The 56,626-nt window shown below is 69.9% G+C and carries 51 protein-coding genes, 1 other RNA gene and 1 pseudogene (1 of these 53 cut by a window edge); 24 read left to right on the top strand and 29 right to left on the bottom strand.

Going from position 1 to position 56,626, the window contains the following annotated elements:
* The first annotated feature begins 100 nt into the window (after positions 1-100).
* Positions 101-805, top strand: coding sequence for a DUF4191 domain-containing protein (locus tag GV015_RS12705; protein WP_071260054.1), 705 nt, complete (start codon positions 101-103; stop codon positions 803-805).
* Positions 806-893: 88 nt separating this feature from the next.
* Here the strand turns inward: GV015_RS12705 and GV015_RS12700 are convergent, their stop codons facing one another.
* Positions 894-1,325: an RDD family protein gene (locus GV015_RS12700; protein ID WP_159878711.1), complete on the bottom strand. Its 432-nt coding sequence runs from the start codon at positions 1,323-1,325 to the stop codon at positions 894-896.
* A gap of 139 nt (positions 1,326-1,464) precedes the next feature.
* Between GV015_RS12700 and glnA the strand changes: the two genes are divergently transcribed.
* Positions 1,465-2,889: a type I glutamate--ammonia ligase gene (gene glnA, locus GV015_RS12695; RefSeq protein WP_056005986.1), complete on the top strand. Its 1,425-nt coding sequence runs from the start codon at positions 1,465-1,467 to the stop codon at positions 2,887-2,889.
* Positions 2,890-2,964: 75 nt separating this feature from the next.
* Here the strand turns inward: glnA and GV015_RS12690 are convergent, their stop codons facing one another.
* From GV015_RS12690 to GV015_RS12675, 4 genes are all read right to left on the bottom strand, one after another.
* On the bottom strand, positions 2,965-5,958 hold the full coding sequence (locus GV015_RS12690) for a bifunctional [glutamine synthetase] adenylyltransferase/[glutamine synthetase]-adenylyl-L-tyrosine phosphorylase (protein WP_159878709.1): 2,994 nt from the start codon (positions 5,956-5,958) through the stop codon (positions 2,965-2,967).
* Between the two features lie 21 nt (positions 5,959-5,979).
* Positions 5,980-7,335, bottom strand: coding sequence for a glutamine synthetase family protein (locus GV015_RS12685; protein ID WP_079705870.1), 1,356 nt, complete (start codon positions 7,333-7,335; stop codon positions 5,980-5,982).
* A 97-nt stretch (positions 7,336-7,432) separates the two neighbouring features.
* Entirely contained in the window at positions 7,433-9,400 is a 1,968-nt protein-coding gene (locus tag GV015_RS12680; RefSeq protein WP_159878707.1) for a hypothetical protein, read from the bottom strand.
* 104 nt (positions 9,401-9,504) lie between these two features.
* Positions 9,505-9,690, bottom strand: coding sequence for a hypothetical protein (locus GV015_RS12675; protein WP_064293764.1), 186 nt, complete (start codon positions 9,688-9,690; stop codon positions 9,505-9,507).
* A 34-nt stretch (positions 9,691-9,724) separates the two neighbouring features.
* Here GV015_RS12675 and map point away from each other — a divergent pair, with 34 nt between their 5' ends.
* Both map and ppgK read left to right on the top strand, forming a co-directional pair.
* Positions 9,725-10,627 (top strand): type I methionyl aminopeptidase, encoded by a 903-nt coding sequence (map, locus tag GV015_RS12670; RefSeq protein WP_159878705.1) that lies wholly within the window; start codon positions 9,725-9,727, stop codon positions 10,625-10,627.
* Positions 10,628-10,636: 9 nt separating this feature from the next.
* Entirely contained in the window at positions 10,637-11,413 is a 777-nt protein-coding gene (gene ppgK, locus GV015_RS12665) for a polyphosphate--glucose phosphotransferase (protein WP_085510829.1), read from the top strand.
* A 39-nt stretch (positions 11,414-11,452) separates the two neighbouring features.
* On the opposite strand, the gene rnpB is transcribed toward ppgK, so the two are convergent.
* The 4 genes from rnpB to GV015_RS12645 all read right to left on the bottom strand — a co-directional run bounded on the left by rnpB (position 11,453) and on the right by GV015_RS12645 (position 14,142).
* An RNA gene (gene rnpB / locus GV015_RS12660) (RNase P RNA component class A) lies at positions 11,453-11,819 on the bottom strand.
* A 71-nt stretch (positions 11,820-11,890) separates the two neighbouring features.
* Entirely contained in the window at positions 11,891-12,628 is a 738-nt protein-coding gene (locus tag GV015_RS12655; protein WP_159878703.1) for a zinc ribbon domain-containing protein, read from the bottom strand.
* A 44-nt stretch (positions 12,629-12,672) separates the two neighbouring features.
* Complete coding sequence (locus tag GV015_RS12650) at positions 12,673-13,488, bottom strand: Nif3-like dinuclear metal center hexameric protein (protein ID WP_159878701.1); 816 nt, start codon at positions 13,486-13,488, stop codon at positions 12,673-12,675.
* Positions 13,489-13,524: 36 nt separating this feature from the next.
* Positions 13,525-14,142 carry a LysE/ArgO family amino acid transporter gene (locus GV015_RS12645; protein WP_159878699.1) on the bottom strand — a complete coding sequence of 206 codons (618 nt, stop codon included), beginning with the start codon at positions 14,140-14,142 and terminating at the stop codon, positions 13,525-13,527.
* Between the two features lie 71 nt (positions 14,143-14,213).
* Here GV015_RS12645 and GV015_RS12640 point away from each other — a divergent pair, with 71 nt between their 5' ends.
* The 3 genes from GV015_RS12640 to GV015_RS12630 all read left to right on the top strand — a co-directional run bounded on the left by GV015_RS12640 (position 14,214) and on the right by GV015_RS12630 (position 15,838).
* On the top strand, positions 14,214-15,110 hold the full coding sequence (locus GV015_RS12640; protein WP_371416568.1) for an ArgP/LysG family DNA-binding transcriptional regulator: 897 nt from the start codon (positions 14,214-14,216) through the stop codon (positions 15,108-15,110).
* 63 nt (positions 15,111-15,173) lie between these two features.
* On the top strand, positions 15,174-15,593 hold the full coding sequence (locus tag GV015_RS12635; protein ID WP_064293757.1) for an organic hydroperoxide resistance protein: 420 nt from the start codon (positions 15,174-15,176) through the stop codon (positions 15,591-15,593).
* A gap of 80 nt (positions 15,594-15,673) precedes the next feature.
* Positions 15,674-15,838 (top strand): hypothetical protein, encoded by a 165-nt coding sequence (locus GV015_RS12630; protein WP_159878695.1) that lies wholly within the window; start codon positions 15,674-15,676, stop codon positions 15,836-15,838.
* Between the two features lie 14 nt (positions 15,839-15,852).
* Here GV015_RS12630 and GV015_RS12625 read toward each other — a convergent pair whose 3' ends face one another.
* From GV015_RS12625 to GV015_RS12615, 3 genes are all read right to left on the bottom strand, one after another.
* Entirely contained in the window at positions 15,853-16,092 is a 240-nt protein-coding gene (locus GV015_RS12625; protein ID WP_159878693.1) for a hypothetical protein, read from the bottom strand.
* A gap of 133 nt (positions 16,093-16,225) precedes the next feature.
* A complete protein-coding gene (locus GV015_RS12620) occupies positions 16,226-17,152 on the bottom strand; it encodes an aldose 1-epimerase family protein (RefSeq protein ID WP_159878691.1) in 927 nt (308 codons plus the stop codon).
* 10 nt (positions 17,153-17,162) lie between these two features.
* A complete protein-coding gene (locus tag GV015_RS12615; RefSeq protein ID WP_159878689.1) occupies positions 17,163-18,461 on the bottom strand; it encodes a kynureninase in 1,299 nt (432 codons plus the stop codon).
* Positions 18,462-18,649: 188 nt separating this feature from the next.
* On the opposite strand from GV015_RS12615, the pseudogene GV015_RS12610 reads away from it, so the two are divergent.
* Positions 18,650-19,177, top strand: a pseudogene (locus GV015_RS12610) (FMN-dependent NADH-azoreductase); the annotation flags it as partial.
* A gap of 90 nt (positions 19,178-19,267) precedes the next feature.
* Positions 19,268-20,839, top strand: a complete 1,572-nt coding sequence (locus tag GV015_RS12605) for a molybdopterin-dependent oxidoreductase (RefSeq protein ID WP_159878687.1) — start codon at positions 19,268-19,270, stop codon at positions 20,837-20,839.
* A 40-nt stretch (positions 20,840-20,879) separates the two neighbouring features.
* Here the strand turns inward: GV015_RS12605 and GV015_RS12600 are convergent, their stop codons facing one another.
* From GV015_RS12600 to GV015_RS12585, 4 genes are all read right to left on the bottom strand, one after another.
* The gene (locus GV015_RS12600; RefSeq protein ID WP_159878685.1) at positions 20,880-21,656 is read right to left on the bottom strand and encodes an SGNH/GDSL hydrolase family protein; all 777 of its coding nucleotides are present in this window, start codon (positions 21,654-21,656) and stop codon (positions 20,880-20,882) included.
* 45 nt (positions 21,657-21,701) lie between these two features.
* Positions 21,702-22,745 (bottom strand): LLM class flavin-dependent oxidoreductase, encoded by a 1,044-nt coding sequence (locus GV015_RS12595; protein ID WP_159878683.1) that lies wholly within the window; start codon positions 22,743-22,745, stop codon positions 21,702-21,704.
* Between the two features lie 69 nt (positions 22,746-22,814).
* Positions 22,815-23,165: a hypothetical protein gene (locus tag GV015_RS12590; RefSeq protein ID WP_064293749.1), complete on the bottom strand. Its 351-nt coding sequence runs from the start codon at positions 23,163-23,165 to the stop codon at positions 22,815-22,817.
* Between the two features lie 177 nt (positions 23,166-23,342).
* Positions 23,343-24,002: a ThuA domain-containing protein gene (locus tag GV015_RS12585; protein WP_159878681.1), complete on the bottom strand. Its 660-nt coding sequence runs from the start codon at positions 24,000-24,002 to the stop codon at positions 23,343-23,345.
* 212 nt (positions 24,003-24,214) lie between these two features.
* On the opposite strand from GV015_RS12585, the gene GV015_RS12580 reads away from it, so the two are divergent.
* Together GV015_RS12580 and GV015_RS12575 are read left to right on the top strand one after the other, a co-directional pair.
* The gene (locus GV015_RS12580; protein ID WP_159878679.1) at positions 24,215-25,570 is read left to right on the top strand and encodes an O-acetylhomoserine aminocarboxypropyltransferase/cysteine synthase family protein; all 1,356 of its coding nucleotides are present in this window, start codon (positions 24,215-24,217) and stop codon (positions 25,568-25,570) included.
* Positions 25,567-26,898, top strand: a complete 1,332-nt coding sequence (locus tag GV015_RS12575) for an LLM class flavin-dependent oxidoreductase (RefSeq protein ID WP_159878677.1) — start codon at positions 25,567-25,569, stop codon at positions 26,896-26,898. The genes GV015_RS12580 and GV015_RS12575 overlap by 4 nt, the downstream gene beginning before the upstream one ends.
* Positions 26,899-26,910: 12 nt before the next feature.
* On the opposite strand, the gene GV015_RS12570 is transcribed toward GV015_RS12575, so the two are convergent.
* On the bottom strand, positions 26,911-27,897 hold the full coding sequence (locus GV015_RS12570; protein WP_159878675.1) for an NAD(P)-dependent oxidoreductase: 987 nt from the start codon (positions 27,895-27,897) through the stop codon (positions 26,911-26,913).
* A gap of 111 nt (positions 27,898-28,008) precedes the next feature.
* Positions 28,009-28,431, bottom strand: coding sequence for an alternative ribosome rescue aminoacyl-tRNA hydrolase ArfB (gene arfB / locus GV015_RS12565; RefSeq protein WP_159878673.1), 423 nt, complete (start codon positions 28,429-28,431; stop codon positions 28,009-28,011).
* 79 nt (positions 28,432-28,510) lie between these two features.
* Between arfB and GV015_RS12560 the strand changes: the two genes are divergently transcribed.
* Positions 28,511-29,518, top strand: coding sequence for a diacylglycerol kinase family protein (locus GV015_RS12560; RefSeq protein ID WP_236555440.1), 1,008 nt, complete (start codon positions 28,511-28,513; stop codon positions 29,516-29,518).
* Between the two features lie 7 nt (positions 29,519-29,525).
* Here GV015_RS12560 and GV015_RS12555 read toward each other — a convergent pair whose 3' ends face one another.
* The 7 genes from GV015_RS12555 to GV015_RS12525 form a co-directional block, all read right to left on the bottom strand.
* Positions 29,526-30,230 (bottom strand): cyclodeaminase/cyclohydrolase family protein, encoded by a 705-nt coding sequence (locus GV015_RS12555; protein WP_159878669.1) that lies wholly within the window; start codon positions 30,228-30,230, stop codon positions 29,526-29,528.
* Positions 30,231-30,266: 36 nt separating this feature from the next.
* Complete coding sequence (locus GV015_RS12550; RefSeq protein WP_158596572.1) at positions 30,267-31,277, bottom strand: LacI family DNA-binding transcriptional regulator; 1,011 nt, start codon at positions 31,275-31,277, stop codon at positions 30,267-30,269.
* A gap of 49 nt (positions 31,278-31,326) precedes the next feature.
* Entirely contained in the window at positions 31,327-33,579 is a 2,253-nt protein-coding gene (locus GV015_RS12545) for a beta-L-arabinofuranosidase domain-containing protein (RefSeq protein ID WP_159878667.1), read from the bottom strand.
* A gap of 2 nt (positions 33,580-33,581) precedes the next feature.
* Positions 33,582-35,936 carry a beta-glucosidase gene (locus GV015_RS12540; protein WP_159878665.1) on the bottom strand — a complete coding sequence of 785 codons (2,355 nt, stop codon included), beginning with the start codon at positions 35,934-35,936 and terminating at the stop codon, positions 33,582-33,584.
* On the bottom strand, positions 35,933-36,826 hold the full coding sequence (locus GV015_RS12535; protein ID WP_162852288.1) for a carbohydrate ABC transporter permease: 894 nt from the start codon (positions 36,824-36,826) through the stop codon (positions 35,933-35,935). The genes GV015_RS12540 and GV015_RS12535 overlap by 4 nt, the downstream gene beginning before the upstream one ends.
* Positions 36,826-37,785, bottom strand: coding sequence for a carbohydrate ABC transporter permease (locus GV015_RS12530; RefSeq protein ID WP_079705845.1), 960 nt, complete (start codon positions 37,783-37,785; stop codon positions 36,826-36,828). Before GV015_RS12530 ends, GV015_RS12535 begins: the two co-directional genes overlap by 1 nt.
* A gap of 82 nt (positions 37,786-37,867) precedes the next feature.
* Complete coding sequence (locus GV015_RS12525; protein ID WP_159878663.1) at positions 37,868-39,127, bottom strand: ABC transporter substrate-binding protein; 1,260 nt, start codon at positions 39,125-39,127, stop codon at positions 37,868-37,870.
* Positions 39,128-39,385: 258 nt separating this feature from the next.
* Here GV015_RS12525 and GV015_RS12520 point away from each other — a divergent pair, with 258 nt between their 5' ends.
* Genes GV015_RS12520 through GV015_RS12500 form a run of 5 tightly spaced genes read left to right on the top strand, consistent with a single transcriptional unit; the run spans position 39,386 to position 47,905 of the window.
* Positions 39,386-40,384 (top strand): LacI family DNA-binding transcriptional regulator, encoded by a 999-nt coding sequence (locus GV015_RS12520; protein WP_124769272.1) that lies wholly within the window; start codon positions 39,386-39,388, stop codon positions 40,382-40,384.
* Between the two features lie 52 nt (positions 40,385-40,436).
* Positions 40,437-42,647 carry an alpha-galactosidase gene (locus tag GV015_RS12515; protein WP_159878661.1) on the top strand — a complete coding sequence of 737 codons (2,211 nt, stop codon included), beginning with the start codon at positions 40,437-40,439 and terminating at the stop codon, positions 42,645-42,647.
* Positions 42,648-42,684: 37 nt separating this feature from the next.
* Positions 42,685-44,220 carry an alpha-N-arabinofuranosidase gene (locus GV015_RS12510; protein WP_159878659.1) on the top strand — a complete coding sequence of 512 codons (1,536 nt, stop codon included), beginning with the start codon at positions 42,685-42,687 and terminating at the stop codon, positions 44,218-44,220.
* Entirely contained in the window at positions 44,217-45,515 is a 1,299-nt protein-coding gene (locus tag GV015_RS12505; RefSeq protein WP_236555439.1) for a glycoside hydrolase family 27 protein, read from the top strand. The genes GV015_RS12510 and GV015_RS12505 overlap by 4 nt, the downstream gene beginning before the upstream one ends.
* The gene (locus GV015_RS12500) at positions 45,515-47,905 is read left to right on the top strand and encodes a glycosyl hydrolase family 95 catalytic domain-containing protein (RefSeq protein ID WP_159878657.1); all 2,391 of its coding nucleotides are present in this window, start codon (positions 45,515-45,517) and stop codon (positions 47,903-47,905) included. Before GV015_RS12505 ends, GV015_RS12500 begins: the two co-directional genes overlap by 1 nt.
* Before the next feature lie 20 nt (positions 47,906-47,925).
* On the opposite strand, the gene trxA is transcribed toward GV015_RS12500, so the two are convergent.
* Both trxA and GV015_RS12490 read right to left on the bottom strand, forming a co-directional pair.
* Complete coding sequence (gene trxA, locus GV015_RS12495; protein ID WP_056006082.1) at positions 47,926-48,303, bottom strand: thioredoxin; 378 nt, start codon at positions 48,301-48,303, stop codon at positions 47,926-47,928.
* A 115-nt stretch (positions 48,304-48,418) separates the two neighbouring features.
* The gene (locus GV015_RS12490; RefSeq protein WP_124769268.1) at positions 48,419-49,210 is read right to left on the bottom strand and encodes a DeoR/GlpR family DNA-binding transcription regulator; all 792 of its coding nucleotides are present in this window, start codon (positions 49,208-49,210) and stop codon (positions 48,419-48,421) included.
* A gap of 91 nt (positions 49,211-49,301) precedes the next feature.
* On the opposite strand from GV015_RS12490, the gene GV015_RS12485 reads away from it, so the two are divergent.
* Genes GV015_RS12485 through GV015_RS12475 form a run of 3 tightly spaced genes read left to right on the top strand, consistent with a single transcriptional unit; the run spans position 49,302 to position 51,896 of the window.
* A complete protein-coding gene (locus tag GV015_RS12485) occupies positions 49,302-49,949 on the top strand; it encodes a bifunctional 4-hydroxy-2-oxoglutarate aldolase/2-dehydro-3-deoxy-phosphogluconate aldolase (RefSeq protein WP_159878655.1) in 648 nt (215 codons plus the stop codon).
* Between the two features lie 60 nt (positions 49,950-50,009).
* Positions 50,010-51,308: an MFS transporter gene (locus tag GV015_RS12480; protein ID WP_159878653.1), complete on the top strand. Its 1,299-nt coding sequence runs from the start codon at positions 50,010-50,012 to the stop codon at positions 51,306-51,308.
* A gap of 9 nt (positions 51,309-51,317) precedes the next feature.
* Complete coding sequence (locus GV015_RS12475; RefSeq protein WP_159878651.1) at positions 51,318-51,896, top strand: AAA family ATPase; 579 nt, start codon at positions 51,318-51,320, stop codon at positions 51,894-51,896.
* Between the two features lie 8 nt (positions 51,897-51,904).
* On the opposite strand, the gene GV015_RS19050 is transcribed toward GV015_RS12475, so the two are convergent.
* Positions 51,905-52,792, bottom strand: coding sequence for a DUF2510 domain-containing protein (locus GV015_RS19050; protein WP_201299388.1), 888 nt, complete (start codon positions 52,790-52,792; stop codon positions 51,905-51,907).
* Positions 52,793-52,935: 143 nt separating this feature from the next.
* On the opposite strand from GV015_RS19050, the gene GV015_RS12465 reads away from it, so the two are divergent.
* On the top strand, positions 52,936-53,310 hold the full coding sequence (locus GV015_RS12465) for a hypothetical protein (RefSeq protein WP_159878649.1): 375 nt from the start codon (positions 52,936-52,938) through the stop codon (positions 53,308-53,310).
* Between the two features lie 22 nt (positions 53,311-53,332).
* On the opposite strand, the gene GV015_RS12460 is transcribed toward GV015_RS12465, so the two are convergent.
* On the bottom strand, positions 53,333-53,863 hold the full coding sequence (locus GV015_RS12460) for a hypothetical protein (RefSeq protein ID WP_159878647.1): 531 nt from the start codon (positions 53,861-53,863) through the stop codon (positions 53,333-53,335).
* 136 nt (positions 53,864-53,999) lie between these two features.
* Here GV015_RS12460 and GV015_RS12455 point away from each other — a divergent pair, with 136 nt between their 5' ends.
* The 3 genes from GV015_RS12455 to GV015_RS12445 all read left to right on the top strand — a co-directional run.
* Complete coding sequence (locus GV015_RS12455) at positions 54,000-54,842, top strand: AraC family transcriptional regulator (RefSeq protein WP_159878645.1); 843 nt, start codon at positions 54,000-54,002, stop codon at positions 54,840-54,842.
* A 162-nt stretch (positions 54,843-55,004) separates the two neighbouring features.
* Positions 55,005-56,066, top strand: coding sequence for an ABC transporter substrate-binding protein (locus tag GV015_RS12450; protein ID WP_079705834.1), 1,062 nt, complete (start codon positions 55,005-55,007; stop codon positions 56,064-56,066).
* 8 nt (positions 56,067-56,074) lie between these two features.
* A protein-coding gene (locus tag GV015_RS12445; RefSeq protein WP_159878643.1) for an iron ABC transporter permease crosses the window boundary here: on the top strand, positions 56,075-56,626 show its 5' portion. Its footprint extends 546 nt past the window's final position; 552 of the gene's 1,098 nt are visible here — the first part of the coding sequence; the start codon lies at positions 56,075-56,077; its stop codon lies off the right edge, out of view.

The raw sequence follows: 56,626 nt of genomic DNA, 5'->3' as shown, positions 1-56,626 counted from the left end.
ACGGCGTCGGCGCACGCGGCTGTGGACAAGGTCCCCGCGGCGGTGGCCTGTGGAGCAGAACGCAGCATCAGGAGCCTCCGTCACCGGCTATCCTGGGAGCATGGCTCAGAAGGACGCGCCCCCGGCGGCGCAGAAGGAACCAGGGCGGATCAAGCAGCTCTGGCAGGTGTTCCAGCTCACCCGTCGCCACGACAAGGCGGCGCAGTGGTTGATGCTCGGCGGCTTCATCCTGCCGGTGCTCATCGGTGTCGCGGTCGCGCTGCTGTTCTCGGCGGGCAACATCTTCGCGCTCGTCATGTGGATCATCGCGGGTGTGCTCGCCGGTATCCTCGCGGCCCTGTTCATCCTCACCCGGCGCGCGGACAAGGTCGTCTACACGCAGATCGAGGGTCGGCCGGGCGCGGTGGGCCAGGTGCTCCGTGCTGCTCCGCGCTCGTGGCAGACCAGCGAGATGCCGGTCGCTGTGAACCCGAAGACCCAGGACGCGATCTACCGGGCCGTGGGCCGTGGTGGCGTCGCACTGATCGCCGAAGGACCCCGATCGCGGACCTCGCGTCTGCTCGAGGACGAGAAGCGCAAGGTCACCCGCATCCTCCCGAACGTGCCGATCACGGTCTTCCACGTCGGCCCCGACGCCGACTCGGTGCAGCTCCGTCAGCTCTCCGGCGCCCTCCGGAAGGTCAAGAAGTCCTTGACCAACCCCGAGGTGCTCGCTGTCAGCAACCGTCTGTCCTCGTTCGGTACGCAGCTCCCCATCCCGAAGGGCGTCGACCCGATGCGGGTCCGCCCGCAGCGCGCGCGCTGACCCAGCGACACAGCTCGGAACACCTCGCGGTACGGAAAGAACGGCCGCCCTCCTGATGGAGGGCGGCCGTTCGCGTTTCCGGCTGCGTTCAGCGCACCCGCAGGAGCACCGTGCCGGCGACCTTGTCGTGGAAGCCGCGCTGGTCGGAATCCCAGACGAGCGCCGGGACGAGCACGCAGAGGAGCACGGTACGCACGGCCGGCCGCCAGAGTCCGACCCAACCGCCGGTCAGCGGCATGAGGCGCATGCCGCACAGGCGATGACCGAGACTGCCGCCGATGGTCGGGATGAACACGAACTGCATGATGGCGAAGATCACGAGCGTCGCGGTTGCGTCGTAGGCGAAGAAGGCGACGGAGAAGACGACGGCCAGGGCCCAGTCGATGACGAGCGCGGTGATCCGCCGACCGACCCGCGCGACCGATCGGACGCCGCTCTCCGGGAGTCCGAGGCGTTCACCGGGGAAGGCGCTGGGAGGAAGCTCTCCGAAGGTCCGTGGATTCTGCGGGGTGTGGGGCACTGTGCCATTCTATTCGGGCGGGGATTCTCGTAACATCCACGAAACATGGGTGTCATGGCGGGGTAACCCCCTCCCCGTAGTCTCACAGATGGCTGCGCTGTGCAGCCTCCCTGTACCAACCCCATTTGGAGCCATTCACATGTTCAGTGATTCTTCCGAAGTGCTCAAGTTCATCAAGGACACCGATGTCAAGTTCCTCGACATCCGCTTCACGGACCTTCCCGGCGTGCAGCAGCACTTCAACATCCCGGCCAGCACCGTCGACGAGGAGTTCTTCACCGTCGGCCAGCTCTTCGATGGTTCGTCCATCCGTGGCTTCGCCAACATCCACGAGTCGGACATGCAGCTCATCCCGGATGTCTCCACCGCTTACATCGACGCCTTCCGTGCCGAGCGCACGCTCATCATGGTGTTCGACATCTACAACCCCCGCAACGGCGAGATCTACTCCAAGGATCCGCGTCAGGTCGCCAAGAAGGCTGAGAAGTACCTCGCCTCGACCGGCATCGCCGACACCGCGTTCTTCGCCCCCGAGGCCGAGTTCTACATCTTCGACGACGTCCGGTACGAGGTGAACCAGCACTCGAGCTTCTACTCGGTGGACTCCGAAGAGGGAGCCTGGAACACCGGCCGCGCCGAAGAGGGCGGCAACCTCGGCAACAAGACGCCGTACAAGGGTGGCTACTTCCCCGTCAGCCCCGTCGACAAGCAGGCCGACCTCCGCGACGACATCAGCCTCAAGCTGATCGACGCCGGCCTCATCCTCGAGCGCGCGCACCACGAGGTGGGCACCGGCGGCCAGGCCGAGATCAACTACCGCTTCGACACCATGGTCGCCGCGGCGGACGACATCCTCAAGTTCAAGTACATCGTGAAGAACACGGCCGAGCTGTGGGGCAAGACCGCGACCTTCATGCCGAAGCCGCTCTTCGGCGACAACGGCTCGGGCATGCACACGCACCAGTCGCTGTGGAGCGACGGCAAGCCGCTCTTCTACGACGAGAACGGCTACGGCGGCCTGTCCGACCTCGCCCGCTGGTACATCGGAGGCCTGCTGAAGCACGCCCCGGCCGTCCTGGCGTTCACGAACCCGACGGTGAACTCGTACCACCGCCTGGTCCCCGGCTTCGAGGCTCCCGTCAACCTGGTCTACTCGGCCGGTAACCGCTCGGCGTCGATCCGTATCCCGATCACGGGCACGAACCCGAAGGCCAAGCGCATCGAGTTCCGCGCGCCCGACGCCTCCGGCAACCCGTACCTCGCGTTCGCCGCTCAGCTGATGGCCGGCCTCGACGGCATCAAGAACCGCATCGAGCCGCACGAGCCCGTCGACAAGGACCTCTACGAGCTTCCCCCCGAGGAGGCCAAGAACATCCCGCAGGTGCCCGCATCGCTCGGCGCTGCGCTCGAGGCGCTCGAGGCGGACCACGAGTTCCTCCTCGCCGGCAACGTCTTCACGCCGGAGCTCATCGAGACCTGGATCCAGTACAAGCGCGAGAACGAGATCAAGCCGCTGGCCCAGCGCCCGCACCCGTTCGAGTTCGAGCTGTACTACGGCGTCTGACGACACCTGCCGCTCCGCGAACCGCCCGTCATCCTCTCGGATGGCGGGCGGTTCCGTGTGGTCGAGGCGATCGGCTCAGATGCCGTAGAAGCCGTGCTCGAAGACCGTCCGGGCGCGCCGGGTGGCCGCGAGGTAGTCCTGTTCCAGGAGACTCGCCGACCCGGTCGGGTACTCCAGGAGCCGCGCCACACCTTCGAGCTGTTGGCGGTCGCTCGGCAGCACATCCTGCGTCTTGTTCAACCACAGCGTCATGGCCGAGCGGATCCGCGACGCGAGGATCCAGGCCTCACGGAGTCGTTCGGCGGACTCCCGATCGACGAGATCTGCCTCCACCGCCGCGTCGAGCGCTCGGAGCGTCGAGGTGGTTCGCAAGGACGGCACCGCCGCGCCGTGCTCGAGCTGGAGGAGCTGCACGAACCACTCGACGTCGCTGAGCGAGCCGCGCCCGAGCTTCAGGTGTCTCGTCGGGTCTGCGCCCTGCGGCAGCCGCTCGTTCTCGACGCGTGCCTTGATCCGTTTGACCTCGCGGACGGACTGCTCGCTGATCGCGGCGGGGTAGCGGACCGTGTCCGCCACCTCGGTGAACGCCTCGATGAGCTCGGTGTCGCCGACGACTCCGGCGGCGCGGAGCAGCGCCTGCGCCTCCCAGGTGAGGGACCAGCGCGCGTAGTAGTTGCGGTAGGAGTCGAGGGAGCGCACGAGCGGACCGTTCTTCCCCTCGGGACGGAGGTCGAGGTCGAGGTCGAGCGGGAGCCGGGCGTCCTCGCTCAGACGCTTGAGTTCTGCGGCGATCGCTCCGGCCTGGCGCTGTGCATCCTGGGTGTCGACTCCGCCCTTCGGCCGGAACACGTAGAGGACGTCGAGGTCCGAACCGAGTCCGAGCTCAGCGCCACCGTAGCGGCCCATGGCGATGACGGCGAACTCGATGTCCGCGCCGAGACCGCCGATGCGTCTGACGGCGCCGAGGAGCCCTGCGAGCGTCGCCGTCGACACGTCCGTCAGTCCGGCGGCGAGTCCCTGCACGTCCAGCATGCCGACGGTCGACGACATCGCCAGCCGGAGGACTTCGCGTCGCCGTACCGCGCGGATGGCGGCGGCTGCGGTGTCCGGTGAGTCGTGTCGTCTGAGGATGGCGGCGATCTCCTCGCCGAGCGCGGTCGACGATCGCGGGAGGAGGTCCTCGTCTCCGGCGAGCCAAGCGGCCGACTCGGGGATGCGGTCCATGAGCTCGCCGATGAACCGGGACCCCGAGAGGACCCGCGTGAGCCGCTCGGCCGCGCCTGAGGAGTCGCGGAGCATCCGCAGGAACCAGTGCGACTCGCCGAGGGACTCGCTGAGCCGCCGGAACGCGAGCAATCCGTAGTCGGGATCGGCGCCGTCCGCGAACCAGCCGAGCATGACGGGGAGCAGATGCCGCTGGATGTTGGCGCGCCGCGACACGCCGGCGGTGAGCGCCCCGATGTGGGCGAGCGCGCCGCGGGGGTCGACGAAGCCGATCGCCGCGAGTCGCGCCTCCGCCTGACCGCTCGTCAGACTCAGACCGCTCTCGGGCAAGGCCGCGACCGCCGAGAGCAGCGGCCGGTAGAACAACCGCTCGTGCAGCTGCCGGACACCGTGCTTCGTGCTCTCCCATCGCGTGACGAGGGCCTGAGCGGTCGTCGCGAGCGTGCTCGATCGGGCCAGGGATCGGAGGGACGGCTCGTCGCGCGGCATCATGTGCGTGCGCTGCAGGCGCGTCAGCTGCAGGCGGTGTTCGAGCACGCGCAGCAGGCGGTAGTCGTGCGCGAACTCCTGCGCCTCGGCGCGACCGATGTACCCGGCGGTCGCGAGGCCGTCGAGGGCGGCGAGGGTTCCGCGTTGATGCACGGAGTCGTCGAGCTGTCCGTGGACGAGCTGCAGCAGTTGCACCGTGAACTCGATGTCGCGGAGCCCGCCCGGGCCGAGCTTCAGTTGGTAGTGGACGTCCTCGGCGGGGATGTGTTCGGTGACCCGTTCGCGCATGCGCTGCACGGATTCGACGAAGCCCTCGCGGGACGCACTCCCCCACACCTTCGGCTGCACCGCCTCGATGTAGCGGGCACCGAGCTCGGGATCGCCGGCGAGGGCCCGTGCCTTGAGGAGGGCCTGGAACTCCCAGCTCTTCGCCCAGCGGTCGTAGTAGACGAGATGCGACTCGAGCGTGCGGACGAGGGCGCCGGCCTTCCCCTCCGGACGGAGGTTCGGATCGACCTCCCACAGGCTCGGCTCGAGACCAGCCTGTCCGAGACCGCGCATGGTGAGGACCGCGAGCCGGGTGGCGATCTCGACGGCACGCCCGTTGTCGAGCCCGTCCTCGTCGTCGCCCGAACCCTCACCGACGAAGATGACGTCGACGTCGGAGACGTAGTTCAGTTCTCGTGCGCCCGCCTTGCCCATGCCGATGATGGCGAAGCGGGTGGCCGCGACCTCCTCGCGCGGGTACACGCCGGGACCCCTCGGCCCGCTCGTCTGCGTGCGTGCGACGGCGATGGAGGCCTCCAACGCACCAGCAGCCAGGTCGGAGAGGGCGCTGGCGACCCGGTCGAGTACGACGATCGGATCCGGGGCGCAGAGGTCGAAGAGGGCGACCTCGGCCAGCAGTCGGCGGTAGACCACGCGGATCGCGTCCCAGGCCGGCTCCTCGACGATCGCGGCGAAGCCGTCCTCGGCACCGACGCTCGCGAGCAGTTCGTCGCGCGCCTCCTGCAGCGTCGGGACGCGGGTGACCGGCAACTCGAACACCGACAGCTGGGCGGGGTGGCGGAGGAAGAAGTCGATGAACCCCTGCGAGGCGCCGAACAGTCGGAACAGTCGCTCGGCCGAGGCCTGGTCCGCCAGGAGCGCCGACAGCTCGTCGGGTGACTTCCGACCGACCATCAGCACACCGACCAGCGCGGCGTCGGGGTCGGCCGCGACGGCGAAGGAGGGCGACAGCGACGCCGGGTCGAGCTGGACGAGCTCGGCGAGCTCGTCCAGCCGGTCCCGGGCCTCACCCAGACCGGTGAACCCGAGTCGGGCGAGCGTGCTCAGAGAGATGTTCTCGCGGACCATGCGACCGACCGGTCCCCTCGTCTAGAGCATCTCCAGGTTGCTGGCCAACTCGAAGGGGGTCACCTGGGCCCGGTACTCGTGCCATTCCTGTCGCTTGTTCAGCAGGACGTAGTTGAACACCTGCTCACCGAGCGTCTCCGCCACGAGTTCGGAACCCTCCATCAGGCTGACCGCGCGATCCAGGCTGGCGGGCAGGGCGTTGTATCCCAGTGCCCGACGCTCGGTGTCGGAGAGGGTCCAGACGTTGTCCTCGGCCTCCGGCGGGAGCTCGTAGCCCTCCTCGATGCCCTTCAGCCCAGCGGCGAGCATGAGCGAGAAGGCGAGGTACGGGTTGGCGGCGGAGTCGATGGCGCGGTACTCGACCCGAGCGCTCTGGCCCTTGTTGGGCTTGTACAGCGGCACGCGCACGAGTGCGGAGCGGTTGTTGTGGCCCCAGCAGACGAAGCTCGGGGCCTCGGACAGCTTGTTCGGTCCGACGCCACCCCAGAGTCGCTTGTAGGAGTTCACGAACTGGTTCGTCACCGCGGTGATCTCCGGAGCGTGCGTCAGGAGTCCGGCGATGAACTGCCGGCCCGTCTTCGAGAGCTGGTACTGCGCACCCGCCTCGTAGAAGGCGTTCGAGTCTCCCTCGAACAACGACATGTGCGTGTGCATGCCGCTGCCGGGCTGGTGGACGAGCGGCTTCGGCATGAACGTCGCGTAGACGCCCTGCTCGATCGCCACCTCCTTCACGACGGTGCGGAAGGTCATGATGTTGTCGGCCGTCGTCAGGGCGTCGGCGTACCGCAGGTCGATCTCGTTCTGGCCGGGTCCCGCCTCATGGTGGCTGAACTCGACGGAGATCCCGAGGTCTTCGAGCATCCGGACGGAACGTCGACGGAAGTCGTGCGCGGTGCCACCGGGGACGTTGTCGAAGTAGCCCGCGGAGTCGACCGGCTCCGGTCCGTCGACGCCGTACTGCGAGGACTTCAGCAGGTAGAACTCGATCTCGGGGTGCGTGTAGAACGTGAACCCCATGTCGGCGGCCTTCGCCAGGGTGCGCTTCAAGACGTTCCGCGGGTCGGCGACGGCGGGCTGGCCGTCAGGCGTCGTGATGTCGCAGAACATGCGCGCCGTCGGGTCGATCTCGCCGCGCCACGGCAGGATCTGGAAGGTCGTCGGATCGGGGTGGGCCAGGAGGTCCGACTCGTAGGAGCGGCTGAGCCCCTCGATCGCCGATCCGTCGAAGCCGAGGCCCTCGGAGAACGCGCCTTCCACTTCGGCCGGGGCGATCGCGACGGACTTGAGCGTCCCGACGACATCGGTGAACCACAGCCGGACGAACTTGACGCCCCGCTCCTCGATCGTGCGGAGAACGAAGTCGCGCTGCTTATCCATCTGCCCCTCTTCCTTCGGCCGGCGGCCCGTGTCTAGGCTACTGGCTCCGTCCCCGTTCCCGCTCATCAGCGCGCGCCGGGCGTGGGCGATCCACGGCTCACCACCAGGCGAGGACGAAGAGTGCGGTCCAGCCGGCCGTCGCCGCCCACAGCAGTGAGAGGGCGGCGATCCGCAGCCGCGATCCACGGTGGGCCCCTTGCCAGACGGGCACCAGCCCGAGGCAACTCACGAGGAGGGCGATGGAGAGCCACGGCAAGGCGGCGGGCACCCCGACGAGAGCGATCGCCGGACTCGAGGCAGCCGCACGGACGAGCACGACGGCTCCGCCGATCGCCCACGTCGCTCCGAACACCGGAGCGATCCCCAGCAGGAGACCGTCCTGGACCGGCTGGCGCCGAAGCGCCTGGGTGATCAACCGGTAGCCCCACGCCACGGACCATCCGATGGCCACGAGCCCGAACAGGATGGGCAGCACCAGTAGCAGCCACCCGCCACCGGTGTCCGACGAGGTCTGCTCGGCCCATCGCGGGCTCGCCGCGACATCGGCTCGATCGACGACGGCGACGGCCGCGTCGTCGGCGTCGCAGAGCGCCGCCCGATAGCTCGCCGGATCGCTGAGCCACGCGCGCACCGCGACCCGCGCGCACGCACTGCTGACCGATGGGACGGCTCCCGACCCGGGGAAGACCGCCACGAGAGCGTCCGCCGTGCCGTCGGCGACGGGGACGACGAGGGCGGCGGCCTGTTCCGGGGCGCCGAGCACGAAGACCGACGTCCCGATCGCTCCCGGCGGCGGCGTCGCACCCACGGCGAACGAGGAGCAGGCGGCGGCCGCGACGTCCTCCAGCAACGTCGGCGTGGTGACCTCCGCGTCCGAGCGTTCGATCGCCCCAGGCCAGCCGGTCGTCGAACACCCGAGCACACGGTCGAGGATGCCACCGGAGTCGGCCAGCTGGGCGATCGCATCGTTCGCCACGGGATCCAGCACCGTGCTGTCGCCGTCCGCGACGGAGCTCAGGAGCACCGGGAGTGCCGCCTGGGCGGTGGGTTCGGACAACGCGTGTGAGGCGACCGCCAAGAGCGCGTCGCCACCGAGGGTGATCGGGCGCGGTCCGGAGGTGCGGTGCGGTTCGGCGATGAGCTCATCGGTGGCGGCGGTGAGGATCCCGGCCGAACGTGCGACCTCGGTCGGCGCGGTGTCCGGGGTCGCGGACTCCGGTTGCTCAGCGGCGGCGGCCTGTGGTGCCGCCGGCGGGGACGGAACGGGACCCTGCGGCTCCTCGCCGCGCGCACGGACGACGGCCAGGGCGGCCGCCACACCGCCCGCGGAGACGATCCCGGGTGCACCCAGGTCGGGGCCGTCGAGGACGACACCGTCGACACCACCCGGATCGACGTCGGACGCCGCGAGGGCCACGCCGGCCGACGAGCCCACGGCCAGGATCGTCCACCGGTCGTAACCGAGCTGCTGCCGGAGGTCACGGAGGTCGGCCGCCGCAGGCGCGACGCCGAAGTCGCTCGGCACGACGCCGTCCTCCTGCCAGGCCGCGGTGCAGGAGGCGAAGGCCGCGCCGACCGCGGCGACGCGGGTTGCACGGTCCCCATCAGCGCCGAGCGAGGCGCGGATGGCCGCGGTCGCCGGCGCACAGTCGAGCGACGGCGTGGCGTCGCGACCGCCCCGGCGTTCGACGAACACCACGTCGCGGTCGGAGGCCAGCCCGCCCTCGACCGCGAGCTGCTGGATGTCGAGCGTCGAGAGCGCCGACCCGCCGGCGAGGTAGACGAGCGGCGGTCGCCCTGTCTCGAGGGCGGCCGGTACGAGCACGTACGGCAGGGTCGCCTCCGCCGAGTCCGGCACCGCGCGCGACAGGGGCACCGTCAACACGCCGCAGCGGGAACCACCGGGGACCGCGGTGACGCACTCGGCCGCGCTGACCTCCGCGGCGACCATCGGCGCTGCACCGGCGGGCGACGCCGGCATGAGGAGGAGTCCGAGGGCGAGGGCCGCGACGGCACCTCGTCCGACGGCGATCGGTCGCCTCCGTGGACGGTCGATCCTGTGCATGTTCCCCCCGCTCGAGCTTCATCGCTCGGCCCATCCTGGCGGATCACACCACGCCTGCGGAAGAGGGCTGACCCGCAATCCGCTTGCGTTGCGACCCGGGTGGCTCAGTCCTCGGCAGCCTCGTCGGCGTCCCACTTCGCGCTGTTGGCGCGCAGTCGCTCGAGCGCGTGCGAGGCCTCCGCAGCCGTCTCGAATGGACCGACGCGGTCGACGACACTCGACTCGAAGCCGAACTCGACCTGACCGGTCTTCGTGTTGTACCAGTACTGCTCGGATGGTTCCTTCGCCACGGCGCGTCTCCCCTGCTCGGTTAGGCTTGATCCTATGCCTTTCGACACCGCAGGTCACCTGATCCCCGGTCGCGTCGGCCGCCCCCGATCGGTGCCGGAGACGATCGTCCGCCCCGAGTACGTCGGCCGCGCCGCACCGGCCACCGACACCCGGGGCGACCTGTATTCGGCTGAGGAGATCGAACGCATCCGGATCGCCGGGACCATCGCCGCCGATGCGATCCAGGCCGTCGGCGCGGCGGTCCGCCCCGGGGTGACCACCGATGAACTGGACGCCATCGGACACGCGTTCGTCATCGGTGCGGGCGCTTATCCGTCGACGCTCGGGTACCGCGGCTACCCCAAGTCGATCTGCAGTTCGGTCAACGAGGTCGTCTGCCACGGCATCCCCGACGACACCGCTTTGCGCGAAGGCGATCTCGTCAACATCGACATCACCGCCTACCTCGACGGGGTGCACGGCGACAGCAACGTGACCTTCCTCGTCGGCGACGTCGCAGACGACACGCGTCTCCTCGTCGAGCGCACCCGGGAAGCCCTCAACCGCGGTATCAAGGCCGTCGCCCCCGGCCGGCAGATCAACGTCATCGGTCGTGCGATCGAGTCCTACGCGAAGCGGTTCGGGTACGGCGTCGTCCGCGACTTCACGGGCCACGGCGTCGGCCGGTCCTTCCACTCGGGGCTGATCGTCCCCCACTACGACGCCGCGCCGCTGTACGACACGGTGATGGAGCCGGGCATGGTGTTCACGATCGAGCCGATGCTCACGATCGGATCCCAGGACTGGGAGCAGTGGGACGACGACTGGACGGTCACGACCCGCGACCGGTCGTTGACCGCGCAGTTCGAGCACACGCTCGTCGTCACCGAACGCGGGGCCGAGGTCTTGACCCTTCCGAGCACGATCGACACCGCCGCAGCGCCCGCGGCGCTCTAGGCTGGACGCATGACGAACGCAGCTCCCCGGTCCGCCGTCGGCATCGATATCGGAGGGACCGGCATCAAAGGTGCGGTCGTCGATCTCACGACGGGTGCCCTCCTCACCGATCGGGTGAAGATCCCCACGCCGAAGGGTGGCGAGCCGAAGGACATCGTCGTGACGGTGCGGGAGGTGCTCGAGCAGCTGTCCCCGGCCTCCGACGGGCTCCCGCTCGGCGTCTGCTTCCCCGCGATCGTCCGCAACGGCCGGACGATGTCCGCGGCGAACGTCTCCGACGCCTGGATCGGCCTCGAAGCCGAGCAGCTGTTCGAGCAGGGCCTCGGGCGGGAGATCACCTTCGTGAACGACGCCGACGCGGCCGGGTACGCCGAGACCGAGTTCGGGGCAGCCAAGGGCGCAAGCGGTCTCACGATCCTGACGACCCTCGGCACCGGCATCGGCACGGCGCTCATCTACAACCGCACGTTGATCCCGAACGCCGAACTCGGGCACCTGGAGATCGACGGCAAAGACGCCGAGACGCGGGCGTCCTACGCGGTCAAGGAGCGCGAGGACCTGAGCTGGGAGAAGTGGGCCAAGCGCCTCCAGAAGTACTACGAGCGCCTCGAGTTCCTCTTCTCGCCCGATCAGTTCGTGGTGGGCGGCGGCGTGTCCAAGCACGCGGACCACTTCCTGCCGCTCCTGAAGCTCGACACCCCGATCATCCCCGCCGTGCACCGGAACAACGCGGGCATCCTCGGCGCAGCCGCGCTCGCCGCCGGCCCCGCCGAACGCATCGCCTGAGCACTGCGGGGCGCGCTGCGGCGGTGCCGTGCTGAGGTGTGAACGGGTCGACCGGTACGCCGGGTTCTGTCCCACGCTCTCGCGTTTGGACGGCCATCTCTCTCGGGACGACGTTGCCGCCGCCCTCTAGCGGTCTACCCGGGAACTTGGCGAGCAGCCTCAGCGTTCCCTGTTGACCTTGCTCCGGACGAGGTTTACCGAGCCGACCGGGTCACCCCGGTCGCTGGTGGGCTCTTACCCCACCGTTTCACCCTGACCGTGGTCGCCCACGGCGGTCTGTTCTCTGTGGCACTGTCTCGCGGGTCACCCCGGGTGGGTGTTACCCACCGCCCTGCTCTGTGGAGCCCGGACGTTCCTCGGCACCGACACCCGGAGGTCTCGGTGACGCGACCGTCTAGCCGGCCCGTTCACGGAGACGAGTCTACCGGCCCGTGACAGCGGCCGCGGACCGCCGGTGTCGTAGAGCCAGCGTCCGGCTCAGATGAGGCCGGACTCGTCCGTCCGGACGACGATCGCGGCGCACTCCGGGCACTGCACGACCTCTTCGGACGGTGCGGCGCGGACGGCCTGGAGGTCGTTGCCGGTGAGCGACATCTTGCATGCTCCGCAGGTGCCGGCGCGGAACAGTGCTGCACCGATACCGCCGCGGGCGCGGCGCTGGTCGTAGAGGGCCAGGAGGTCGGCGGGGATGCCGGGTGCGAGTGACTCGCGGTCGGCGGTGAGTCGGGCCCGTTCGGCCTCGAGTTCGACGAGTGCGGCGTCGCGCTTGGCGACGACCTCGTCGAGGAGTTCCTGGAGTCCGGCGCGCTCGGCGTCGACCTGGGCGACGGCGTCCTCCGCGGCCTCCACCCGCTCCATGACGTTCAGCTGGATCTCCTCGAGGTTGTTCTGCCGGTTCTGCAACGAGGTGATCTCGCTCTGCAGCGCTTCGACGTCCTTGACGGAGGTCGACGACTGGAGGCGGTCGGCGTCGCGCTTCATGCGGGCCGCGACGACGGCGACGTCGGACTCGATGCGCCCGAGCTCGGTCTGTGCGTCGTCGCGGACGCCAACCCGCTCCAGGCGACGGAGGCGGACGGTCTCGATCTCGGCCTGGAGCTGCGCGATGCGCGCGGCCTCGGGGAGGTTCGCCGCGCGGTGGGCGGTGCGCTGCACGCCGGTGTCGATGCTCTGCAGGGTGAGCAACGTCTTCTGGTCTGCTGGGCTGGCTTTCACGTCTGTTCCAAACTCTCGACTCATCACCCTACCGGCCGCGCCGACTACTGGGTGACGACGAAGTCCCACGGGTCGGTACGCAGCTCGCTGACCCGGACGTCGAGTCCAGGGAGCTCTCGTCGGAGCGCGTCGGCGGCCCCCTCCAGCCACAGCCACTCGCTCGCCCAGTGGGAGACGTCGACGAGCGCCGGCCCGCCGCCGAGGAGCGCCTGTTCCCGGGCCTCGGATGCCGGGTGATGGCGGAGGTCGGCTGTGATGTACACGTCGGCCGCGCGGACCGCGGGGTGGGACAGGAGCGAGTCCCCCGCTCCCCCGCAGAGCGCGATCCTCCGGACGGCCTGGTCGTAGTCGCCGGAGGCACGGACCCCGGTGGCGGTCGCCGGCAGGATCTCGGCGAGGGCACGTGCGATCGCGCCGAGCGTCGTCTCCTCCGGGAGGTCGCCGACCCGGCCCAGCCCGGTCAGGCCGTCGGCGGCAGGGACGATCGGAGCCGGGTCGTGCAGGCCGAGCCGCTGCGCGAGGACGTCCGAGGTCCCGTCGACGACGACGTCGGCGTTGGTGTGTGCGGCGATGAGTCCGGCGCCGCCACGGATCAGGCGCGTGATGAGCGACCCCTTGTAGCGGTCACCCGCCACGGTCGTGACACCGCGCATCAGCAGCGGGTGATGGACCAGCAGCAGGCCGTCGGGGCGCTCGAGCACCTCGTCGACGGTCACGCCGACCGCGTCGACCGCGAGGACCACATGCCCGACCGGCTGGTCCGGGTCGCCGACGAGGAGCCCCGGGGCGTCCCAGTCCTCGGCTCCGGACAGTGGCCAGAGGCGCTCGACGACCGTGTTGACCTCACGCAGGGTTCTCATCACCCGGCAATCCTAACCAGGCACCCGCGAGCACGCTCAGGGGCGCAGGACGAGCATGATCGCGAGGGCGATCATGACGGCCGCGATCGCGACGTCGAGGATGCGCCAGGCCACGGGCTTCGCGAAGACCCCGCGGAGCAACCGAGCGCCGTACCCCAGAGCGGTGAACCACAGGATGCTCCCGAGGACCGCGCCGGCGGCGAACCACCACCGCCCCACCTCCCCGTGCGTGTTCGCGATCGAGCCGAGGAGGAGGACGGTATCGAGGTACACGTGGGGGTTCAGCCAGGTGAGGCCGATGACGGTGAGCACCGCCGCCCTGAGTGAGAGGCCGTTGCCACCGCGGTCGGCGGCGAGACCGGACGGGGCGAGCGCACGGCGTGCGGCCAGCAGACCGTAGCCGAGCAGGAAGGCCGCGCCGGCCCAACGGAGGACGACGAGGACCACGGGGAACCGCTCCACGACGAAGCCGATGCCGCTGACCCCGGCGATGATGAGCACCGCGTCGGAGAGTGCGCACACGAGGACGACCGGCAGGACGTGCTCGCGCCGGATGCCCTGCCGGAGGACGAAGGCGTTCTGGGCGCCGATGGCCACGATGAGTGAGAGGCCGAGGCCGAGGCCCGCGATCGCGGCCTGCAGTGCGGAGGTCATCCTCCGACCGTAGGAGGCGCAGTGTGATGAATCCAGTTCAATATTCTGATGAATCGTAAGATCCTCTTATGATGGATTTCCACTTCGAGCAACTGCGGGCCTTCGTCGCCGCCGTCGATCACGGCACCTTCGAGTCGGCCGCCCGAGAACTGATGGTCACGCCGTCGGCGATCAGCCAACGTATCAAGGCTCTCGAGCAGAGCGTCGGACGGGTCCTCCTGCTCCGGACCAAACCGATCACCATCACGGCGTCAGGTGAGATCGTGCTCCGCCTCGGTCGCGCGGTGCACCTGCTCGGTCACGACGCGGCGCTGGAGTTGCACGCCGACGACCCGCTCACGCCGGCCACCCCGGCGGTGATCCCGATCGTCGTGAACGCGGACTCCCTCGCCACCTGGCTGCTGCCGGTGCTGGCGGACGTCGCCGCCCGGGAGTCGGTCGTCTTCGACCTCGCTCGCGAGGACCAGGACCATTCGACGGAGCTCCTCCGTGCGGGCAGCGTCATGGCCGCGGTCACCTCGAACGCCGAGCCCGTCCAGGGGTGCACGGTGCGGCTCCTCGGTCGGATGCGTTACCGACCGATGGCGTCACCCGCGTTCGCGACGCGCTGGTTCGAGGACGGTGCGACCGCTCAGGCGCTCACGGCAGCGCCCGTCGTCGTGTTCGACCGGAAGGACGATCTCCAGGACGCCTACCTCCGACGACGTGGCGTCGACCCCGCCACCCCGCCGCGACACCATGTTCCGGCCTCGGCGGACTTCGCGACCGCCGTCGGCCTCGGTCTCGGCTGGGGCATGCTCCCGGACGCGCAGTCCGACGCGCCGCTGCGCAGGGGCGAACTCGTCGTGCTCGACGAGACCGGCGGCGTCGACGTCCCGTTGTTCTGGCAGCAGTGGCGACTCCACTCCCGACTGCTCGAGCTCGTCACGACGGCGGTGGTCGACGCGGCCCGATCCTCGCTGCACTGAACGACTGCCGAGAGGTCCCGGAGAAGGTGCACCGGGCACCCACGACGGTGCAAGGATGGAGCAATGGATATCGCGTACACAGCAGTTGCCCATGCCACCGGAGGCGGACGAGACGGACACGTCCGCAGTGAGGACGACCTCCTCGACTTCGACACCCGTCCCCCGAAGGAACTCGGCGGCAGCGGCGAGGGCACCAACCCCGAGCAGTTGTTCGCCGCCGGCTTCGCCGCGTGCTTCCTCAGCGCCCTCCACGCAGTCGGGCGCACCGCGAAGCTCGACACGAAGGACGCCGAGGTGTCGGCCAGCGTCGGCATCGGATCGAACGGTGAGGGCGGCTTCGGCCTGGCCGTCGAGCTCGACGTCTACGTGCCGAACGTGACGCACGATGAAGCCCAGCAGCTGGCCGACCAGGCGCACCAGGTGTGCCCGTACTCGAACGCCACACGCGGCAACATCGACGTGACGGTGTCGATCGTCGACTGACGAAGCTCCCGCCCGCAAGGGCTGTCGATCGTCGTGTCCGCCGGTTACGCTGGCGGGCACGACGATCGAGAGGAAGCATCATGTCTGATTTCGGGGCGGTCGAAGGCATCCGTGACGAGGGCGCCGCAGCCATGCTGCCCGGGCTCCCGGACGCCGTGGTCGAGGACGAGTCGCTGGATGACGACGCGCCCGCCGAGGACGCAGCAGACGAATCCGGTATGGGTCTCGCCGGCTCAGGGACCTGACGCGCGGATCGAGCTCAGCGCAACATCGACGCGGCGATGACGCCGACGATGCCGAGTTGCAGCGCGAGCACGATGCCGATCGTGATGAACAGCGTGCTCCAGAGGACGATGTTCCCCAGGAGGACGCCCACGAAGGCCCCGAACCGTCCGCGCGGTCGAGCCGTCGGCCGCGCCACCTGAATCCGCTCGGTCTGCGCGACCCGGGGCGTGGACAGGGTGAAGAGATTCGGGCTGGTGTCCAGGTGCGTGGTCATGTCACCAGTGTCCGTCGACACCCGTGGGCGGCACATCGGACGCCGGGGCGATCATCTCCCTCGCGGCGTCATCCTCTGAGCTGACCTTCCTCCGCCCGTGGGACCGTCGACCGTCCGCCGATCGGCGTGCCGGTCACACCCGTGTGAGTCGGATCCCCCAGGACAGCGACCACCGCTCGTCGGGGTCCAACCACCGGAGTCCGGTCCCGCTGTTCAGCGCATCGGCGGGAGCCGTCATGGGCTCGATGGCGATGGCCTGCGTCGGTCCGTCTGCCGCCGGGAAGTTCTTCGGCGTGTAGACCTGGACGAACCGGAAGTCGTCGTCCGCCCAGAGTTCGACGGTGTCGCCGTCCGGTGAGGTGAGCCGGTGTCGGACGGCACCGTCGACCTGCTGGACCGAACCCAGGCCGACATCGATCGAGAGGTCGCCCACGCGAGCACCCGAGCGCAGGTCGTACGGGGTCCCGTCGACGGGATGTGAGGCGACCGGTATGCGCTGCTCGTCCGTCTCGAACCAGGTGTCGGCGGCCACCGTCACGGTGAGGTCGGCGGTCGGTACGTCGCCGAGCGCCAGGTAGGGGTGGGCGCCGACGGCGACCGGCGTGGGGCGACTCGACCGGTTCACGATGGTGTGGGTCACCCGCAGGCCGTCATCGTCCAACGTGTAGGCGACCGAGGTGTCCAGGCGGAACGGGTAGCCGTGCTGCGGGAACACCGAGGCGAGCAGGGTCACCGCGTGATCGGTGTGATCCCCCGCCCGGTATCCCGTGTTGCGCAGGAGACCATGGGAGGCGTTCCCGGTCGCCGCCTCGGTGACGTCGAGCTGCTGAGGTTCACCGTCGAGCGTCCACCGGGCATCCCGGACGCGGTTGGGCCACGGCACGAGCACCATCCCGCACCCCATCGGGGCGACGACGTCCTCACCGAAGGACTGCACAAGGGTGCGTCCGCCGACCGTCAGTTCGCGCAGTCCGGCGGCGAGTTCGGTGACCGTCGCTCGGACCTCGCCCCGCGGACCGGCGTGGTGGAGACGGTACTGGGTTCCAGAAGCAGCGGGCATGCCGCCAAGCCTACGACGGACGTCCGCCAGGCGGGGTGGAGCCGTATGAAGCCGTCCACCGGTGGACGGCCTCGGCGATCCGGATCAGCCCGAGTTCGAGCTCGGCGAAGCCGGAGCTCAAGGGTGCGACCCCGATGCGGAGACCGTCCGGGTGCCGGAAGTCGGGGATCACGCCCGCATTCCAGAGCAGCGGGGTGATCTCGCGGAACGACGGGTGACCGAGCGTCACATGTCCACCGCGACGTGCCGCGTCACGAGGGGTCATCACCCTGACACCGGAGGCCGCGAGGTGCTCATCGGCCCAGGAGATCGCGAACGTGGTGAGCGCCACGGACTTGGCCCGGATAGCGGCGACACCGGCGGACTCGATGAGCGTCAGCGAGTCCTCGAGCGGCAGCATGCCGACGATCGGTGGTGTCCCGCTGAGGAACCGGCGCATCCCGACGGCCGGCTGATAGGCGTCGGCCATGGCGAAGACGTCGGCGGCGCCCATCCACCCCTGGATGGGCTGGAGGAGCCGGTCCTGATGGCGCGTCGCGACGTAGGCGAACGCAGGGGCACCGGGCCCGCCGCCGAGGTACTTGTAGGAGCAGCCCACCGCGAGGTCCACGCCCCACTCGTCGAGCTCGATCGGGACCGCACCGGCGGAGTGGCACAGGTCCCAGAGGACGAGTGCTCCAGCATGATGCGAGATCGCGGTCAGCTCCTCGACGTCGAGCAGGGCTCCGGACCGGTAGTCGACCTGGCTGAGCACGACGAGTGCGGTCTGCTCGTGGACCACCTCGCGCAGCTGGTGCGCGGCGACACCGTGGACCGGGTCGGCGTCGATCCAACGGACGCGCAGACCGCGTTCAGCGGCGATCCCCTCGATCACGAAGCGGTCCGTCGGGAAGTTCCCCGCATCGATCACGAGCTCGTCGCGCCCAGCGGCCCCTCCGGCGGACGACGTCGCGCCGACCGCCGCGCGGATCAGCTTGTAGAGCAGCACGGTCGTCGAATCGGCGACGACCGTCTGGCCGGGTGCGGCACCGAGCACGACCGATCCCAGGCGGTCGCCGAGCGTCAGCGGGAGCTCGAACCAGCGGTCGTCCCACGACCGGATGAGCCTCGTCCCCCATTCGTCCGCGATGAACGATTGCAGCCGCTCCGCCGTGGCCCGCAACGGCCGCCCCAGGGAGTTCCCGTCGAGGTAGGCGACGACGCCCTCGGCCGGGACGAACGCCGAGCGGTGTTCCGCGAGCGGGTCGGCCTCGTCGAGGACGCGTGCGTCCTGGCGGGCGGACGTGGTGGGGGCTGGGGCGTCGACCATCCTGCGACGGTAACCGCCACCGGTGCGCGCCGCAAGGAAGCGGACGGGACCCGGCTTGCTAGCGTTGCCGCATGCCCACCCTCCTGCACCTCGACTCCTCCGCCGATCTCGACACCTCCCGGTCCCGCCGGCTCTCGCAGGCCGTCGCGGACGCCTGGTAGACCGCCGACCCCACGGGCGTCGTCGTCCGTCGCGACCTGCACCTGGATCCGGTCCCCCACCTCGCCGACGCGAGTCTCCACTGGGCGCCGGCCGACCGCCGCCCCGGCGCGAACCCGCCCGCCGAGGCCGAGACGCTCCAGCGCGTCCTGCTCGACGAGCTGCTCGGCGCCGACATCGTCGTGATCGGCGCGCCGCTGTACAACTTCTCGATCCCGTCGTCGCTCAAAGCATGGATCGACCACATCCACGTGCCTGGTGTCACGTCCGCGGACACGGGAGCGCTCACCGGCCGGCCGGTCGTCATCGCCACCAGCCGCGGGATCGCCTACGACGCGGGCAGCCCCACCGAGGGCTGGGATCACGAGGTGCCGGCGCTGCGGACGCTGTTCGGCGGAGCGCTCGGCATGGACGTCCACGTCATCACGACGAGTCTGACCCTCGCCGACCGTGATCCGGCGCTCGCAGCGCAGCTCGAACGGAGCGAGCAGGAGTTCGCCGAGGCCCTCCGGCTGGCGTCCGAGACGGGACTGCGGCTGGCCGTCTCGACGGCCTGAACGCCGAGACGGCTGGCGGACTGCGGATCCGACCCGTCTGATCCGGGCAGTGCTCCGAACTCCTGTCGAGCCACGATCAGGGAGTAGCACATGCCATCGAAGCACCAGACCGGCACCACACGGGGCGGACGACGTCTCGTCTGGTTCGCAGCAGCACTGTCCGGCATTGTCGCAGCAGCGGTGTTCCTCGCGATCGCCGAGCTGGCGGCGCTGTTGTTCGCCCGCGGCAGCAGTCCCCTCCTCACCGTCGGATCGTTCGTCATCGACATCGTCCCGCGGTGGGCGAAGGAGTTCGCGATCGAGACCTTCGGTGGCAACGACAAGATCTTCCTCCTCGTGAGCCTCGGGGTCGCCGTCGTGGTCGCCGCGGCGATCGCCGGGGTCCTGCAGCAGATCCGTCCACCGCTCGGTGTCGTGGTCCTCATCGCGGCCGGCGTCTTCGCCGGCGCGACGACCGTCACCCGCGCCGGTGCCACCCCGCTCGCCGTCGTCCCCGTGATCCTCGGTCTGGCGGCCGGTGTCGTGATCCTCATCCTCCTGAGTCGTCGCCTGCCGAAGCGGGCCGCGAACGGCTCGGACGAGGAGCGCGCGGCGTTCGACCGCCGAGGCTTCTTCCGTGTGGCGGGCATCGCGGCGGCCGGTGCCGTCGTCGTCGGCGTGGGCGCACGCCTCGTGAACGTCACCACCTCGTCGATCACGGCCGTCCGCGACGCCCTCAAGCTCCCGGCGCCGAAGTCGACCGTCACGATCCCCGACGGAGCCGAGGCGGACGTCGACGGCCTCAGCCCGCTCTTCACGCCGAACGACAAGTTCTACCGCGTCGACACCGCGCTGACCGTGCCGACGGTCGACCCGGCCACCTGGACGCTCACGATCGACGGCATGGTCGGCGAGCAGGTGCAGATCACCTTCGAGGAGCTCCTCGCCATGGGTCTCGACGAATACGTCATCACCATGACCTGCGTCTCGAACGAGGTGGGCGGCAACCTCCTGGGCAACGCGAAATGGCTCGGTATCCCCGTGCGTGACGTCCTCAAGCGGGCGATGCCCGACTCGAAGGCCGACATGGTCCTGTCCACGAGCGTCGACGGGTTCACGGCGAGCACGCCGCTCGAGTCGCTCACCGACCCGAACCTCGACGCGATCCTCGCCGTGGCGATGAACGGCGAGCCGCTGCCGCTCGAGCACGGCTTCCCCGTTCGCATGGTCGTCCCGGGCCTCTACGGGTACGTGTCGGCGACCAAGTGGCTGACGAAGCTGACGGTCACGACCTTCGACAAGGACGAGGCCTACTGGACCCCGCGCGGCTACGACGCGAAGGCGCCGATCAAACTCTCCTCGCGGATCGACACGCCTCGCATCGACAAGCAGCTGCCGGCCGGACCGGCGAAGATCGCGGGTGTCGCCTGGGCGCAGACGGTGGGGATCGCCAAGGTCGAGGTCAGCATCGACAACGGCGACTGGCAGAGCGTCAACCTCACGACCGCCATCAACGACGACACCTGGGTGCAGTGGTGGATGGACTGGGAGGCGACCGCCGGCACGCACTACGTCGCCGTCCGCGCGACCGACAAGGCCGGGAACCTCCAGATCGAGGAGCAGGCGCCGATCGCTCCCAACGGATCCTCCGGCTGGCAGCGGACGCTCGTCCGCGTCGGCTGACCGACCCGCGGCTGACCGACCCGCGGCTGACCGGTGCCGGTCAGCCCTGGGTGTCGACCGGCTGCAGCTGGGCGATCTTCGGTTCGCGGCCGTCACCGGAGGAACGTCCGGTCAGGCGGCGCCCGATCCAGGGAAGCACGTGCTCGCGGTAGTAGGCCGCGGTGCGACGTTGACGCGGACCGGGCGGCGCCGCAGCGACGTCGTCGATCCCCCACTCCTCCGGGACCGGCACGTCGAGCGCCGTCAGCACGTTGCTCGCCACCCGGGCATGGCCGAGGGCGTTGAGGTGCAGGCGGTCCACCGACCAGTACCGGAGGTCGGCGAGCGTCCGATCGGCCCAGTTGTCGACGAAGGTCACCCCGTCACGCGGATACCGCACCCGCACGGCCTGGGCCAGCTGCTCGCCGCGGCGGGCGAGGAGCGATCCCATCGGGATGTGAGCGGAAGGGTTCGCCCCGCTCAACAGCAGCACGTGGGCTCCCCCGACACGTAGACCATCGACCGCACCGTCCAAGCGGTCGGCGACGCCGTCGATCGACACCCGCGGGCGCATGATGTCGTTGCCGCCGCCGTTGAAGCTGACGAGGTCCGGACCCATCGCGATCGCTCGGTCGAGTTGTTCGTCGAGGATCGGCAGGAGCTTCCGCCCGCGGATGGCGAGGTTCGCGTAGCTGACGGTCTCCGTGGACGCCCGGGCGAGGCCGAGGGCCACGAAGTCGGCCCACCCGCGAAGGGTGCCGTCCTCCCGGAGATCCCCGTAGCCCTCACTGAAGCTGTCGCCGATGGCCACGTACCGTCTGAACCCGTGCTGCGTCATACCTGCACTGTACGCGCGACCGGAAGCCGTCTCCGACCGGTCCGCTCAGGCCGGACGGGACTCCCCGTCCGCGGCCGGTCGCCAACCGAGGGCGGGCCCGAGCGCGCCGGCGATGTCGGTGAGCAGTTGCGTGTAGTCGTCCGGTTCGAGCGTGAACGGGAGGGCGAAGGCGACCTCGTCGACCTCCTGGAATCCGGCGTGCTCGTGCAGCCGCTCCGCGATCTCCGCACTGCTGCCGACGAGGTCCTCCGCGAAGAGCATCCGCCGCGGCCCATGGGCGACGCCGACGCGGTGCCGTCTCGAGTCGACGTACTCGTGGTACCGGGCGCGTTGGGTCGCGGTCGCGGAGTCCGTCGGGATGACCACGAGCCCCTGTGACACGCGGGCCCGCTCACCCGCCGGGTGGAGTTCTCGGAACCGACGCACCTGGGCGGCCTGGTTCGCGGCGAAGTCCGTCGTGCCGTCCTCGGCGGCGATGACGCTGCTCGTGAGCAGGTTGAAGGACTGCTCACCGGCCCAACCCGCCGACCGCAGGCTGCCGGCTCCGTACCAGAGCCGCTCCGCCAGACCGTCGGCATGCGGCTCGACCCGTGAGGAGTAGTCCTCCTGGCCCTCACGACCGGCGCTGTCGCTGACGACGTCACCGCGGATGAAGGAGCGGAGGCGCAGGACGCGGTCGTAGCCGAGGTCCTCCTGGTCGAGCGTCGACGGATAGATCGCGTGCTTGAACGCGTCGAACCGCATCGGCTCCCCGGTGCTGAAGCCGGGAAGCAGTCTGCCTCCCGAGAGGACGTCGACCGTGCCCAGATCCTCCGCGAGCCGGAAGGGGTTCTCCGCGCCGAGCGGTGTGACCGCGGTACCGAGCGCGATGCGCTTCGTGCGCTGCGTCGCCGCCGCGAGGACGGCGACCGGCGAGGAGATGCCGAACTGCAGGTGCCGGTGCCGCAGCCAGGCGCTGTCGAACCCCAGGCGTTCACCGAGCTCGATGAGCTGCAGGGTCGCCTCGTGCCCGGCCGCCGGCTCCTCGGGGTCGAACAGGCCCATCGTGAGGAACCCGAGTCTGCGGAGCGGTGCTGAGGATCTGGCCATGCAACGACTCTACGACGCCGTTCCGACGCGACGACGCCGCAGGAGCTGGACGTGCCCGCGCCGCGGGTGTCAGCTCGGCGAGCCGGCCAGCACGGTGAACATGGCGCCGATGCTTCCGAGGATGAAGAGCATCGTTCCGAGTTGCATGGTCAGCGACTTGTTCCGGGACGCCGTCGGGACGTCCACCTCCAGGATCGGACAGCCGGACCAACCCAGCAGACCGATGCTCAAACCCACGATGACCGAGCAGCACCACCAGACCACGCGGAGTCCCTCGGCGAGGACCGCCGGTCGCCAACCTGAGCTGAGGAGGAGCCCGAGGACGATCGCGGTGCTCCCGACCGCGACGCCGAACCAGACGGTTCCGGTGCGCATGATGCGCTGGACGTTGTTCTCGGGTGACATGAGGTCCTGTGACACGTGGTGCGGCTTTCTCGAGGTTCCGATTCCTGACGCGGGCCGCATCCGGCCGTCATGGTCGCTCGCAGCCCCGAACAGGAGCATAGACCCGGTCGCGAGGCGCGACTCCCGTTCGACGGGGGCTTGCGCCGACGAGGGTCGCGACACAGACGAAGCCGATCGAGGATCCGTGACGGATCACGCAGACGGCGCCCGGGCCACCCACCGTGCCAGCGTCGCGAGCAGCGCACGGTGCTCCGCCGAGGCGTAGGACCGCTCGTCGTGTCCGAGCGCGTCGACGGCGACGCGCGAGGGCCCCACCTCGCGGACCCACACCGCAGGGAACCGCTCGCCGTCGACGTCGTGCTCGGCGACGGTGGTGCTCCGACCGACGGGTTGCAGCCGCAGGTACTGTTCGTCGTCCACCGGGATGTCGCCGAGCGCTCCGCCGTCGGGCGATGCCAGGCCGCGGACGACGGTCGGGCCCATCGGCGGATGCCAGGACACGCCGGGCAGCCACAGCGCTCCGATCGTCGGCGCCCAGTCCGGGTAGTCGCGGAGTGAGGCGAGCGCCGCATGCATCGCGAGGACACCGATCCCCCGACCGAGTGCCTCCGCGAAGCCGTCGATCGCGGCCGCGGGCGCTCGGCCCTGGTCCTCGGACCGCCACGGGTCGCCGGCGTTGACCACCACGAGCTCCACGCCCTCGAGTCGCGTCATCGCACGGTCGACGTCCTCGTCGATCTCGACCGCGAAGCCGGCCGTCTCCAGGACCTCCGCGATGAGCGGGCTCGTCTGCGCGTACGGGTGCCACGGATCCGCGTACCGACCGCTCCCCGATGCGATGAGTGCTTTCACGGTTCCCCCTCGTCCGATCCGTCGGCGCCGGTCGATTGTGTCCGCGGCCGACGCCTCTCCAGGGTACGGGGCCTCCCCCGACGGCGGGGTCGCCGGTCGATTGTGTCGGCGCATGTCGTCGTCACCTGCGCCCGCCCCGGTCCCGACCGTAGAGTGCCTGTCACCGACGCCGGGGCGTCGACGACGGCCGAGCTGACGGAGAGGACGAGGCGATGCACGAGCGGGACCGAGGGGGCTTCAGCACCCGACAGCTGCACGCCGGTGGTGCACCCGATGCGCCGCTCCAACCCCGGGCGCTGCCGATCTACGCGAGTGCCGGGTTCGTGTTCACGGACTTCGACGAGGCGGAGCGGCGGTTCGGTCCGGACCCTGGTGGATACAGCTACAGCCGGGTCGGCAATCCGACGATCGACGCCGTCGAGCGCCGTCTCGCCGCATTGGAGGGTGGTGTGGACGCGCTGCTCCTCGGCTCCGGACAGGCGGCCGTCGGCGTCGCCCTGCTCTCCCTGCTCGAGGCCGGCGACCATCTGCTGACGGCGCCGAGCCTGTACGAGGGCTCGCGCAGCCTCTTCACGGAGAACTTCGGTCGGCTGGGGATCACCACGAGCGAGGTCGCCGATCCGCTCGACGCCGATGCCTGGGCGCGTGCCATCCGACCCGAGACACGCGCGATCTTCGTCGAGTCCATTCCGAACCCCCGCAACGACCTCACGGATCTCCGTCTCGTCGCCGACGTGGCCCATGCGCACGGGGTCCCGCTCGTCGTCGACAACACCTTCGCCACGCCCTACCTCCTGCGTCCCATCGAGCACGGCGCCGACATCGTCGTCCACTCGGCCAGCAAGTTCCTGGCGGGCCACGGCACCGTGCTGGGCGGGGTCGTCGTCGACGGCGGCACGTTCGACTGGACCGCTCGCGCAGACCGCTACCGACACCTCACCTCGCCGCTCGCCGCACTCGGCGGGCTCAGCCACGTCGAGGCGGACGGGCGTGCCGCTCTCGCCGCCTACGCACGGGCATCGGTCGCGCTGCGTCTCGGCCCGACGCCGTCGCCGTTCAACGCGTTCCTCATCGCACAGGGCATCGAGACGCTGTCACTCCGCGTCCAACGGCAGAGCGAGAACGCCCTCGCCCTCGCGACGTGGCTGGCGGGACGGACGGAAGTGGCCTCGGTCGACTATTCAGGGCTCAGCGACAGTCCGTTCCGGGGCCTGGCGGACCGGTACCTGCCGGATGGACAGGGATCGGTGTTCTCGTTCACCCTGCACGGCGGACGGGACGCAGCGCGGACGGTCATCGACCACGTCGGCCTGTTCACGCGGATGACGAACCTCGGCGACGTCCGGTCGCTGATCCTCCACCCGGCCTCGACCACGCACGCCCAGCGTTCGGCCGAGCAGCTCGCGGCGAGCGGCATCGGCCAGGGACTCGTGCGGATCTCCGTCGGCATCGAGGACGTCGCCGACCTCATCGCGGACCTCGCCTCGGCGTTCGACGCGCTCCCGGTCCGGGAACCGTCGACGAGCACCGGCGCGAGCGTCACGGCGGACGAGGCGGTCGCCGCATGAGCGCCCGGCAACGCTTCGGCTGGTTCCTGTCGCGTGGGTTCGGTCCGCACGGTTGGGGGCATCCGTACCTCGACTGGGACTACCGCTGGCAGGAGCCCGCGCTCTACCAGCAGGCCGTGCGCGAGCTCGAGCAGGCGGGCCTGGACCTCCTGATCATCGAGGACGCCCTCTCGCTGGGGAACCCCGAGACGCTCGACCTCCGCATCCGCGGAGCCTACGGCGGGCCGAAGCACGACCCGCTGAGCCTCGCCCCGTTCCTCTTCGCGGTGACGGAGCGCATCGGCATCATCCCGACCGTGAACCCGTTGCAACTGCCGCCGTACCAGGCGGCACGGCAGTTCGCGACCCTGCAGCACCTCAGTCACGGTCGGTTCGGGGTGAACGTGGTCACCGACGTCGGCAGCAGTCGTCACTTCGGTGAGCCGGTCGTGCCGCACGACGTCGCCTACGAGCGGGCGGAGGAGTGGCTCGACGGCGTGCGCGCGCTCTGGCGGAGCTGGCGACCCGGCGCGTATGTGGGCGACACCGCCTCCGGACGCTTCGCCGACGGCCGCCACCTCGACCGCGTCGAGCATCGCGGCGCACACTACGACTTCGACGGGCCGCTCAACGCCCTCCCCTTCGACGATGACTCCGGTGGCGAGCCCGTCATCGTGTCGCCGGGCTCCTCGCCGCGAGGGCTCGCCTTCACCGGGCGACAGTCGGACGTCCAGCTGGCCCTCGCACCGCTCGACATCCAAAGCCTCCGTGCGTACCGGAGGCGGGTCCTCGACGCCTCGGCTGCCGTCGGTCGGGACACCCCTCCCGCGATCCTGTTCGTGTTCAAGCCCGTCATCGTGGCGAGCAGCGCCGAGGCCGATCGACTCGTCGCGGCCTCGGAACAGCCGGACGACGAGACGCTGCGCTCCGTCGCACTCGCGTGGTCGAGCGACTTGGAGACGGACCTCACCGCGCTCGACCTCGACCGACCGGTGGACCCGGCCGTCTTCGGCGACCACGTGTCGCGCGGCAGCCTCGACGCGTTGCGCGGCCAGCACGAGTCCTTCGCGGCGGCGACGCTCCGGGAGCTGCTCGTGCCGAAGGCACGACTCGGGCGGATCACCGACGGCAGCGGTGCCGTCGGCACGGCGGCTGAGGTGGCCGACCACATCGAACGCGCCGGCGGCGAGGCGGACAACGACGGGTTCATCTTCTCGGGCGACCTCCATCCGGTGACGGTGCACCGCATGCTCGACGAACTCGTACCGATCCTCCGGCGCCGCGGGATCCTTCAGCGTCCGAAGGTCGACGCACCGCACGGACTCCGGAGCTCGTTGCAGGCCCCCTGAAGGATCGCGTCGTCAGCGGCTCGTGTTCAGGGCTGCTCGTGGTTCGGGCAGGTCCAACTCCCCGCGGGCGACGAGCGAACGGACGGACTCGAGGACCGCCTCCGTCGAGGTGTAGGCGGGCTTGTATCCGAGCAGCGACTGTGCCTTGTCGATCGACGCGCAGTGGCTCCGCACCAGGTGCTCCCAGGTGATGTCGGCGTGCTCCGTCGGTGTCTCGGCTCGGAAGTGCTCCCAAGTCACCGACTCGAGCTCGGCCGAGCGTCCGAACCAGCCGGCGACGACGTCGGCGTAGCCACGGACGGTCACCGCGGCGGCGGACGTCACGTTGAGGTCCTCGCCGGCGACACGATCCCGGTTCGCGACGGCGAGCTCGAACGCCTGCGCGACGTCGTCGGCGTGCACGTGGTGCAGGAGCTCGGCACCGAGCCCGGGGATGCGCAGCGGTGAACCGAGTGCGAGGGTCCGCCAGACCCCGAGGTCGAGGTTACCCAGCGGGTTGATGGGCGCCCACCCCGGTCCGACGATGTGCCCGGGATGCAGGGAGGTCGTCACCAGTCCTCCGTCTGCGGTCTCCTGCTGCAGCAGCCGGGCGATCTGATCCTTCTGGACGCCGTAGTCGCCGAACGGCGCCGTCGCGGAGCCCTCGACGATGGGGACGGACGCGCTGGGACCGTAGCGCCAGATCGATCCGCAGTGGAGCAGCTGGCCCGTGTTGCCGCGCAGTCCCTCGACGAGTTCCGTCGCCGAGGCGACCGTGAAGCAGACCAGGTCGATGACGACGTCCGGACCGAGGTCCACGATGCGTCGCGCGAAGACACCGTCCCGGTCCTCGGCCTCCCGATCGGCCCGGATCCGCTCGATCTGGTCCCACTCGGGAGCGTCCGTGTACGGTGACCGATCGCCGCGGCTCACGCTCACGACCTCGTGGCCGGCCCGGACGAGTCGCGGGACCAGGAAGGAGCCGATGTGGCCGGTCCCGCCGATGACGACGATGCGCATGGTGTTCCTCCGTTCGCGCACGACGACGGCGTCGACGGGTGCGCTCTCCGGGAACGCTAATGGACCGGGCCGTCCGACGCACGCCCTTGCGGGAGGCGACGGTGTGACCCGCTAGTCGTCGGAGGGACGTCGCCGCTGCTGTTTGGTGGCGCTCCGCTGCTGTTTCGCGGCGAGGTGGCGTCGCGCCGATCCGCGGGTCGGACGCGTGGGCCGGCGCGTCGGCGCCGGCGGCGCGAGAGCCGACCTGATGCGTGTCGCCAGCGCTTCGAGTGCGAGTTCGCGGTTCCGGAGCTGCGATCGCTCGCGGGAGACGGTCACGGTGATGGCTCCGCCGACCAGCCGGGCGCCGAGCCGCTCGAGCAGTCGGTCGCGCTGCTCATCGGTGAGGACGGTCGACTCGGCCACACTCCACGTCAATTGGACACGGCTGTCGGAGGTGTTCACGTGCTGTCCGCCCGGGCCGGACGACCGGGAGAAACGCCACTGCAGTTCGGCTGCCGGGATCGTCAGTCCGGGCGACACCTCGAGGTCCATGGGGCAAGCGTCTCACGAACCCGCGGCACGGTTCGCGTCCACCGCTGGTTCCGAGCCGGTGCCTCCTATCCTTGACGCTGTGAACGATGCACCAGCCGAACGCGGACGTCAACGCGCCGCGGTCGTCGTCAATCCCTCCAAAGTCGACATCAAGATCCTCCGATCGGCCGTCGCAGCCGCTGAATCGACGCACGGACTGGCACCCTCCACCTGGCACGACACGAGCGCCGACGACGACGGCCGGGGAGCGGCCTCGGCCGCGATCGCCTCGGCCCCCTCGGTCATCCTGGTCGCGGGAGGCGATGGGACGCTGCGGGTCGCCGCCGAGGCCATCGCGTCGACCGGCATCCCCCTCGGGCTGGTCCCGGCCGGAACGGGGAACCTCTTCGCCCGAGCGCTCGGCCTGCCGTTGGGCGACCTCAAGCGGTCGGTCGACATCGCCTGTTCAGGGCGTGACCAGGTGGTCGACGTCGGCCAGGTCAGTCTCGGGCGCAGCGACGGCACGAACCGGGACGAGGTCTTCCTCGTCATGGCCGGTATCGGCCTCGATGCGCACATGGCAGGCCACACCAATGAGCGGCTGAAGCGACGGATCGGCTGGCTCGCCTACTCCGATCCGATCGCGCGGAGCATCATCGGGAACCGGCAGTTCGACCTGCACTATCGACTCGACGACCGCCCGGAGGCGGCCGCCCGAGCGCACACGATCATCGTCGGCAACTCCGGCACGCTCACCGGTGGTGTCCTGCTGCTCCCCGAGGCCGTCGTGGACGACGGGCTGCTCGATGCCGTCATGCTGCGCCCTGGCAAGGGTCCGGGTTGGGGGAACATCGGCTACCGCCTGACGTTCAACCGGATGCTGCACCGCACGCGGTTCGGCCGGCTGGTCGGTCGATTCTCGCCGAAGGCACGCGCGATCAGCTACGCGCAGGCGCGGACGATGCACCTCCGACTCGAGGAGCCGCAGGAGATCCAACTGGACGGCGACTCGCACGGTTCGGTGATCTCGGTCTCGCTGAGGAACCTGCACCACGCCCTGATCGTCCGGGTTCCGAGCGGCCCGGCTGCGCGCCCCGGCGGGCGCTGACCACCGGCTACGGCGCCGCGTCGGTGGGAGCGGCCTCGGGGTCGATCGACGCCGCGAGCCGGTCGATCCGCTCGAGGGCTCGGTCGAACACGGGGACCAGTTCCCACAGGCGCGGCTCATCGGCGCGGACCTCCTCGAGGGAGCCGTGCGCGCTGCGGACGGAACCGAGATCGAAGCTGACGTTGGTCCGAGCTCCCGTGATCGCGGCGCGGAGTGCGCCGATCGCCACCGCCACGTCGGCGATCAACGCCGGGTTGCCGTGCTCGGTGAGCCAGGCGAGATCGTCGATCGCGTCAACGGCATGCTCGCCCAGGCGTGCCGAGGCCGCGGCCGCTTCGATGGACGCAGCACGGATCGCCTCGTCGCGTCCGACGCCGGCCGGTAGACGGAAGGCACTGCCGAACGCTCGCGAGGCGTGGGCGTCCTCGTCGGCCAGACGCAGCGCCAGCTCGGAGCGTGCCTCAGCGCGAGCGCGGAGTGCAGCGATCGTCGCCTCGGCCTCGGCCGAGTCCCGCCCGCTCGCGTCTTCGGTGGCATGCGTGGCTCGGGTGTAGCCGGCGACCATCGCGGTGAGGCCGGCGGCGATCGCCAGCATGAGTCCGGATGCGGCCCCGCCGCCGGGGTTCCCGGTCGCCGTGCCGAGCGCCTGCATCCACGTCGACACGCTCGAGTGCTCCGTCGACACCTCGTCGGTGTCCGCTGATCCCGTCATGGCGACCATTCTCCCGCGTCCGCGTCCGCGTCCGCGTCAGCTCGAGGCGCGGACGATGAGTTCGGTCGGGAACTCCGCGCGGTCCCCCGGGTCCGTCCCGGGCTCCGCCTCGAGGACGAGCTGGACCGCACGCGCGGCCATCGCGCGCATCGGCTGTCGCACGGTCGTCATCGGCGGCGGCATCAACCTGGACTGCGGGAGATCGTCGAAGCCGACGACCCGGATGTCGTCGGGGATGCGGAGCTGGAGCTCTTCAGCGGCGCGGTAGACGCCGTAGGCCATCTCGTCGTTGCAGCTGAAGACGCCGATCGGGAGCCCGCCCTGCCTGAGCAGCTTGCGCACGGAGACGAACGCACTCTCCGAGGACCAGGGCGACGAGATCTCCTCGACCGTCGCCCCGTCGGCGTGCCGTTCGACCGCCGCTCGGAAACCGGCCTCCCTCGCACGGCCGAACCGGTACTTCGGTCGGCCGGTGATGATGAGGAACCGACGCGTCCCCCGCCGGGCGAGATGCCGACCCGCGTCGAAGCCGCCCTGCCAGTCGGTGGACCCGACGCTCGGCAGACTCCGCGCCGGCTCCGCACGCGGATCGAGGAGCGCGACGGGGATGTTGGCCGAGGCGAGGATGTCGAGCTGGGAGACGTTGGGACGGATGAGGCACACGACGACACCGGCCGATCCCCGCGCACGTGCCCGACTGGGCCAGTCGTCGACCATCGACTCGCTCTCCGGGGTGAGCACCAGATCGTAGTTCGCCGCAGCGGCCGCCCGCCGCACGCTCGTCACGACCGTGTTCGCCCAGGGATCGTCCCACTGACTCATCGCCAGGTCGAGCAGACGCGGCACCGAGCGAGGCCGACCTCGACGTTGCGCGGCCCGGTCGTAGCCGAGGTCGTGCGCTGCAGCGAGGATGCGGTCCCGGGTGTCCGGGGATGCATGGCGCTTCCCGGCGAGCACCCGGGAGACGAGCGACACCGAGCACCCGGATCTCGCGGCGACGTCCGCGAGCGTCACGCTGAGGTCGTCCCGCTCCGGCGTCGTCGTCATGGCTCCATGGTCCCGCATCCCGGGGTGCTGCGCGTGCCCACCCCGGTGGTCAGGCCCCCTCGGCGGTCAGCACGCGGAGCTCGGTGCACCGCGGGGTCTCGCGATCCGCCTGCGCGACGAGCGCGAACCGCCGGACACCCCACCCGGCGCTGGTGGGCGTCAGCGGGTACTCGGCCCACTCCAGGTCGTCGTCTCGCCCGCCCTCCTGCGGAGCGACCGGCGTGCCGTCGATCTCCAGGGTGAAACCGTGGCCCGCCGGGTCGTGCAGCCAGGTCACTCTGACGACCCGGCCGAGGAGATGCGGGTCGACGAGCGTCACGGACAGACGCTCCGCCGTGCTCCGCCAGCGGACACCACCCACCGCGCCGCTGGCGCTGGCCACCCCCTCGAACCCGTGATCCGCCTCCGGCTGCTGCTCGCCCAGAGCGACCCGGTCGACCGTCCGTCCGTCGATGCTCGCGGCGCGTCGATCCCGCTCGACCAAGGCGGTGCGGCGCCGAGCGATGGCATCCTCGTCCGCCGTCGACGCCACGGGGAACGTGACGGTGTACCGCGCGTCGTGCAGGCCTGCGAACGGTTCCAATGGGATCGGTCCTCGGTCGGAGTCGATCCGGAGTCGCCCGTCGGCGTCCCGGTAGGGCACAGCCGACCGCGGGACGATCGGTGCCGAGGCGAGCGGGGTCAGCGGGCCGACGGCGGTATGCGGGGCATGGGCGCGGCCGGCCAGCACCACGTCGGTCGGCAGCGACTCGCCACGGGCGGCCAGGACGGACGGACCCCAGAGGAGCGAGGTCCAGTCCGAGCCGTCCGGATACGGTTCGGCGCGGCCACCCATCGTGAGCTCGAACGACACGGTGTCGCCGTCGCTCCACTCACGATCCACGGCGAGATGGCCGCGTTCGAGTCCGGCGGTCACTGGAGCGCCGTTGACGAACACCTCGGGTGTCGGAACACTCCACCCGGGGACTCGGACGCGGAGACGGAACCGCCGCGGGCCGGCGAGCCCGAGGGTGAGTCCGACCACGCCGTCGGACGGGAAGGCCGTCCGTTGCTCCAGCTTGAGACCGAGTTCCGGGATCCGCACGACGGAGGGCGCGAAAAGCTCGACCGACACCGTGTCGTCGTCGAACCGGTACAGCGACTCACCGTGTTTCGCGTGGCTCTCCAGGCCGGTCCCGACGCAGCACCAGAAGCTGTACGCCGGCGAGGAGTAGACGCGGTAGTGGTCGGGTCGCATCGAGGTGAAGTAGACGAGCCCACCGTGCTCGGGGTGCTGCGACGACAGGAGGTGGTTGAAGAGGATCCGTTCGAGCGCGTCGGCGATCGCCGGGTCGGACTCGTCGGCGCTGAGCCGTCGGCCGAGTTTGATCAGGTTGTAGCTGTTGCAGGTCTCCGGCCCCTCCCGGTCCTCGGTCATCGGGGTGAAGTCGTCGACGGCGTGGAAGTGCTCCCGGACACTGTTGCCACCGATCGCGACCGTGCGCCGCGTCAGGATCGTCTCCCAGGCGAACCGCGCCGCACCGGAGAGGGCTGCATCACCATTCCGCGCGGCGAGCGCGGCGAAGCCGACGAACTGCGGGATGCGGGTGTTGGCGTGCAGGCCGGTCAGTTCATCGGACCGGCGCGACAGCGGTTCGCTGAGGGCGGTCGACGTGAAGCGGGCGGCCATCGCGAGATGGCGGGGGTCGCCCGTGAGGTCGAAGAGGTCGACGTACGCCTCGTTCATTCCGCCGATCTCGGTCTCGAGCATGAGCTGGAAGTGCTCGTCGTCGATCCCTGCGGCGAGCTCCTCCCACCACGTGGCGAGGCGCAGGACGACATCGCGCGCCACCTGACTCCCGGTCAGGCGGGCAGCATCGATGAGACCGGCGTACAGCTTGTGCAGGTTGTACCAGGGCACCCAGCGGCCGGCGCGGAAGGTCGACTCGGTGATCCCCGCTGCGACCTCGGCCCAGAGTTCGGCACTCCGAGGGACACCACCGACGTATCCGGTCCCCAGATGATCCTGTGCGCGGGCCAGTTCGGCGACCGTGTACTCCAGTCGGGAGCGCAGGACGTCGTCTCCCGTGGAGGCGACCATCAGGGAGCAGGCCGAGAGGTAGTGCCCGGCGGTGTGGCCGTCGAGTCCGCGCACCTCCCAGTCGTCGTAGGACGCCGCCCGGGGTTCCAGGCCCGCCTCACGGAGGAACGGGGCGAGCAGGCGATCGGGCTCGAGGGCTCGCAGGTACGCGCGGTCGGCCTCCTGCGCCTGGAACAGGGGCCCACCCGTGAGGGTGACCTGGGAGATCGGGACGAACGGCATGGTCAGGCCTTCCTCGCGTCGACGCGCCGCCAGTCCACGCGGAGCTCGCGCGGCCCGACCAGCTCCCGCCGGCTGCCGGTCACCTCGATCGTGTGGGTGAGTGGACGCTCGAGTGCCGACGGCCCGGCGGACAGGACATACGTCCCCGGTTCGACCACCCGACGGCCGTCGACCCCGGTGAAGGACAGCCGGTCGGCCGACACCGAGAAACGCACCGTGGCCGACGTCCCGGCAGCGACCGTGAGGCGTGCGAACGCGAGCAGCTCGACCGACGGGCGCACGACCGAGGCCACCGGATCCGTGCCGTAGAGCTGGATCACCTCGACGGCGTCCTCGACACCCACGTTCTCGACCGTGACGTCGACGAGGACCTCACCGTCGACGGCGAGGCCCGTCGCGCTCGTGAGCGAGCGGTAGCGGACGTCCCCGGCGGTGAGGCCGTGACCGAAGGGAAAGAGCGGTGTGGGGTCGAGCACGCTGATCCCGCGGGAGGCCAGACCGAGCGGCGGCTGCAGGTAGGTGCCCGGCATGGCCGGCGAGCGAGGGATCTGGACCGGGAGACGTCCGCTCGGCTGCACGCGGCCGGACAGCAGCCCCGCGACGGCCGCCGCGCCCTCCTGGCCGGGGAAGAACGCCTGGACCAGTGCGTCGGCCCGGTCGTAGTCCCCCAGCGCATAGGGTCGCCCGGACAGTACGGTCAGGACGACGGGCGTCCCGGTCGCGAGGACGGCGAGCACGAGGTCGTGCTGGCCCCCGGGGAGGCGCAGGTCCTCGGCGTCACAGCCTTCTCCCGAAGTACCATCGCCGAACAGGCCCGCGATGTCGCCCACGGCCAGCACGACGACGTCGGCTGAACGGGCGGCCTCGACGGCGGCCGGAACGCCCTCCCGACCGGTCCCGGTGATGCTGCATCCCGGTTCGACGACGATGTCCGCCGCCGGGAACTCGGTACGCACCGCGTCCAGGATCGTCGGGATGGTGATGCCGAGATCGTGCCCGGGGTGCTTCGACAGCACGTGGTTGGGGAACGCGTAGCAGCCCACGAGACTGCGGAACTGGTCGGCCGCCGGCCCGATCACGGCGACGCGCGCGGTGGTCTGGAGCGGGAGGACGGCGCGGTTCCGGAGGAGGACGACCGACTCCTCGGCCAGGCGCGTCGCGATGGCGCGGTTGCGGGGGCCGTCGAGATCGGTCGATGCGGCGTGCTCCGGCACGAGCGGACCCCCGTCGAGCAGGCCGAGCTCGATCTTCTGCCGCAGGTGCCGGAGCACGGCCCGGTCGACCAGCCGCTCGTCGAGCGCCCCGTCCTGGACGAGCCCGACGAGGCCGGCGCCGTAGCCGGCGGTCTCCGGGAGCTCGACGTCGATCCCGGCGGTGAGGGCGAGCGCGCCGGCTTCCGCCGCGTCGCTCGCGACATGGTGCATGGTCGCCAGGAACGGGATCGCCCAGTAGTCGGCGACGACGGTGCCGTCGAAACCCCAGTCGTCGCGCAGGATGCCGGTGAGCAACTCGACACTGGCGCCCGCGGGGACGCCGTCGAGATCGGTGTAGGCGTTCATCACGCTTCGCGCTCCCCCGAGCCGGATCGCCGTCTCGAACGGCGGAAGCACGACATCGGCGAGCTCGCGGAGCCCCATGCTCACCGGGGCGTGGTTCTTCGCGCCTCGGGAGGCGGCGTAGCCCGCGAAGTGCTTGAGCGTCGCCACGACCCCGGACCGCTCGAGACCACGCACGTACGCGGCGCCGAGCTGGCCGACGAGGTAGGGGTCCTCTCCCAGCGTCTCCTCGACCCGGCCCCAGCGGTAGTCCCGGACGACGTCGAGGACCGGCGCGAGTCCCTGATGGACACCGACCGAACGGAGGTCGTCTCCGATCGCCTCAGCCATCCGCTCCACGAGCTCCTCGTCGAACGAGGCGGCCCAGGCGAGCGGCGTCGGGAAGGCGGTCGCACCGTACGCGGCGAACCCTGTCAGACACTCCTCGTGTGCGATCGCGGGGATGCCGAACCGGTTGCCGGCCACGACCTGCCGTTGCCGTTCCCGCAGGCGATCGACGCCCTCGGCCACCGTCACCGGTTCGGTCCCGAAGATGCGCGTCAACTGCCCGAGGCCACCCGTGAAGTCGCCGGTGGGCGCCGATGTCGGCGCAGCCGGGTCGTCGGAGCCGTCCACGCTCGGCGCGAAGTCGCCCGCCGTGTCGGTGAACCAGACCGAACCGAGCTGACCGACCTTCTCCTCGAGGGTCATCTCATCGAGGAGTGCTCGCGCCCGCTCGACGGGTGACGCCCGTCGGTCGTTCCAGACGCCGCGGACGATGCCCGACGTGGTCGGCGTGACGCCGTCGTGTTGCAGGGTCATCCCTTGAACGCTCCGTCCATGATCCCCGTCACCATGCGCTTCCCGACGAAGATGAACGCGATGAGCAGTGGGATGGTGGCCAGGAACGACCCGGCCATCGCCAGGCCGAGGTCGATCGACCGCTGCGACTGCAGGGCCTTGATCGCGATCTGGACCGTGTACATCTCGGGCGACTTCAGGACGATGAACGGCCAGAGGAAGTCGTTCCAGGATCCGACGAAGCCGAGCAGTCCCAGGACGAACGCCGCCGGTCGGATGACCGGGAAGACGATCCGCCAGAAGATCTGCCAGGTGTTGGCACCGTCGAGCCTCGCCGCCTGGAGCAGCTCGTCGCTCACGGAGCTCGAGATGTGCTGACGCATCCAGAAGATGCCGAACGCGCTCGCGAGGCCGGGGACGATGAGTGCCTGCAAGGTGTCGACCCAGTCGAGCGCGGAGATGATCAGGTACTGCGGGATCACGCTCAGCTGCGTCGGCACGGTCATGGTGAGGACGACGAGGATGAACAGCGCGTTGCGGCCGCGGAACTCCAGTTTCGCGAAGGCGAACCCGGCCAGGGCGCAGAGCAGGGCCGATCCGACGCCGATCGACAGCGCGACGATGAGGCTGTTGATCATCGATTGGATGAACGGCACGGTCTCGAGCACGAGCCCCACGAGGTGGAACAGGTTGTCGCCCGGATACAGCCGCGGTGGCAGGGTGGTCGCCGTCGCCGAGTCCGTGGTCGCGACGACGAACATGAAGTACAGCGGGAACATGCTCACGATGACGGCGCACACGAGGAGGACGTAGGTGTACCAGGGGATGCGGCCGATCCGGCCGCCGTTCCGTTTCCGGCCGGCGGAGGTCGCGCTCGCCATCAGCTGGGTGGAGTTGAGCGTCTCGGACATCAGCGTCCTCCTCGGGTGCGGGTGGACAGGAAGAAGTTCAGCAAGGCGACGAGGACGACGATCACGAACAGCGCGACGCCGATCGCCGAGCCGTATCCGAACTCGAACTGGCCGAAGCCCTGCTCGTAGAGGAACAGCGTGAGCGTCTGGCACTGTCGTGCCGCACCGCAGGTGAGGCCGGTGGCCGGGTTCACCAGCAGTGGTTCGGTGAACACCTGGAGCCCGCCGATCGTCGACGTGACGATCGTGAACACGATGATGGGACGCAACGACGGGATGGTGATGTAGACGAACTGCTTCCAACCGCCGGCACCGTCGACGGCGGCCGCCTCGTACACGTCGCGAGGGATCGCCTGCAGTGCCGCCAGGTAGAGCAGCGTCGTGTAGCCCGTCCACCGCCAGACGACCATGAGCGCGACGAGGAACCACGAGCCGACCTTGTCGTTGAGGAAGTCGACGTGATCACCGCCGAAGAAGCTGATGAGGTAGTTGAAGAGCCCGTAGTCACGGTCGAACAGCTGGGCGAACACGATCGTGGTCGCGGCGACCGAGGTGATGTACGGCACGAGCATCGCCATCCGGAACCCGGTGGCGAAGCGCAGGCGGACGTGGTTCAGCAGGTGGGCGAGGCCCAGGGCGATGACCAGCTGCGGCACCGTGGAGATGATGAAGATCGCGAAGGTGTTGAGCATCGCGTTCCAGAACCGTGGGTCGGCCGCGAGCCTGGTGAAGTTGTCGAAGCCGATGAAGGTCTGCTGACCGATCGGGTTCCAGTCGAAGAGGGACACCACGAAGGTGAACAGGAGCGGGATCAGGCCGAAGACGGCGAAGATCAGGAAGAACGGGGCGATGTAGACGTAGGGGGCGAAGCGTTCCGGCAGGGTGTTGCGGATCCGCGTCCCGATACCGGGTGGCGATTGTTTCGGCAGCAGCCGAGGTGGGGCGATGTGCGTGGTCACGATGTTCCTTCAGGGGCGTTCCGGCGTGTTGCTCGGCCGGAACGCCCCGGGTCGGAGCGGACGGGTGGACGGGGTCGTCGGGTCAGCCGCCGAGGGCGTCTTTCACGGCCTTCATCGCGACGTCCCACGCCTTGTCCGGTGGGGTGTTGCCGGCTTCGACGTCCGTCACGGTGTTGATCATCGCCGAACCGATCGTCGCCGTCTCCGGACCGTTGAAGAACGGCTTGAACTCCTGCAAGGACTTGCCGAGCACGGCACCGATCTTCGAGTCGCCGAAGAACGGGTCGGTGTAGTCGGCGATCGCGGTGGACTCGTACGCGGAGACCGTGCTGGGCAGGGCGCCGGTGTCGGTGAAGTTCTGCAGCTGCGACTCGGGTGACTGCATCTCCTTGATGTAGGCCCACGCCGCCTCCGGGTTCGCCGCGCGCTTCGGGATGGCGAGGTAGCTGCCGCCCCAGTTGCCGGCGACCTTGGGCACCGTCGTCACGCGCCACTGGCCCGAGGTGTCGGGCGCGTCCGTCTTGATGCTCTTCAGCATCCAGGACGGAGCTGCCATCGCGGCGAAGGCGCCGTTGGTCTTGCCCGTGCTCCAGCCAGTGGAGAAGGCGGGGACGTTCGCGGTGATGCCGGCCTCGATCGCCTTGATCGAGATGTCGAACGCCTCCTTCACCTGCGGATTCGTGTCGTACACGAGCTCACCCTCGGGCGTGTAGTACTTCTCGTCGACCTGGTTCACGGTCTGGAAGAAGACCGAGGTGCCGGCGTTGTCGAGGAACGGCTTCCCGGTGGCGGCGACGTACTGCTGGCCGACGGAGATGAAGTCGTCCCAGGTGGGCCAGAGTGCCGCGACCTCGTCCGGGTCGGACGGCAGGCCGGCGGCCTCGAAGAGGTCGGCGCGGTACGCCATCGACATCCCGCCCACGTCGGTCGGTACCCCGATGACGGCGTCGTTCTGGGCCACCGCCTGGTCCCAGACCCACGGCAGGTAGTCCCCGGAGATGTCGTCGGCACCCATCGTGCTCAGGTCGACGAAGTTGTCGGGGTTGGCGACGAAATTGGGCATGTCGTCCCCCTGGATGAGCACCAGGTCGGGGACCTTACCGCCGGCCAACGCCGCGGTGAGCGCCTGGGCGGTCTCCTGCGTGCTGCCGACCTCGGTGAGTTTGACGGTGATGTCGGGGTGCGCTTCCTTGTACTTCTCGACATCGGCCTTCTGGTTGATGCCCGTGAAGGACCAGAACTGGAAGGTCTTGTCATCGCCGCCGCCGGACCCGGAACAACCGGTGACCAGGGCGCCGACCATGACGGCGACGGTTGCTGCTGCTGCAAGACGGAATTTCACTGGAAATCCCCCTCCTATGCGGGATCGTGTTCCGCGGTGTCGCGCTACGTTGCGGTCACCGGCCGGAGATCGCTCTCCGGCTCGCGCCGATGTCGACTGGATCGGGGAGCATCCGGACCGTTCGGGCGTGGTGATCACCATAGGCAGCGGGGTTCCAGGGCACCAGGGCAATATTGCGCAACTCGGAGACCGCTCTCTCGGATTCTGCGATGCTCGTTGCCAGACCACCGGCAGGTGGACGATCGCAAAGGAGCGAGGATGCGCAAACCGACCCTGGTCGACGTCGCCCGAGAGGCCGGCGTCTCCCGAGCGACCGCGTCGCGGGTCCTCGCCGGTGCCTCGACGGTCGACGCCTCGATGGTCGTCGCAGTGCGCGAAGCGGCCGCGAGACTGGCCTACCGCACGAACGTCGCAGCCCGGTCGCTCGCCGGAGGCAGGACGGGCGCCGTCGCGATCGTCCTCGCGGCGGGCGAGCTCGAACCGTTCTCCGGATCGTTCGTCGCGGCACCGCTGAAGGGCGCCACCGCCGCGCTCCTGTCGGCAGCCCAGCAGCCCGCGCTCTTCCTCGCCGACCCGCGCCAACTCGACGCGCTCGTCGCCTACCTGGCGGCGCACTACGTGGACGGGGCGGTGGTGATCCTGCAGCACGAGATCAGTACCATCACCCAGGCGCTCGCCTCGGTGGACCTCCCCATCGTCTTCGTCGGCCGCCCGATGGGTGAGCACACGGAGGACGTCACCTTCGTCGACTCCGACAACTACGCCGGCGGTCGGCTCGCGGCCGAACACCTGATCGCGCTCGGCCGCACGCGGATCGGCGTCATCTCGGGCCCTGCCGACATGGCCGCGTCCAGCGACCGTGTCCGAGGCTGGCGAGACGTCCTCACCGAACGCGGCCTCGACACCCGTGCGGTCGCCCGAGGCGACTTCACCATGCCGAGCGGGTCGTCGGCCATGGCACGGTTGCTCTCCCGGTACCCGGACCTCGACGCCGTCTTCGCGGGTTCCGACCTCATGGCGGTCGGAGCGATGCGCGTCCTCGAGGCCAGTGGCCGCACGGTCCCGGACGACATCGCGCTCGTCGGATTCGACGACACGGTCGTCGCGGCAACCGCGGAGCCACCGCTGACCTCGGTCCGTCAGCCGTTGGAGCAGATGGGCAGGGTCGCCGCGGAACTCGTCATGGAGCTCATCGCCGGTCGGACGACCGCTCCGCGCTGGCTCGACACCACGCTCGTCGTCCGGGACTCAGCCTGACCTTCGGCCCACCGGCCGTCACACCCGCCTCACCGACCGCTCCGGAGGAACCATGTCCGACCTCTCAGCGACGCTCGAACACCGCGTCGTCCATCTGCAGTGCGACGGCCTCTCCGTCGTCCTCGTCCAGCACGGGACCCGCCTCCCGACGATCGCGCACTGGGGTGCCGCCGTCGATGCCGACGACCTCGAGTGGCTTGCCGCGGCCACAGCCACCGTGCGCGGCGACCTCGTCGACGGATCGGACGCGCCGTACGAGCCGAGCCTGTTGCCCGAGCACGCGTCGGGCTGGTCGGGTCTCCCCGGCCTCCGGGCGCATCGCGCCGGGACGGCCTGGTCGTCGCGCTTCGACGTGGCCTCGGTCGAGGTCGACAGAGCGGCCCTCCCGGCCGGCGAGGTGCGGCAGTGCGGCGCCGCGCTGGTCGAGGTGACCGCGGTCGACGACCAGACCGGCATCGCTCTCCTCGTGGCGATCGAACTGACACCGAGTGGCCTGCTGCGCACGCGCGTGACGGTCACGAACCGGGGCGACGATCTCCTGGAGATCGAGGGTGTCGTGCCGGCCCTCCCGATCCCGACGTCGGCTCGGGAGATCCTCGACTTCGCCGGTCGGTGGGGCAACGAGAAGCTGCCGCAGCGGCTTCCGGTCACGACCGGGACACACCTCCGCGAGTCGCGGCACGGTCGCCCCGGTCTCGACGCCACCGGGGTCACCGCGATCGGAATACCGGGGTTCGACAGCCGGACCGGTGACGTCTGGCTGTGCCACGTCGGTTGGAGCGGCAACCACACGATCGGCGTCGAACGCACCGACGGACACCTCGCGTTCCGTGGCGGCGAGCTGCTCCTGCCCGGCGAGGTCCGACTCGGCCCTGGCGAGGACCACCGGACTCCATGGGTGTACGGGGCCTACGGCGTCGGCCTCGATGCCGCCTCGTCGCGGTACCACCGTTGGCTGCGCTCGACCTCGCGGGCGGCTCGGCGTCCGCGCCCCGTCACCCTGAACGTCTGGGAGGCGGTCCTGTTCGATCATGACCTCGACGTCCTCTCCGAGTTGGCGACACGGGCCGCGGCCATCGGCGTCGAGCGCTACGTGCTCGACGACGGATGGTTCCGCGGACGTCACGACGACACCCGCGGCCTCGGCGACTGGACACCGGACCCCGAGCGTTGGCCGGACGGTCTCGCGCCGCTCGCCGACCGAGTGCGATCGCTCGGCATGGAGTTCGGGCTGTGGTTCGAACCCGAGATGATCAACGAGGACTCCGACCTCGCACGCGAGCACCCGGACTGGATCCTGCGGGCGAGGGACGAGCTCCCGTCGCCCGTCCGGCACCAGCAGGTGCTCGATCTCGGCAATCCGGCGGCCTTCGATCACATCCTGCAGGCCATCGACACACTGGTCCGCGAGCTCGGGATCGCGTACCTGAAATGGGACCACAACCGCGACCTCGTCGATGCCGGGCATCCGTCGACCGGGCGGGCAGCCGTGCACGACCAGACCGAAGCCCTCTACCGGCTGCTCGACGAGATCCGATCGCGGCACCCGCACCTCGAGATCGAGAGCTGCGCGTCTGGCGGAGGCCGCGTCGACCTCGGCATCCTCGAACGGTCCGATCGAGTCCACACCTCCGACAACCACGACCCGATCGAGCGGGCCCGCATGCTCCGGTGGACGGGGCTCCTCGTCCCGCCCGAGATGCTGGGATCGCACGTGGCCTCGGCCAGATCGGCCACGACCGGACGCACGCACACGCTCCACACCCGGTGCGCGGTCGCCCTCCTCGGGCACTTCGGCGTGGAGTGGGATCTGCGCGAGCTCGACGATGCGGATCGGACGACCCTCGCCAGATGGATCGCCGTGTTCACGCATCATCGCGGACTCATCGCCACCGGCCGCGTCGTCGGCGACGGCGAGTGGGACCACGACGCTCCGACCCTGCGCGGGGTCGTCGCGGAGGACGGTACCACCGCGCTGTACACCCTCGTGACTCCCCCGCGGTCGGCCGACTCCCGTCGTCGGGTCCGCCTTCCCGGACTCCGCCCGGACGGTCACTACCGCCTCGCCGTCGCGCAGGACGACTCCCTCGGCCCGCGCTGGGTGATCCCCCACTGGCTCCGGGATGCGCCGCCACTCGACGCCGACCCGGCCACGCTCGCGGCGGCGCCCGTGCTGAGCGGTGGCCAGCTCGCCGTGATCGGCCTCGACCTCCCCACCTTCCAGCCCGACCGCGCGATCACGATCCTCGTGACCGCCGTCTGACCCACGACCCGCTGCACAGAACAGGACCACATCACCCATGGACTCCACTGCGACCGTCACCGTCGACCTCGACCGGCCGGGCCCCACGATCAATCGACACGTCTACGGCCACTTCGCGGAACACCTCGGGCGCGGGATCTACGACGGCTTCTGGGTCGGCGAGGACTCGCCCGTGCCGAACATCGGCGGCATCCGGCTCGACGTCGTGGAGGCGCTCCGCGAACTGCGCATCCCGAACCTCCGCTGGCCGGGCGGATGCTTCGCGGACCGCTATCACTGGACGAGCGGCATCGGACCTCGCGAGGACCGCCCGAAGCTCGTCAACACGCAATGGGGCGGGACGAGCGAGACCAACGCGTTCGGCACCCACGAGTTCATGGAGCTGTGCGAGCTCCTCGGCGCCGACGCCTACGTCTCGGGCAACCTCGGTTCGGGCACGGTGCAGGAGATGGCCGACTGGATCGAGTACCTGACCGGTGCCGGGGAGACCCCGATGGCCGAGTTGCGTCGGGCGAACGGCCGGGAGGAGCCCTGGGACGTCCCGTTCTGGGGGCTGGGAAACGAGCCTTGGGGGTGCGGTGGCAACCTGCGCGCCGGCGCGTACGCGGACCTGGCACGCCAATTCGGCACGTTCTGCGAGAGCGGCGGGAAGGTCCCGCTCTACCGGGTCGCCGCCGGCGCCGACGAGTTCGACGTGGCCTGGACCAAGACGCTGATGGAGGTCGTCGCCGACGTGGCCACCCACCCGTTCTCGGCGACCCCCTGGGAAGCCGTCTCGGTGCACTACTACACGATCGGCGGCAGCTGGAAGGCGAAGGGCAGCGCGACCGGGTTCGACGCCGCGGAGTACTGGAGCACGATCACCGCAGCACAGGGCGTCGAGCAGCTGCTGTCGTCGCACGCCGCCGTCATGGACGTGTACGACCCGGAGGAACGGTTCGGCATGGTGCTCGACGAGTGGGGCACCTGGTGGGACGTCGAGCCGGGCACGCACCCCGGGCATCTGTTCCAGCAGAACACCATCCGCGACGCCATGGTCGCGGCCTGGCACTTCGACGTGTTCCACCGCTTCGCGGGCCGGCTGCGCATGGCCAACATCGCGCAGACGGTCAACGTCCTGCAGGCGATGCTCCTGACCGATCCCGACGGCGGCGAGATGGTCCGGACGCCCACCTTCCACGTCTTCGAGATGAACAGCCCGCACCAGGACGCCACGTCCCTCCCGACGCACGTGGTCGGGCCGGTCCGCGACGCCGACGCCGCACACGCGGGTGGCATCCCGACCGTCTCCGCCTCGGCGAGCGTCAAGGACGGCGTCCTCCATTGCTCGCTGACGAACGTCGACCTCGACGCGCCACTCGTCATCGAGGTCGACGTCCGTGGCGGGTCCGTGGTCGAGCCGCACGGCCGGCTGCTCACCGCTGCGCGGCCCGACGCCCACAACCGTCCCGGTGAGACCGACGCCGTGTCACCGCGACCGCTCACGGGTCTCGACGTCACACCGACGGGTCTTCGCGTCACGCTCCCACCGCACTCGTTCGCCACGATCACGGCTCAGGTCGTCGCTCCATGAGCGAGGTGGAGATCGCGGTCACCGAGGTGCGTGCAGCACGTCGGGCGCGGGCGGACCGCCCGCCGATGGGCTGGAACAGCTGGGACTGCTTCGGAGGGTCCGTCACGGAGGCCGAGGTACTTGCCAACGCCGCGTTCCTGGCCGAGCACCTGCTGCCCGTCGGGTGGGACACGGTGGTCGTCGACATCCAGTGGTACGAACCGGCGCCCGGCGTCGGCGACTACGAGCGCATCTCCCAGCCGACGCTCGACGCCTGGGGCCGACCGCAACCCGCGCCGAACCGGTTCCCGTCTGCGGCGTCGGGCGGCTTCCGCGCGCTCGCCGACCGCGTGCACGCGCTCGGGCTCCGTTTCGGGGTGCACCTCATGCGAGGCGTGCCGCGGCGGGCTGTCGACCTCGAGCTGCCGATCCTCGGCTCGACCGCCCATTGCGGGGAGATCGCGGATCCGACGAACGTCTGCCCGTGGAATCCCGACAACGTCGGCGTCGACCTGACCGCCCCCGGCGCCCAGGCCTACTACGACTCGGTCATGGCGCAGCTCGCCGAGTGGGGTGTCGACCTCGTCAAGCTCGACGACGTGCTCTACCCACCGATCCAGACCGCCGAGATCGAGGCCATCTCGCGCGCGATCGACGCGACCGGTCGACCGATGGTGCTCAGCCTGTCCCCGGGGAAGCGACTTTCGACCGAGCACCTCGACACCCTTCGATCGACGGCGCAGCTGTGGCGGATCTCGGACGACCTCTGGGACGACTGGTCGGCGGTACGCGAACAGTTCCAGCGCCTGGCCCGCTGGGCGCCCCTCCAGCGTCCGGGGGCGTGGGCCGATGCGGACATGCTCCCGCTCGGGCGGATCGGCATCCGAGCCCACGTCGGTTCGGACCGGCTGAGCCGCCTCACCCTGGCCGAACAACGGACGCTCATGACCCTCTGGTGCATCGGCCGGTCGCCGCTCTTCTTCGGCGGCCACCTCCCGGACACCCCGGCGCACACGCTCGCGCTCCTGACGAACCCGGACGTGCTCGCACTGCTCGGCAGCGACGGGAGCCGGGAGATCATCCGCGACGGCGACCTCGTCGTCTGGGCGGCTGAGCTCGGCGAGACCCGGTGGCGCGCGGTGTTCTGGCTCGGGGATGCGGACACCGAGCTGCGGGTCCACCTGGCCGATCTCGGTTGCGCCGATCGATCGTCCGTCACGGAGCTGTGGAGTGGTCGGCCGTTGCCGGTCGTCGACGGTGCCGTCGACACGGCCCTGCCCGCGCATGGTGCCGTGCTGCTCCGACTCGACCACTGATGGATCACCGACAGCAGCGCGTCGAGCGTCATCGAATCGAACTCGACGGACCGGCCACCCGGTTCGTCGATCGGTTCCTCATCGGGAACGGGACGTTGGGCGCGGCGCTCGACGGCGTGCCCGGACGGGAGGGCATGGACCTCTCCCTGGACACGTTGTGGTCGGGAGGTCCGCGACGCCCCGGTGGTGGGCTGGCGGGCCGCCCGCGTCCCGGCACGTTGGCGTCCGTTCGCCGGGCGATCGCCGACGGCGATTCCGTGGCGGCCGATGCCCGCGCGGCTGCACTGCGCGGGAGCACGTTCACCGAGTCCTTCCAGCCGCTCGGCCGCCTCACGATCGATTACGCGTCGCCCGACGACGGTTCGCGCTCGACACGGACCTCCGATCTCGCGCGCGGCGTCGTCGAGACGACGTCCACGAGCGGTGGCGAGGCGGTCACGCTCCACGCGTTCGTGTCGGCGGTGGACGACGTGCTGGTCGTCGAGCTGCTGGGTGACGGTGTCCGTGAACCGCTGGTCGGGTTCGCGACGCCGCACCCGTCGAGGACGGAGGAGCGCACGGTCGGCGACACCCGGTGGTGGTCGGCGACCGGCCGTGCGCCGGCGAGCGTGCGACCCTCGTATCTCGGCGGTGACGATGACGAGGCCATCCGTTACCCGACCGACGTCCCGGACGCCGACGGTCTCGTCGACGCAGGCATGGCCTGGGCGCTGGTGGTCGCGGTGCAGCCGATCCCGGGCGGGTTCCGCCTCGTCGCCGGTGCACGTTCCGGGCACCGCGGGTGGCGAGAACGACCGTCGGGCGACCCGTCCACGCTGCTGGAGCACACCCAGGGGACGGTCTCGCGTGCGTTGCAGCGATCCAGCGAAGCGCTGCTCGATCGGCACGTCGCCGACCATCGGTCGCTCTTCGACCGCGTCGACCTGGACCTCTCGGCATCGGCGTGCGCGTCGGCCGACCTCGCGGAGCGCTACTTCGACCTCGGACGGGCGCTCCTCATCGGCAGCTCCCGACCGGGGACCGAACCGGCGAACCTCCAGGGGGTCTGGAACGATCAGGTCAGGCCACCCTGGAGCGGGAACTTCACCACCAACATCAACCTCCAGATGAACTACTGGCCGGCGGAGAGCACCGGCCTGGGTGACCTGGTCGAGCCACTCACCCGGTTCATCGGCGAACTGGTGGACGCCGGGCAGCGCACCGCCGGCGAGTCCTACGGCCTCGACGGGGCGGCAGCCCACCACAACAGCGACCTCTGGAGGCACACGGACGCCGTGCCGCTCGACGCGCACTGGGCGAACTGGCCGAGCGCGCTCCCCTGGCTCGTCGCGCACCTCCACCGCCGTCTGGACGACGGCGGTGCTGATCACGCCGCACGCGTCGCCGTCCTGCAGGCCGTCGAGCCGGTGGTCTCGTTCGTCCTGGGAATGGTCGTCACGGATGCCGCCGGATCGCTGGTCGTGAGTCCGTCGACCTCACCGGAGAACCGGTTCGTGGTCGACACGGATCACACGGCGGCAGTGACGGCCGGCGTGGCGATGGACCAGGAGCTGGCGCACGAGTGCCTCCGCGAGTACCTCGCCCTCGCGGAGCGGGTCGGCGACGGCATCGCGGACGTCGGGCTCCTGGCTCGAGCACGCGACACCGTGGCCACCCTCCGACTGCCGCAGGTCGGCCGCGACGGAACACTCCTGGAGTGGGCCGAGGAGCGGGAGCCGACCGAGCCCGGCCACCGACACCTCTCCCACCTGTACGGCCTGTACCCGGGGACCCGGATCACCGAATCGGCCACGCCCGAGCAATTCGAGGCAGCCCGACGCGCACTGCGACGGAGACTCGCGAACGGCGGTGGCGGAACCGGGTGGAGCATGGCCTGGGTCCTCTGCCTGGCCGCACGACTCCGTGATCCGGGGCTCGCGTCCGAGGCGCTCGACACGCTGCTCGGTCCGCTGTCATCGGCCTCGCTGCTCGACCTGCACCCGATGGGCGACCTCGACGACGTGTTCCAGGTCGACGGCAACCTGGGTGGGACGGCCGGTGTCGTCGAGCTGCTCGTCCAGGGGCACGGCGGTGTCCTGTCGCTGCTGCCGACCCTCCCGGCCGAGTGGTCGGCCGGCAGCTTCCGGGGGTTCCGGGTCCGGGGTGGACACGTCGTGGATGTCGAGTGGAGCCGTCATCGCCCCGTCGCGGCGACCCTGCGTCTCACGGCCGGCGGCGTGCTCGTCGAGCTCCCGGATGACGGCTCGATGATCGCCATCGCGGGCCCTGGCGGCGCACTGCCGACCCGGTTGGAGGACGGCGCGCCGGCCGGGCGGCGGCGGATCAGGCTCGACGAGCCCGGTGTCCACCGGCTTGAGTTCGCGCGTCCGCCCGGCGATCCGGAGGACTGACCGCCTCCTCCGGACGTCGGCTACTCGGCCTGTGCCTCGGCCTTCGCCGCGGCGATGGCGGCGTGCACCTCGGACATGTCGAGACCGCGCACCTGCGAGATGAGGTCCTCGAGTGCCGGGGCGGGGAGGGCGCCGGCCTGCGAGAAGACGAGCACGCCGTCGCGGAACGCCATGAGCGTGGGGATCGACGTGATCTGCATCCCGCTCGCGAGTTCCTGGTTCGCCTCAGTGTCGACCTTGGTGAACACGACGTCCTGGTGCTGCTCGCTCGACTGCTCGAAGACGGGGCCGAAAGCCTTGCACGGGCCGCACCACTCGGCCCAGAAGTCGACCAGGACGATGCCTTCGGCCGACACGGTGTCCTCGAAGTTCGAGATGGTCAGTTCCTGCGTGGTCATCGTGTGCCCTTCGGATCGGTGGTCGGACGCGTCGCATCCGACTGACGAGCCTACCCGCGGACGACGGGCCGTCCTCCCCTACCGCAGCGGAGTCGGTGGCACGACGATCGTGACGTCAGACGGCGGCGAGGCGCAGGTCGAGCCCGATGTCGGTGAGCGACTCGGCGACGTCCTCGGGCAGATCGGTGTCGGAGACGACCGCGTCGAGCCCGTCGAGTGGTGTCACGTTGAACCGTTCGAACGTCCCGAACTTCGTACTGTCGGCGAGCAGCACGCAGCTCGACCCGGCGGCCATCGCCGCCTGCTTCAGCACCACTTTGTCGGACACCGGCGTCGTGACGCCGTGCGCGAGATCCCAGGTCCCCGTGCTGAGGAAGACGACGTCGAGGTTGACGGCGCCCAGGGTCGCCGCGGCGAGGGCCCCGCTGGACGATCCGCTGGAGACGTCGACGACGCCGCCCGTGTGGATGGTCTCGATCCCCGGGTGGTCGAGGAGTGTCGTGACCACCAGGAAGTCGTTCGTGACGACGGTGAGGTTCCGTCGGTCGGCGAGGAACGGGACGACGGCCTCGCACGTGGTGCCGGCGTCGAGGAACAGGACCATGTCGTCCTCGACCAGGCCGGCGGCGAGTTCGGCGATCGCACGCTTCCGCGGCAGTTCGAGCCCCGCTCTCGACGCCCGCTCCCGGGGTGGTTCCGATCCGCTCCGTTCGCTCAGTCGGACGCCGCCCTGCACCGAGACGACCTGACCGCCCTCCTCCAATGCGGCGATGTCGCGACGCACCGTCATGTGGGAGACACCGAGGAGCTCGACGATGTGCCGGATGCTCAACACGCCCGCGCTCCGCAACAGGCGGAGGATCTCCTGGTGGCGTTGCTCCGGGATCAGGGGCGAGGAGGAACTCATGCCGCGAGCCTATCGGTCCGCAGAGATCGATCGTCGTGATTTTGAGACGATATGTGAATCTATGTGAATCCATGGGGTAATGTGATCCGCGATGCTTACCAAATACGACGTCCTCGGCACGATCCACGAGACCGGCGCGATCCTCATCCTGCGCCTCGACAGCACCGACGAGGCGATCCAGGTCGCGCGGGCGGCGATCGCGGGCGGCTTCCGTGCCCTCGAGATCACACTGTCCGTCCCCGACGCCCTGGGCGCCATCCGCACCCTCTCCGAGGAGTACGCCGATCAGGGAGTCGCCATCGGTGCCGGGACCGTCCTCGACGCCGAGGCCGCGTTCGCCTGCATCCAGGCCGGTGCCCGGATCCTCGTGAGTCCCAACCTCGACGAAGGCATGATCCGCACCGCAGCGCGCTACCAGGCCGTCTCGATCAGCGGGGCGTTCACACCGACCGAGATCGTCGACACGATGTCCGCCGGCGCCGACATCGTCAAGCTGTTCCCCACCGAGATCGCCGGACCCGAATACCTCAAGACGGTCCGGGCGCCATTGGCGCAGGCACCGATCCTCCCCGCGGGCGGAGCCACACCCGAGAACGTCGGGACCTGGTTCGCCGCCGGGGCCGTCGCCGTGGGCGTCGGCAGCGCGGTCACGAAGGCAGCACGCGCCGACGGCGACTACGGCAAGGTCACCCGCGCAGCTGAGGAGTTCCTCGCGGCGATCGCCGCCGCTCGGGCCTGACACCCGTTCCTCGCGCCCAGCGCGACGCAGTACCCACCACCACACGAAGGAGTGCATGGCATGAGCCAGATCGACAGCGAGGCACCGGTCCTCACCAAAGCCGAGAAGAAGAGCGTCCGGATCCGATGGTTCCTGGTCGGGTTCCTCGTGCTCGGCGGGGTCGTGAACTACCTCGATCGATCCACGCTGAGCGTGGCGAACACGACGATCGCTCAGGAGTTCGGACTCAATGCCCTCCAGATGGGGCTGCTGCTGTCGGCGTTCTCCTGGCCCTATGCCATCGCGAACCTGCCGGCGGGCTTCCTCGTCGACAAGTTCGGTCCGAAGAAGATGTTCGCGTTCGCCGCCGGTGCGTGGTCGCTCGTCTCGATGGTGACCGCCGCCGCGAACTCGTTCGGCTTCCTGTACGCGGCCCGCGTCGCCCTCGGCATCGCCGAGTCGCCGTTCTTCACCTCCGCGCTGAAGGTCAATGAGCGCTGGTTCAACAAGTCGGAGCGCGCGCTCCCGGTGTCCCTCGTGAACACGGGCTCGCAGATCGCCAACGCGATCGCCCCGCCACTCCTCACCTTCCTCCTGCTCACCATGAGCTGGCGAGGCATGTTCATCATCGTCGGCGCGTTCGGGATCGTCATCGCGCTCGTCTGGCTCCGCATCTACCGTGATCCGACGCTCAAGGAGCAGTCGATGATCAAGGGCGCCGAGGCCGAGGCCCGTGTGGTCGCCACGGTGGAGCAGGTCGCCTGGGGCCAGCTGTTCAAGCACCGCAACACCTGGTTCATGGTGCTCGGGGCCTTCGGCATCTTCTACACCGTGTGGGTCTACCTCACCTGGCTCCCCAGCTACCTCCAGACCGCCCGCGGCTTCAGCCTCGCCGACAGTGGATGGTTGGCTTCGCTCCCGTTCCTCTGCGGCATCGTCGGCGTCGTCTTCGGCGGATGGCTCTCGAGCCGTCTGGTGCAGCGGGGCGTCGGTACCGTCCGCGCCCGGAAGATCCCGATCGTCGGCGGCGCGCTCCTCGCAGCCGCGAGCGTGCTCCCCGTCGCCTACGTGGACAACACCGCCCTCGCCGTCGCGCTGCTGTCGGTCGGATACTTCGCGTCGCAGGTCCCCATCGGCTGCCTGTGGACCCTCGCCTCGGACATCGCCCCGTCCAACCAGGTCGCGTCGCTCGGCGCGATCCAGAACTTCGGTGGGTTCATGGGGGCGGCCGTCGCACCCGTCGTCACCGGTGCGATCCTCACGGCGACGGACGGCAACTACACCCTCGTCTTCCTCATCGGCGGCGTACTCCTCCTGGTCGGCGCGCTGTCGTACGGACTGTTCGTCAAGGAACGTCCGGCCGCGGCCGTGACGGCGTAGCGTGACCCGATGAGTCCGAAACTCTACTTCGTCATCGGCCCCGCGGGGTCAGGGAAATCGACGGTGAGCGCGCTCATCGCCGAGCGGGTGTCGGCGGCCTACCTCGACAAGGACTCGGTGGCGACGTTCTTCACCGAGACCCTTCTCGAGGCCGCCGGCACCGATAAGGACGAACGGGACAACAACGAGTACTACCAGCGGGTCGTGATGGACCTCGAGTACCGGACCCTCCTCCGGCTCGCCGGAGACAACCTCAGACTCGGCATGTCGGTCGTCCTCGACGCACCGTTCGTGCGGTACTTCCCGCAGAGTGGGTTCCTCGAGGAGGCGGCGAGCGAGCACTCGTGGCCGCGGGAGGTCGACATCGTCGTCGTGCACGTGACCGTCGACGGCACTCGCGTCAAGGATCGCGTGCACGCCAGAGGCTATGAGCGGGACACCTGGAAACTGGCGAACTGGGACGAGTTCTGGGCGACCGCGCAGGCGGCTGAGTGCCGATGGCGTGGAGCCCACCACATCCTGTTCGACAACAGCGCCGACGGCGAAGCCGCCGAACGCCTCGACGAAGCGCTCGCCGCCCTGGCGTGACGCGCCCGTCAGTGCCCGGGCGGCTGCTCCGGGAGGAGCAGGAGCCGGCGCTGTTTCCGCGACATGATCAGGAGCACCCCGCCGAGGACCGCGAACAGGACACCGCCACCCACGACGATGCCGCCGATGAACCCTCCGAGGAAGCCGTAGCCGTCGCCGCTGCTGTTGACGAGGATGACCACACCGACGATCACGGCGAGCACACCGATCCCGAGGACGACCCAGGACATGACGAGATAGGTGCGGAACGCGCGCGCTCCATGGAACGTCGGCCGGATGCCGTACTGGGTTCCGACGTACTGGGCCCAGCGTGAGCCGGTCCACCACCTCGTCGCCCGAGACGACACGGAGTACCAACCGGCACCGGGACCGTCCTGCTCACCGGGTAACGGACGGACCACGTCCGTGACCACCGGGGTGCCGACCGGCTGCGGGATCCGCCGCACGGCGGTCGTCTGGGCGGCGATACCGAACCAGAGCAGCGTCAGGAGGAGCATCGGGAATCCGTTGAACGACAGGTGGGTGGACAGCGCGCCGAGGCTGAACTGCGCGATCGCCAGCACGAGGAAGACCGATCCGAACACCCAGGCCAAGCTCGGCTGCTCGGTGGTCGCCCAATCGGTCCCGGGCTTCCCGTTCTTGACCCTGAGCCCCGTCCAGTGCGAGCCGTCCCACCATCGGAGCTGATCCGGCCCGGTCGGATACCAGCCCAGCTGCGGTCCGGACGGCAGCTGCGACGGCGACACCATGGGAGTCGGCGCCAGCGGTGCGACCGGCACCTGCTGTTGCTGCACCGGTCGCGCGGCGTCGGCCTCCTGAGCGGTCCACCGCGTTCCATCCCACCAGCGCAGCTTGCCCGGCGTCCCCGCCTCGTACCATCCCGGTGCAGCGGTCATCGCTGCTCCTTCCCCCGAAGATCACGCTCATGACGTCCATGCAGCGACCCCAGTGTCCCGTCTGCGAGTCATCGCGGCAAGCCGCCGTTGTCGAACATCGTGCGAGCCAGGTAGGTTGACGGCGACGCGATGAAGGGACCACCGTGGCCAGACGCAAGACGCCGGAGCAGATCGCCGACGAGCAACGTCGCTACGAGCTTGCGCGATCGGCGAGCACGTTCGAGGAGTTCTCCGTCCTCGCGAACGACCCCAATCAGGCGATCCGCGCCGCTGCGGCGCACAACCCGGCAGCCGACCCAGCGGCGTTGGAGCTCTTTCTCCAGGACCGCTTCTGGGGTGCGCGCATCGAGATCGCGCTGCACCCGAACGCGACCGACGAGCTCCTGCTCCGTCTCCTCGAAGCCGATCCGCGCAAGCGCGGCGTCGTCCACCACGAGGCGGAACGCCGGCTGGCCGCGAAAGGTGTCCGCTTCGACGACGACGGCCTCCCGACCATTGGTCCGGTGGCTCCGCACTGAGCCTCGAGATGCGACTGTTGCCTCACAGGTGCAGGTGCGTGCGTACCCAGCGTCGTCCGGTGGTGGCGGCGAGGTGTTCGGCGAGCGCATCGGCGACCTCAGGCGTGTCGGTCGCCACCGCGACCGCCAGTTCACCGATCGCCACGGAGTCCAGCAGGTTCCATTCGCCGACATGTGCCCGGAGACCGCAGTCAGCGCACGGCGCAACCCGTTCGTCGCCGTCCCACCAGGCCGCAAGGATCGTGTCGGCGATGTCCGTGCTGAGCAGCGACCCGCAGGAGGGACAGGCAGGGTCCGTCGTGCCGTCGCCGACTCCGTAGACTCCGCGCGCCGCCAGGATGACGAGTGAGTCTCGCTCGGGCCTCGAGAACGGGGATCTCACGGTCTGCCCGAGCGCGAGCGCGACGTGATTCGGGTACAGCCAGTCGGTCACGGTGATGCTCCGGTCGATCCAGCCGGTCGCCTCGAGCAACTCGTCCAGCTCGACCGATGCCGACTCGAGGCGGGCGGCGCTGATGTCGATGTCGACGATCAACTCGCGGTGGTCTCCCATGCACCGATCCTAGGTGCGGAGCCGCCGACACCGGCCGGATGTCGTGAGAACCGAGGGCCGCTAGCATGACGGACATGGCAGGCTCAGCGACCCGGTGTCCCGACGACGTGGGCGGTCGCCTCGCGCGGAGCGTCTGTTGAGCCCGTACAGCCAGGTCGACTGGGACGCGAGCCCCGAGCATCCGTCGTCCGTCGCCGAACCGTATCTGATGGGTACCGGCGTCGTCACCGACGAGGACACCGGGAGTCGACCGCTCTCGCCACCGCACCGTCATCCGGACGCCATGCTCGCCTGGTGCTACCGCGGCACCGTGTGGGTGCATCTCCCGAACGCGATGTGGCGCCTCGCACCGGGTCAGGGCGTCTGGATCCCAGCACACACGCCGCACACCGCGCACCACGAGCGCGACTCCACCGGGTGCTACACCTACCTCCCTGCCACCTCGCTGATCGCGCCCGTCGAGACCGTCACCCAGGTCCTGGTCCCGCGCGCGGTGCAGGAGATGTTGCTGCACCTCGGGATCAACGACATGCCGACCGACCTCCGGGTCCGTGCGCAGGCGGTCCTCATCGAGATGCTGCAGCAGCCCGCGCCGGAGACGGCGGACGGCTGGGGCGAGATCCCGATGCCGTCAGACGATCGTGTCCGTCCGCTCGTCCGTGCGATCCTCGCCGACCCGGGTGACCTCCGGGGCGCGCGCGAGCTGTTCGACGTGCACGGCCTCCACGAGCGCACCGTGCTACGGATCTTCCAACACGACACCGGGATGAGTTTCGCCCGGTGGCGGACGGGCGTCCGGATGACGCTGGCGGCGCGGCTGATCATCGACGGCATGCCGATCGGGGCGGCCGCGCACCGGTGCGGGTACGCGTCCTCGAGCGCCTTCTCCGCGAGCTTCCGAGCCCGGTTCGGCATGACCCCTCGGGAGTACGTGGCACGGGTGCAGGCGGACCCCGCCCACCAGCTCTACTGGCGCTGATCCACCCGGGCACGCACCACCGTGTCGGATCCGCGACAGAACTCGTCGGTTCCTCGACGCTGTCGCGCGCGGAAGCGCCCTACGATCGTTCTGTTAGGACATGCTTACCTAACTTCTGGATCGCCAGCGGTGATCCCACTCCCCCCTCTTCAAAGGAGCCCCATGCCGCACGCTTTCGCGCGCCCGAACGCCCGCCGAGGATCCACCCTCCTCGCCGCCGTCATCGCCACCGCTCTCGCCCTCGCCGGATGTTCGGCCGCCACCGGCGACACCGGATCGACGACGGCATCGACCGACGGCGTCGTCATCGAACACGCCCACGGTGAGACCGTCATCCCGGAGAAGCCGGAACGGATCGTGGCCCTCGGGTGGATGACGCCCGACATCGTCGCCGCCCTCGGCACCAACCCCGTCGGCATCGAAGAGGTCTGGGGTGCCGGTGAGAGCGGCTACCAGCCCTGGTTCGAGGACTACGTCTCCGAGGCGTACGGCGAGATGCCCGAGATCATCCCCTTCACGGACGACGGCCCGAACTACGAGGCGATCAAGTCCCTGAAGCCCGACCTGATCCTGAGTCTCTACTCCGGTGTCACCGACATCGAATACGAGCGGCTCACCGAGATCGCCCCGACCGTCCCCTACATCGAGGGACCCTGGAACCCGGGCACCTGGGAGGGCATGACCCGCACCGTCGGGAAGGCGATGTCGGAGGAGGCCAAGGCCGAGGAGCTCATCGGCGAGACCGAGGACCTCATCACCTCCCTCGCCGACGCACACCCCGAGTTCGACGACAAGAGCTTCGTCTGGGGCCTCACCCTGAACGAGGGCGGGACGGACCTCGGCGTCTACCTCGAGTACGACCCGCGGGTCCGCATCACCGAAGCGCTCGGCTTCACCTCGACCTCGGCGATGGACAGCTTCCTCGCGAGCGCCGAGGGCGACAACTGGTACACCGGCGTCAGCCTCGAGCAGCTCTACGACGTGGACGCCGACCTGTTCGCCGCATGGGGCGGGAGTGCCGAGGAAGGGACGTACACGGTCGAGAACGCCGTGGTGTCGCGCTGGGCGCCGATCGCCGCCGGGTCCTACGTGATCTACGCCGACGCCGCCAAGGCCTCGGCGATCAGCGCGCCGACCGTCCTGTCCCTGCAGTACGTCCTGCCCGGCTACGTCGACGACCTCGCAGCGGCGCTGCAGGGCGAGCCGACCATCGACGGCAAGTGACGTCGGAGATGTCCCGGTCCGCCGCCCCGTCAGCAGCGCCGGCTGCGGGCGGGGCGGCGGACGTCCCGACGCGCGGTGGGGCCGGACGCGCGGACGTCTCGCCCCACCGCACCGGGACGCTCGCCGTCGGGCTCCTCGTCGCCACCGTGGTGCTGATCGCCGCAGCCGTCGCCTCACTCGCCATCGGCAATCGGGCCATCGATCCACTGACCGTCGTCCGCGCGCTCGTCGCCTACGACGACGCGAACCCCCTGCACCTCATGGTCATGGAGCTGCGCGTCCCACGGACGCTGCTCGGCATCCTGGTCGGTGCGGCGCTCGCCGTCTGCGGCGGGCTCATCCAGGCCTTCACCCGCAACCCGCTCGCCGACCCGGGCATCCTCGGGGTGAACGCCGGTGCGTCGTTCGCCGTGACCTTCGCGGTCGGTGTCCTGGGACTGACGACTCCCGGCACCTACGTCCCGTTCGCCCTGGCGGGTGCGTTCATCCTCACGGTGATCGTCTACACGCTCGGATCCGTCGGGGCCTCGGGCGCGACCCCGATGAAACTGACCCTCGCA

Origin of the sequence: Plantibacter sp. T3 (assembly GCF_902506515.1) — a bacterium.
In the GTDB taxonomy this organism is placed as follows: Bacteria; Actinomycetota; Actinomycetes; order Actinomycetales; family Microbacteriaceae; genus Plantibacter; species Plantibacter auratus.
Note: the sequence above shows the minus strand (reverse complement) of the source record. Positions and strands in the feature narration are given on the sequence as shown.

What these genes read in the sequence shown, in the direction of transcription:
- GV015_RS12645 (WP_159878699.1), bottom strand. Translation starts at nt 14,142, where the DNA reads ATGACCTCCGCACTGCAGGCCGCGATCGCGGGCCTCGGCCTCGGCCTC.
- GV015_RS12580 (WP_159878679.1), top strand. Translation starts at nt 24,215, where the DNA reads ATGCACGAGCGGGACCGAGGGGGCTTCAGCACCCGACAGCTGCACGCC.
- map (WP_159878705.1), top strand. Translation starts at nt 9,725, where the DNA reads ATGCCTTTCGACACCGCAGGTCACCTGATCCCCGGTCGCGTCGGCCGC.
- GV015_RS12630 (WP_159878695.1), top strand. Translation starts at nt 15,674, where the DNA reads ATGTCTGATTTCGGGGCGGTCGAAGGCATCCGTGACGAGGGCGCCGCA.
- GV015_RS12640 (WP_371416568.1), top strand. Translation starts at nt 14,214, where the DNA reads ATGGATTTCCACTTCGAGCAACTGCGGGCCTTCGTCGCCGCCGTCGAT.
- GV015_RS19050 (WP_201299388.1), bottom strand. Translation starts at nt 52,792, where the DNA reads ATGACCGCTGCACCGGGATGGTACGAGGCGGGGACGCCGGGCAAGCTG.
- GV015_RS12540 (WP_159878665.1), bottom strand. Translation starts at nt 35,936, where the DNA reads ATGACCCTGCAACACGACGGCGTCACGCCGACCACGTCGGGCATCGTC.
- GV015_RS12620 (WP_159878691.1), bottom strand. Translation starts at nt 17,152, where the DNA reads ATGCCCGCTGCTTCTGGAACCCAGTACCGTCTCCACCACGCCGGTCCG.
- GV015_RS12500 (WP_159878657.1), top strand. Translation starts at nt 45,515, where the DNA reads ATGGATCACCGACAGCAGCGCGTCGAGCGTCATCGAATCGAACTCGAC.
- GV015_RS12685 (WP_079705870.1), bottom strand. Translation starts at nt 7,335, where the DNA reads ATGGATAAGCAGCGCGACTTCGTTCTCCGCACGATCGAGGAGCGGGGC.
- GV015_RS12460 (WP_159878647.1), bottom strand. Translation starts at nt 53,863, where the DNA reads ATGGGAGACCACCGCGAGTTGATCGTCGACATCGACATCAGCGCCGCC.
- GV015_RS12480 (WP_159878653.1), top strand. Translation starts at nt 50,010, where the DNA reads ATGAGCCAGATCGACAGCGAGGCACCGGTCCTCACCAAAGCCGAGAAG.
- GV015_RS12475 (WP_159878651.1), top strand. Translation starts at nt 51,318, where the DNA reads ATGAGTCCGAAACTCTACTTCGTCATCGGCCCCGCGGGGTCAGGGAAA.
- arfB (WP_159878673.1), bottom strand. Translation starts at nt 28,431, where the DNA reads ATGGACCTCGAGGTGTCGCCCGGACTGACGATCCCGGCAGCCGAACTG.
- GV015_RS12575 (WP_159878677.1), top strand. Translation starts at nt 25,567, where the DNA reads ATGAGCGCCCGGCAACGCTTCGGCTGGTTCCTGTCGCGTGGGTTCGGT.
- GV015_RS12515 (WP_159878661.1), top strand. Translation starts at nt 40,437, where the DNA reads ATGTCCGACCTCTCAGCGACGCTCGAACACCGCGTCGTCCATCTGCAG.
- GV015_RS12545 (WP_159878667.1), bottom strand. Translation starts at nt 33,579, where the DNA reads ATGCCGTTCGTCCCGATCTCCCAGGTCACCCTCACGGGTGGGCCCCTG.
- GV015_RS12635 (WP_064293757.1), top strand. Translation starts at nt 15,174, where the DNA reads ATGGATATCGCGTACACAGCAGTTGCCCATGCCACCGGAGGCGGACGA.
- GV015_RS12625 (WP_159878693.1), bottom strand. Translation starts at nt 16,092, where the DNA reads ATGACCACGCACCTGGACACCAGCCCGAATCTCTTCACCCTGTCCACG.
- GV015_RS12510 (WP_159878659.1), top strand. Translation starts at nt 42,685, where the DNA reads ATGGACTCCACTGCGACCGTCACCGTCGACCTCGACCGGCCGGGCCCC.
- GV015_RS12485 (WP_159878655.1), top strand. Translation starts at nt 49,302, where the DNA reads ATGCTTACCAAATACGACGTCCTCGGCACGATCCACGAGACCGGCGCG.
- glnA (WP_056005986.1), top strand. Translation starts at nt 1,465, where the DNA reads ATGTTCAGTGATTCTTCCGAAGTGCTCAAGTTCATCAAGGACACCGAT.
- GV015_RS12550 (WP_158596572.1), bottom strand. Translation starts at nt 31,277, where the DNA reads ATGACGACGACGCCGGAGCGGGACGACCTCAGCGTGACGCTCGCGGAC.
- GV015_RS12705 (WP_071260054.1), top strand. Translation starts at nt 101, where the DNA reads ATGGCTCAGAAGGACGCGCCCCCGGCGGCGCAGAAGGAACCAGGGCGG.
- GV015_RS12595 (WP_159878683.1), bottom strand. Translation starts at nt 22,745, where the DNA reads ATGGCCAGATCCTCAGCACCGCTCCGCAGACTCGGGTTCCTCACGATG.
- GV015_RS12600 (WP_159878685.1), bottom strand. Translation starts at nt 21,656, where the DNA reads ATGACGCAGCACGGGTTCAGACGGTACGTGGCCATCGGCGACAGCTTC.
- GV015_RS12680 (WP_159878707.1), bottom strand. Translation starts at nt 9,400, where the DNA reads ATGCACAGGATCGACCGTCCACGGAGGCGACCGATCGCCGTCGGACGA.
- GV015_RS12605 (WP_159878687.1), top strand. Translation starts at nt 19,268, where the DNA reads ATGCCATCGAAGCACCAGACCGGCACCACACGGGGCGGACGACGTCTC.
- GV015_RS12520 (WP_124769272.1), top strand. Translation starts at nt 39,386, where the DNA reads ATGCGCAAACCGACCCTGGTCGACGTCGCCCGAGAGGCCGGCGTCTCC.
- GV015_RS12450 (WP_079705834.1), top strand. Translation starts at nt 55,005, where the DNA reads ATGCCGCACGCTTTCGCGCGCCCGAACGCCCGCCGAGGATCCACCCTC.
- trxA (WP_056006082.1), bottom strand. Translation starts at nt 48,303, where the DNA reads ATGACCACGCAGGAACTGACCATCTCGAACTTCGAGGACACCGTGTCG.
- GV015_RS12535 (WP_162852288.1), bottom strand. Translation starts at nt 36,826, where the DNA reads ATGTCCGAGACGCTCAACTCCACCCAGCTGATGGCGAGCGCGACCTCC.
- GV015_RS12690 (WP_159878709.1), bottom strand. Translation starts at nt 5,958, where the DNA reads ATGGTCCGCGAGAACATCTCTCTGAGCACGCTCGCCCGACTCGGGTTC.
- GV015_RS12490 (WP_124769268.1), bottom strand. Translation starts at nt 49,210, where the DNA reads ATGAGTTCCTCCTCGCCCCTGATCCCGGAGCAACGCCACCAGGAGATC.
- GV015_RS12555 (WP_159878669.1), bottom strand. Translation starts at nt 30,230, where the DNA reads ATGACGGGATCAGCGGACACCGACGAGGTGTCGACGGAGCACTCGAGC.
- GV015_RS12615 (WP_159878689.1), bottom strand. Translation starts at nt 18,461, where the DNA reads ATGGTCGACGCCCCAGCCCCCACCACGTCCGCCCGCCAGGACGCACGC.
- GV015_RS12650 (WP_159878701.1), bottom strand. Translation starts at nt 13,488, where the DNA reads ATGAGAACCCTGCGTGAGGTCAACACGGTCGTCGAGCGCCTCTGGCCA.
- ppgK (WP_085510829.1), top strand. Translation starts at nt 10,637, where the DNA reads ATGACGAACGCAGCTCCCCGGTCCGCCGTCGGCATCGATATCGGAGGG.
- GV015_RS12505 (WP_236555439.1), top strand. Translation starts at nt 44,217, where the DNA reads ATGAGCGAGGTGGAGATCGCGGTCACCGAGGTGCGTGCAGCACGTCGG.
- GV015_RS12570 (WP_159878675.1), bottom strand. Translation starts at nt 27,897, where the DNA reads ATGCGCATCGTCGTCATCGGCGGGACCGGCCACATCGGCTCCTTCCTG.